Source organism: Paractinoplanes lichenicola, from assembly GCF_016785085.1.
Lineage (GTDB): Bacteria > Actinomycetota > Actinomycetes > Mycobacteriales > Micromonosporaceae > Actinoplanes > Actinoplanes lichenicola.
Genome location: NZ_JAENHO010000006.1, coordinates 570,266 through 625,933, shown reverse-complemented (window position 1 = coordinate 625,933; position 55,668 = coordinate 570,266). Strand labels below are relative to the sequence as shown.

General features: G+C 71.0%; 54 protein-coding genes (2 of these 54 only partly in view). 34 read left to right on the top strand and 20 right to left on the bottom strand.

What is annotated here, in order from left to right:
- Nucleotides 1-133: the 3' end of a response regulator gene (locus tag JKJ07_RS24025; RefSeq protein WP_184953986.1), read on the top strand. Its footprint begins 512 nt before the window's first position; only the last 133 of its 645 coding nucleotides appear in the window; its start codon lies off the left edge, out of view; it ends in the stop codon at nucleotides 131-133.
- Between the two features lie 72 nt (nucleotides 134-205).
- On the top strand, nucleotides 206-2,377 hold the full coding sequence (locus tag JKJ07_RS24020; RefSeq protein ID WP_202993937.1) for an MMPL family transporter: 2,172 nt from the start codon (nucleotides 206-208) through the stop codon (nucleotides 2,375-2,377).
- Here the strand turns inward: JKJ07_RS24020 and JKJ07_RS24015 are convergent.
- Nucleotides 2,374-3,009, bottom strand: a complete 636-nt coding sequence (locus tag JKJ07_RS24015; protein ID WP_202993936.1) for a GNAT family N-acetyltransferase — start codon at nucleotides 3,007-3,009, stop codon at nucleotides 2,374-2,376. The genes JKJ07_RS24020 and JKJ07_RS24015 overlap by 4 nt on opposite strands.
- Before the next feature lie 397 nt (nucleotides 3,010-3,406).
- On the opposite strand from JKJ07_RS24015, the gene JKJ07_RS24010 reads away from it, so the two are divergent.
- Nucleotides 3,407-4,246 (top strand): hypothetical protein, encoded by an 840-nt coding sequence (locus tag JKJ07_RS24010; protein ID WP_202994046.1) that lies wholly within the window; start codon nucleotides 3,407-3,409, stop codon nucleotides 4,244-4,246.
- On the top strand, nucleotides 4,246-6,108 hold the full coding sequence (locus JKJ07_RS24005; RefSeq protein WP_202993935.1) for a class I SAM-dependent methyltransferase: 1,863 nt from the start codon (nucleotides 4,246-4,248) through the stop codon (nucleotides 6,106-6,108). Before JKJ07_RS24010 ends, JKJ07_RS24005 begins: the two co-directional genes overlap by 1 nt.
- A 43-nt stretch (nucleotides 6,109-6,151) precedes the next feature.
- On the opposite strand, the gene pseI is transcribed toward JKJ07_RS24005, so the two are convergent.
- Both pseI and JKJ07_RS23995 read right to left on the bottom strand, forming a co-directional pair.
- A complete protein-coding gene (pseI, locus tag JKJ07_RS24000) occupies nucleotides 6,152-7,180 on the bottom strand; it encodes a pseudaminic acid synthase (RefSeq protein WP_202993934.1) in 1,029 nt (342 codons plus the stop codon).
- Nucleotides 7,180-7,632, bottom strand: a complete 453-nt coding sequence (locus JKJ07_RS23995) for a GNAT family N-acetyltransferase (RefSeq protein WP_202993933.1) — start codon at nucleotides 7,630-7,632, stop codon at nucleotides 7,180-7,182. Before JKJ07_RS23995 ends, pseI begins: the two co-directional genes overlap by 1 nt.
- Nucleotides 7,633-7,839: 207 nt before the next feature.
- On the opposite strand from JKJ07_RS23995, the gene JKJ07_RS23990 reads away from it, so the two are divergent.
- Both JKJ07_RS23990 and JKJ07_RS23985 read left to right on the top strand, forming a co-directional pair.
- Nucleotides 7,840-10,101 carry a putative bifunctional diguanylate cyclase/phosphodiesterase gene (locus JKJ07_RS23990; RefSeq protein ID WP_202993932.1) on the top strand — a complete coding sequence of 754 codons (2,262 nt, stop codon included), beginning with the start codon at nucleotides 7,840-7,842 and terminating at the stop codon, nucleotides 10,099-10,101.
- Nucleotides 10,094-10,546 carry an NUDIX hydrolase gene (locus JKJ07_RS23985; protein WP_202993931.1) on the top strand — a complete coding sequence of 151 codons (453 nt, stop codon included), beginning with the start codon at nucleotides 10,094-10,096 and terminating at the stop codon, nucleotides 10,544-10,546. Before JKJ07_RS23990 ends, JKJ07_RS23985 begins: the two co-directional genes overlap by 8 nt.
- Before the next feature lie 104 nt (nucleotides 10,547-10,650).
- Here JKJ07_RS23985 and JKJ07_RS23980 read toward each other — a convergent pair whose 3' ends face one another.
- On the bottom strand, nucleotides 10,651-11,673 hold the full coding sequence (locus JKJ07_RS23980; protein WP_236029695.1) for an aminoglycoside phosphotransferase/kinase family protein: 1,023 nt from the start codon (nucleotides 11,671-11,673) through the stop codon (nucleotides 10,651-10,653).
- 473 nt (nucleotides 11,674-12,146) lie between these two features.
- Entirely contained in the window at nucleotides 12,147-14,432 is a 2,286-nt protein-coding gene (locus tag JKJ07_RS23975) for a putative bifunctional diguanylate cyclase/phosphodiesterase (protein WP_202993930.1), read from the bottom strand.
- 267 nt (nucleotides 14,433-14,699) lie between these two features.
- Here JKJ07_RS23975 and JKJ07_RS23970 point away from each other — a divergent pair, with 267 nt between their 5' ends.
- The 7 genes from JKJ07_RS23970 to JKJ07_RS23935 all read left to right on the top strand — a co-directional run bounded on the left by JKJ07_RS23970 (nucleotide 14,700) and on the right by JKJ07_RS23935 (nucleotide 21,887).
- Nucleotides 14,700-15,461 carry a DeoR/GlpR family DNA-binding transcription regulator gene (locus tag JKJ07_RS23970; protein ID WP_202993929.1) on the top strand — a complete coding sequence of 254 codons (762 nt, stop codon included), beginning with the start codon at nucleotides 14,700-14,702 and terminating at the stop codon, nucleotides 15,459-15,461.
- Between the two features lie 55 nt (nucleotides 15,462-15,516).
- Nucleotides 15,517-16,869 carry an ABC transporter substrate-binding protein gene (locus JKJ07_RS23965; RefSeq protein ID WP_202993928.1) on the top strand — a complete coding sequence of 451 codons (1,353 nt, stop codon included), beginning with the start codon at nucleotides 15,517-15,519 and terminating at the stop codon, nucleotides 16,867-16,869.
- Nucleotides 16,866-17,795, top strand: coding sequence for a carbohydrate ABC transporter permease (locus JKJ07_RS23960; RefSeq protein WP_202993927.1), 930 nt, complete (start codon nucleotides 16,866-16,868; stop codon nucleotides 17,793-17,795). Before JKJ07_RS23965 ends, JKJ07_RS23960 begins: the two co-directional genes overlap by 4 nt.
- A complete protein-coding gene (locus JKJ07_RS23955) occupies nucleotides 17,792-18,607 on the top strand; it encodes a carbohydrate ABC transporter permease (protein ID WP_202993926.1) in 816 nt (271 codons plus the stop codon). Before JKJ07_RS23960 ends, JKJ07_RS23955 begins: the two co-directional genes overlap by 4 nt.
- Nucleotides 18,604-19,593 carry a zinc-dependent alcohol dehydrogenase family protein gene (locus JKJ07_RS23950; protein WP_202993925.1) on the top strand — a complete coding sequence of 330 codons (990 nt, stop codon included), beginning with the start codon at nucleotides 18,604-18,606 and terminating at the stop codon, nucleotides 19,591-19,593. Before JKJ07_RS23955 ends, JKJ07_RS23950 begins: the two co-directional genes overlap by 4 nt.
- A gap of 53 nt (nucleotides 19,594-19,646) precedes the next feature.
- Nucleotides 19,647-21,176, top strand: coding sequence for an APC family permease (locus JKJ07_RS23945; protein WP_202993924.1), 1,530 nt, complete (start codon nucleotides 19,647-19,649; stop codon nucleotides 21,174-21,176).
- A 390-nt stretch (nucleotides 21,177-21,566) separates the two neighbouring features.
- Nucleotides 21,567-21,887 (top strand): hypothetical protein, encoded by a 321-nt coding sequence (locus JKJ07_RS23935; protein ID WP_202993923.1) that lies wholly within the window; start codon nucleotides 21,567-21,569, stop codon nucleotides 21,885-21,887.
- Here the strand turns inward: JKJ07_RS23935 and JKJ07_RS23930 are convergent, their stop codons facing one another.
- Entirely contained in the window at nucleotides 21,888-22,421 is a 534-nt protein-coding gene (locus JKJ07_RS23930) for a hypothetical protein (protein WP_202993922.1), read from the bottom strand.
- 95 nt (nucleotides 22,422-22,516) lie between these two features.
- On the opposite strand from JKJ07_RS23930, the gene JKJ07_RS23925 reads away from it, so the two are divergent.
- The gene (locus JKJ07_RS23925; protein ID WP_202993921.1) at nucleotides 22,517-22,966 is read left to right on the top strand and encodes a MarR family winged helix-turn-helix transcriptional regulator; all 450 of its coding nucleotides are present in this window, start codon (nucleotides 22,517-22,519) and stop codon (nucleotides 22,964-22,966) included.
- Nucleotides 22,967-22,987: 21 nt separating this feature from the next.
- On the opposite strand, the gene JKJ07_RS23920 is transcribed toward JKJ07_RS23925, so the two are convergent.
- From JKJ07_RS23920 to JKJ07_RS23910, 3 genes are read right to left on the bottom strand one after another with little or no spacing between them, the layout of a single operon-like run.
- Nucleotides 22,988-23,635: a nucleotidyl transferase AbiEii/AbiGii toxin family protein gene (locus JKJ07_RS23920; protein WP_202993920.1), complete on the bottom strand. Its 648-nt coding sequence runs from the start codon at nucleotides 23,633-23,635 to the stop codon at nucleotides 22,988-22,990.
- A gap of 2 nt (nucleotides 23,636-23,637) precedes the next feature.
- A complete protein-coding gene (locus JKJ07_RS23915; protein WP_202993919.1) occupies nucleotides 23,638-23,991 on the bottom strand; it encodes a hypothetical protein in 354 nt (117 codons plus the stop codon).
- Nucleotides 23,992-24,019: 28 nt separating this feature from the next.
- Nucleotides 24,020-24,622, bottom strand: a complete 603-nt coding sequence (locus JKJ07_RS23910; protein ID WP_202993918.1) for a TetR/AcrR family transcriptional regulator — start codon at nucleotides 24,620-24,622, stop codon at nucleotides 24,020-24,022.
- Between the two features lie 79 nt (nucleotides 24,623-24,701).
- On the opposite strand from JKJ07_RS23910, the gene JKJ07_RS23905 reads away from it, so the two are divergent.
- From JKJ07_RS23905 to JKJ07_RS23885, 5 genes are all read left to right on the top strand, one after another.
- The gene (locus JKJ07_RS23905; RefSeq protein WP_202993917.1) at nucleotides 24,702-25,910 is read left to right on the top strand and encodes an MFS transporter; all 1,209 of its coding nucleotides are present in this window, start codon (nucleotides 24,702-24,704) and stop codon (nucleotides 25,908-25,910) included.
- 86 nt (nucleotides 25,911-25,996) lie between these two features.
- Entirely contained in the window at nucleotides 25,997-27,628 is a 1,632-nt protein-coding gene (locus JKJ07_RS23900; protein WP_202993916.1) for an alpha/beta hydrolase, read from the top strand.
- A 228-nt stretch (nucleotides 27,629-27,856) separates the two neighbouring features.
- Nucleotides 27,857-28,444: a TMEM165/GDT1 family protein gene (locus JKJ07_RS23895; RefSeq protein ID WP_202994044.1), complete on the top strand. Its 588-nt coding sequence runs from the start codon at nucleotides 27,857-27,859 to the stop codon at nucleotides 28,442-28,444.
- A 10-nt stretch (nucleotides 28,445-28,454) separates the two neighbouring features.
- On the top strand, nucleotides 28,455-29,396 hold the full coding sequence (locus JKJ07_RS23890; protein ID WP_202993915.1) for a cyclase family protein: 942 nt from the start codon (nucleotides 28,455-28,457) through the stop codon (nucleotides 29,394-29,396).
- 84 nt (nucleotides 29,397-29,480) lie between these two features.
- Entirely contained in the window at nucleotides 29,481-30,158 is a 678-nt protein-coding gene (locus JKJ07_RS23885) for a tetratricopeptide repeat protein (RefSeq protein ID WP_202993914.1), read from the top strand.
- On the opposite strand, the gene JKJ07_RS23880 is transcribed toward JKJ07_RS23885, so the two are convergent.
- From JKJ07_RS23880 to JKJ07_RS23870, 3 genes are read right to left on the bottom strand one after another with little or no spacing between them, the layout of a single operon-like run.
- Nucleotides 30,155-31,186 carry a lysylphosphatidylglycerol synthase transmembrane domain-containing protein gene (locus JKJ07_RS23880; protein WP_236029693.1) on the bottom strand — a complete coding sequence of 344 codons (1,032 nt, stop codon included), beginning with the start codon at nucleotides 31,184-31,186 and terminating at the stop codon, nucleotides 30,155-30,157. The genes JKJ07_RS23885 and JKJ07_RS23880 overlap by 4 nt on opposite strands.
- 31 nt (nucleotides 31,187-31,217) lie before the next feature.
- Nucleotides 31,218-32,417: a TolB-like translocation protein gene (locus tag JKJ07_RS23875; protein ID WP_202993913.1), complete on the bottom strand. Its 1,200-nt coding sequence runs from the start codon at nucleotides 32,415-32,417 to the stop codon at nucleotides 31,218-31,220.
- Nucleotides 32,414-32,941, bottom strand: a complete 528-nt coding sequence (locus JKJ07_RS23870) for a SigE family RNA polymerase sigma factor (protein ID WP_202993912.1) — start codon at nucleotides 32,939-32,941, stop codon at nucleotides 32,414-32,416. The genes JKJ07_RS23875 and JKJ07_RS23870 overlap by 4 nt, the downstream gene beginning before the upstream one ends.
- Before the next feature lie 476 nt (nucleotides 32,942-33,417).
- Between JKJ07_RS23870 and JKJ07_RS23865 the strand changes: the two genes are divergently transcribed.
- Complete coding sequence (locus JKJ07_RS23865; RefSeq protein ID WP_202993911.1) at nucleotides 33,418-34,707, top strand: NAD(P)/FAD-dependent oxidoreductase; 1,290 nt, start codon at nucleotides 33,418-33,420, stop codon at nucleotides 34,705-34,707.
- A gap of 84 nt (nucleotides 34,708-34,791) precedes the next feature.
- Nucleotides 34,792-35,523: a LamG-like jellyroll fold domain-containing protein gene (locus JKJ07_RS23860; RefSeq protein ID WP_202993910.1), complete on the top strand. Its 732-nt coding sequence runs from the start codon at nucleotides 34,792-34,794 to the stop codon at nucleotides 35,521-35,523.
- On the opposite strand, the gene JKJ07_RS23855 is transcribed toward JKJ07_RS23860, so the two are convergent.
- Nucleotides 35,520-36,725 (bottom strand): glycoside hydrolase family 18 protein, encoded by a 1,206-nt coding sequence (locus tag JKJ07_RS23855; RefSeq protein ID WP_307834376.1) that lies wholly within the window; start codon nucleotides 36,723-36,725, stop codon nucleotides 35,520-35,522. The two genes, JKJ07_RS23860 and JKJ07_RS23855, sit on opposite strands and share 4 nt — an antisense overlap.
- 104 nt (nucleotides 36,726-36,829) lie before the next feature.
- On the opposite strand from JKJ07_RS23855, the gene JKJ07_RS23850 reads away from it, so the two are divergent.
- Together JKJ07_RS23850 and JKJ07_RS23845 are read left to right on the top strand one after the other, a co-directional pair.
- The gene (locus tag JKJ07_RS23850) at nucleotides 36,830-38,941 is read left to right on the top strand and encodes an alkaline phosphatase family protein (RefSeq protein WP_202993909.1); all 2,112 of its coding nucleotides are present in this window, start codon (nucleotides 36,830-36,832) and stop codon (nucleotides 38,939-38,941) included.
- A 46-nt stretch (nucleotides 38,942-38,987) separates the two neighbouring features.
- Complete coding sequence (locus JKJ07_RS23845) at nucleotides 38,988-40,070, top strand: NHL repeat-containing protein (RefSeq protein WP_307834375.1); 1,083 nt, start codon at nucleotides 38,988-38,990, stop codon at nucleotides 40,068-40,070.
- Here JKJ07_RS23845 and JKJ07_RS23840 read toward each other — a convergent pair.
- Nucleotides 40,024-40,893 (bottom strand): SDR family NAD(P)-dependent oxidoreductase, encoded by an 870-nt coding sequence (locus JKJ07_RS23840; RefSeq protein ID WP_202993907.1) that lies wholly within the window; start codon nucleotides 40,891-40,893, stop codon nucleotides 40,024-40,026. The two genes, JKJ07_RS23845 and JKJ07_RS23840, sit on opposite strands and share 47 nt — an antisense overlap.
- Nucleotides 40,894-40,917: 24 nt before the next feature.
- Between JKJ07_RS23840 and JKJ07_RS23835 the strand changes: the two genes are divergently transcribed.
- Nucleotides 40,918-41,874 (top strand): Dyp-type peroxidase, encoded by a 957-nt coding sequence (locus JKJ07_RS23835; RefSeq protein WP_202993906.1) that lies wholly within the window; start codon nucleotides 40,918-40,920, stop codon nucleotides 41,872-41,874.
- Here the strand turns inward: JKJ07_RS23835 and JKJ07_RS23830 are convergent.
- The 4 genes from JKJ07_RS23830 to JKJ07_RS23815 all read right to left on the bottom strand — a co-directional run bounded on the left by JKJ07_RS23830 (nucleotide 41,871) and on the right by JKJ07_RS23815 (nucleotide 44,316).
- Nucleotides 41,871-42,497 carry an HAD-IA family hydrolase gene (locus JKJ07_RS23830; protein ID WP_307834374.1) on the bottom strand — a complete coding sequence of 209 codons (627 nt, stop codon included), beginning with the start codon at nucleotides 42,495-42,497 and terminating at the stop codon, nucleotides 41,871-41,873. The two genes, JKJ07_RS23835 and JKJ07_RS23830, sit on opposite strands and share 4 nt — an antisense overlap.
- Before the next feature lie 68 nt (nucleotides 42,498-42,565).
- On the bottom strand, nucleotides 42,566-43,201 hold the full coding sequence (locus tag JKJ07_RS23825) for a hypothetical protein (protein WP_202993905.1): 636 nt from the start codon (nucleotides 43,199-43,201) through the stop codon (nucleotides 42,566-42,568).
- A 49-nt stretch (nucleotides 43,202-43,250) separates the two neighbouring features.
- Entirely contained in the window at nucleotides 43,251-43,922 is a 672-nt protein-coding gene (locus JKJ07_RS23820) for a DedA family protein (RefSeq protein ID WP_202993904.1), read from the bottom strand.
- A gap of 43 nt (nucleotides 43,923-43,965) precedes the next feature.
- The gene (locus tag JKJ07_RS23815) at nucleotides 43,966-44,316 is read right to left on the bottom strand and encodes a DNA polymerase ligase N-terminal domain-containing protein (protein ID WP_202993903.1); all 351 of its coding nucleotides are present in this window, start codon (nucleotides 44,314-44,316) and stop codon (nucleotides 43,966-43,968) included.
- 69 nt (nucleotides 44,317-44,385) lie between these two features.
- On the opposite strand from JKJ07_RS23815, the gene JKJ07_RS23810 reads away from it, so the two are divergent.
- Complete coding sequence (locus tag JKJ07_RS23810) at nucleotides 44,386-45,570, top strand: MFS transporter (protein WP_202993902.1); 1,185 nt, start codon at nucleotides 44,386-44,388, stop codon at nucleotides 45,568-45,570.
- A gap of 26 nt (nucleotides 45,571-45,596) precedes the next feature.
- The gene (locus tag JKJ07_RS23805; RefSeq protein WP_202993901.1) at nucleotides 45,597-47,198 is read left to right on the top strand and encodes a glycoside hydrolase domain-containing protein; all 1,602 of its coding nucleotides are present in this window, start codon (nucleotides 45,597-45,599) and stop codon (nucleotides 47,196-47,198) included.
- Between the two features lie 55 nt (nucleotides 47,199-47,253).
- Here the strand turns inward: JKJ07_RS23805 and JKJ07_RS23800 are convergent, their stop codons facing one another.
- Nucleotides 47,254-48,069 carry an RNA polymerase sigma factor SigF gene (locus tag JKJ07_RS23800; RefSeq protein WP_202993900.1) on the bottom strand — a complete coding sequence of 272 codons (816 nt, stop codon included), beginning with the start codon at nucleotides 48,067-48,069 and terminating at the stop codon, nucleotides 47,254-47,256.
- Nucleotides 48,070-48,404: 335 nt separating this feature from the next.
- Here JKJ07_RS23800 and JKJ07_RS23795 point away from each other — a divergent pair, with 335 nt between their 5' ends.
- From JKJ07_RS23795 to JKJ07_RS23785, 3 genes are read left to right on the top strand one after another with little or no spacing between them, the layout of a single operon-like run.
- Entirely contained in the window at nucleotides 48,405-48,818 is a 414-nt protein-coding gene (locus tag JKJ07_RS23795; RefSeq protein WP_202993899.1) for an ATP-binding protein, read from the top strand.
- Between the two features lie 29 nt (nucleotides 48,819-48,847).
- A complete protein-coding gene (locus JKJ07_RS51210; RefSeq protein WP_202993898.1) occupies nucleotides 48,848-49,183 on the top strand; it encodes an STAS domain-containing protein in 336 nt (111 codons plus the stop codon).
- 9 nt (nucleotides 49,184-49,192) lie between these two features.
- The gene (locus JKJ07_RS23785; protein WP_202993897.1) at nucleotides 49,193-50,419 is read left to right on the top strand and encodes an SLC13 family permease; all 1,227 of its coding nucleotides are present in this window, start codon (nucleotides 49,193-49,195) and stop codon (nucleotides 50,417-50,419) included.
- 148 nt (nucleotides 50,420-50,567) lie between these two features.
- Here JKJ07_RS23785 and JKJ07_RS23780 read toward each other — a convergent pair whose 3' ends face one another.
- Complete coding sequence (locus JKJ07_RS23780; protein ID WP_202993896.1) at nucleotides 50,568-51,503, bottom strand: intradiol ring-cleavage dioxygenase; 936 nt, start codon at nucleotides 51,501-51,503, stop codon at nucleotides 50,568-50,570.
- A 193-nt stretch (nucleotides 51,504-51,696) separates the two neighbouring features.
- Between JKJ07_RS23780 and JKJ07_RS23775 the strand changes: the two genes are divergently transcribed.
- The 5 genes from JKJ07_RS23775 to JKJ07_RS23755 all read left to right on the top strand — a co-directional run.
- Complete coding sequence (locus JKJ07_RS23775) at nucleotides 51,697-52,863, top strand: ROK family transcriptional regulator (protein ID WP_202993895.1); 1,167 nt, start codon at nucleotides 51,697-51,699, stop codon at nucleotides 52,861-52,863.
- Entirely contained in the window at nucleotides 52,860-53,666 is an 807-nt protein-coding gene (locus JKJ07_RS23770; protein WP_202993894.1) for an ABC transporter permease, read from the top strand. Before JKJ07_RS23775 ends, JKJ07_RS23770 begins: the two co-directional genes overlap by 4 nt.
- A 14-nt stretch (nucleotides 53,667-53,680) precedes the next feature.
- Nucleotides 53,681-54,424 (top strand): ABC transporter ATP-binding protein, encoded by a 744-nt coding sequence (locus JKJ07_RS23765; RefSeq protein ID WP_307834373.1) that lies wholly within the window; start codon nucleotides 53,681-53,683, stop codon nucleotides 54,422-54,424.
- An 86-nt stretch (nucleotides 54,425-54,510) separates the two neighbouring features.
- Nucleotides 54,511-55,407, top strand: coding sequence for an aliphatic sulfonate ABC transporter substrate-binding protein (locus tag JKJ07_RS23760; RefSeq protein ID WP_202993892.1), 897 nt, complete (start codon nucleotides 54,511-54,513; stop codon nucleotides 55,405-55,407).
- A protein-coding gene (locus JKJ07_RS23755) for a sulfatase family protein (protein WP_307834372.1) crosses the window boundary here: on the top strand, nucleotides 55,404-55,668 show its beginning. Its footprint extends 1,202 nt past the window's final position; 265 of the gene's 1,467 nt are visible here — the first part of the coding sequence; its start codon is at nucleotides 55,404-55,406; its stop codon lies beyond the right edge, outside the window. The genes JKJ07_RS23760 and JKJ07_RS23755 overlap by 4 nt, the downstream gene beginning before the upstream one ends.

Here is a 55,668-nt window from a genome sequence, read left to right as displayed (position 1 = left end):
CGCCCGCAAGATGGTCGTCACCGACGGCGCGGTCGAGAAGCACGTGCGCAACATCTTCACCAAACTCGCCCTGCACCAGGACGAGGAGCAACACCGCAGGGTCATGGCGGTGCTGGCCTACCTCCAGGGGTAGTGCTAACCCCACCACCGATACGCGGGTCTGCTGTATCGATCGGGACGGCCGCTCTCCATAGCGTCTTTTCCCATGGAGAGCCCCGAAAAAGTCAAGGGAATCGCGGCCCGCGCCGCGTTGTGGAGCGCCCGTCATCGGACGCTCGCGATCCTCGGGTGGATCGCATTCGTCGCCGCCGTCACCGTCCTCAGCGGACAGTTCGGGACGGTCGAGGCCACCAGCGCCGACCAGGGTCACGGCGACACCAAGAAGGCCGACCAGATCGTCGAGGCGGCCGGTTTCCCGGAGCGGCCGGCCGGCGAGATGGTCATCGTGCAGAACCGGTCCGGCGCCGACCGTACGGCGGCAGTGACCGAAGTGACCGCCGCGCTGAAGAAGACCAAGGACGTCGTCGACGTCCAGAAGCCGATCGTCTCGCCGGACGGCCGCTCCTCGCTCATCCCGTTCGCGATCGCCGGCGAGGCGGAGGACGCCGCCGATCGCGTGCAGCCGTCGCTCGACACGGTCGCCCGCGTGCAGGCCGCGCATCCCGACCTCTACATCGCCCAGGGCGGCGACGCCAGCGGGGACAAGCTGATCGGCGACAAGCTCGACAAGGGCCTCAACACCCTCGGCATGCTCTCGATCCCGGTGACCCTCGGCATCCTGCTGGTCGCGTTCGGCGCCGTGGTCGCGGCCCTGCTGCCGGTGCTGCTGGCGATCATGGCCGTGGTGGCGGCGATGGGCCTCCTGGCCTTCGCGAGCCACTGGGCGCCCACCGTCGACACCACCACCCACGTCATGCTGCTGGTCGGCCTCGCGGTCGGCGTCGACTACTGCCTGTTCTACATCCGCCGCGAACGTGACGAGCGTCGCAACGGCGCCGACCCGCACCGCGCCCTGGTGATCGCCGCGCAGACCTCGGGCCGGTCGATCTGGATCTCCGGGCTCACCGTCATCGTGGCCATGGCCGGCATGTTCCTGACCTTCGACACCACGTTCGTCAGCTTCGGGGTCGGCACGATCCTCGTCGTCGCGACGGCCGTGCTCGGCTCGCTGACCGTCCTCCCAGCACTGCTCTCGGCGCTGGGCGACAAGGTCGACGCGATCAAGATCCCGGGCCTCTACCGGCGCCGCAGCGACGGCCGGGTCTGGAACGGCTTCCTGCGCCTGGTGCTGGCCAAGCCGCTGATCTCGGCCGTGCTCGCCGTGGGCGTGCTGGCCGCCATCGCCGCCCCGATGCTCGACCTGCGCACCAAGGGCGAGGGGATCGAGGACCTGCCGCCGACCGCGCCCATCGTGCAGGCGTACAAGGCGATCGACGAGGCCTTCCCGAGCGAGACGTCGCCCGTCGAGATCGTGGTCGAGTCGTCGGCGGTGCGCACGCCGGAGTTCCAGGCCGCCGTCGCCCGCCTCCGGGCCGAGGTGGAGGGGAGCGACGGGCGGTTCAGCGGGCCCGTCGAGACGCAGATCAACCCGGCCGGCACGGTCGCGCTGGTCACGCTGGGCATGGCCGACAAATCCGACCTGACCCGGCTGCGCGAGACGGTCGTACCGGCCGCCTTCGGATCCTTCCCGGCCCTGGTGACCGGCGGGGTGGCGGGCGAGGCGGACTTCAACGCCCGGCTCGACGCGAGCATGCCGTGGGTGTTCGGCTTCGTGCTCGGACTGGCCTTCCTGCTGCTGCTCGTCTCGTTCCGGTCGGTCGTGGTGGCGATCACCGGGGTCGTCCTCAACCTGCTCTCGGTGGCCGCCGCGTACGGGATGCTGGTCTTCGTCTTCCAGTACGGCCACTTCGAGAGCCTGCTCGACTTCACGGCCGCGGACGGGATCATCAACTGGATGCCGCTGTTCCTTTTCATCATCTTGTTCGGACTCTCGATGGACTACCACGTCTTCGTGCTGAGCCGGATCCGCGAGGGACACGACCGGGGGCTGCCGACGCGGCAGGCGGTGCGGGAGGGCATCGGCCGCACGGCCGGCGTCATCACCAGCGCGGCGGTCGTCATGGTGGCGGTGTTCGCCCTGTTCGCGACGCTGCCGCTGGCCTCGACCAAGCAGCTCGGGATCGGCCTCGCCGCGGCCGTGCTGCTCGACGCGACCATCATCCGGGCCGTCCTGCTGCCGGCCGTGATGGCGCTGCTGGGCGAGAAGAACTGGTGGCTGCCGAAGTGGCTGGGCTGGCTGCCCCAGATCGCCCACGAGCCGCCGGCCCCGGCCGCCGCCGACGCCCCTCGCGCCGAGCGGGAGCTGGCCGCTGTCTAGGGCTTGACGTGCAACAACAGCTCCGCGCCGACCGGTCGGTAACCCGCCGACTGGAAGGCGCGGATGCTTCGTGCGTTGCCGGCCGCCTGCTGCGACCAGAGCACGGCGCCGGGCGGGATCAGGTGACGGGCGGCCAGGGCCAGCGCGCGGCCGAGGCCCCGGTCGCGGACCTGCTCGTCGACCTCGATCGAGACCTCCCAGCGGCCGGCCACGCCGCGACCGATGGTCAGCAGGCCGCCGGGCGCCGACCACGTACGCACGTCGTCGCGGTGACTCAGCGCCCGGCGTACGCGGGGGTGGTCCTGATCCTGCTCGGTGACCGGGAGCGGCGGCGGGCCGGGCAGCGCGCCGGCCACGGTCAGCAGGTCGATCGTGTCGGTCGTGCGGCCGGTGCGAGCGAGCAGCGCGGCCAGGAAGGACGGGTTCATCGCGGCCGCGAGATGATCACTGTCGGTAGCCGTGATCGCCGCGCGGATCCACTCCGGGTCGTCGTCCAGAAAGATCACTGTGTGTGCCGTGAAGGCCAGCACTCCGGCGTCGCGGGGGCCGGGCTGGGGCACGATCGTGATGCCGCCGTCGGGCTCGGGGAAGTCGCCGGCGGCGGCCTCTGCCAAAATCTTGGCCAACTCCATCCTGCGATCCTCCTACTTCAGGACCAAGGACAGGCATGACCGGGGCGGACGTGGCGGCGTCCACCCCGGCCCGCCTGCGAGCGTCCACTGTAGGCGACGATCTTGAGAAGTGCCTGCCGGTCGGGAAGTTACGGGCAGATCGGGTGATGTGTGACACAGAAGTGCCGGCGCGGAGTGGCCCCCGGGGGCCCTGTTTGCTGGTCACCCACGGACATTTCGGCCGCACGGCTCGCCGGTCCGACCGGGGAACGATTCCCTAACGGTCCGCGCGGAACTTAACCTTGAGTGGTACCTTTCGGCGTCGACTTGACGGGCCGCGGCACGGCCAGGCCCGAAACTTCGCGCGCCCGAGCGAACCGAGATGGCGGCGCACCAGCAGCCGGCGATGGACGAGGGAATGCATCACGCCAACTATCACTACGGTCACGCCCACCTGTTGGCCCGCTACTGCGATCTGCCCGATCCGCTGCACCCGCCCCGCTTGCAGGGCTACCTCCAGCACGGCTGGAACATGGGTGACGGCCTGGCCCCGGGCACCCCGTTCGTAGACGGCAGCAAGATCTTTGTCTGGTCCGAGGAGACCCGGCGCCGGTCCTGGTCGCAGGGCCGCCGCGACGTCATCGTGGTCGGCGCCCCCTTCGCGTACCTGCTGGAGATGGAGCCCGAGCCGGCCGATGCGCCGGAGCCCGAGGGCACGATCTTCTACCCGTTCCACGGGTGGGAGGGCCAGCAGATCAGCGGTGACCACCAGAAGCTGATCGACGAGGTCAAGAAGGTCGAGACCGGCCCGGTCACCGCCTGCCTGTACTGGAACGAGTACAGGATGAAGAGTGTCCGCAAAATCTACGAGAACGCCGGTTTCCGGGTCATCTGTCACGGTTATCGCGGTTTCTGGTGGCGTGATCACAATCGTGAGTTCCTCGTCGGCCAGCTCAAGGAGCTGCGCCGCCACCGCCGAGTAGTGTCGAACCGGCTGTGCAGCGCCGTCTGGTACGGCGCGCTGGCCGGCCGGGAGGCCGCCGTCTACGGCGACCCGATGGTCCTCGACAACGCTGACCCCACCTTCGGCGGCGAGCCCCGGCTGCGCCGGCAGTGGCCTGAGCTTTATGGGCACCAGACCGACAACGCCGTGACCCACGCGCTGGCCCGCCAGCAGCTGGGCGCCGACGAGTTGGCCCATCCCGACGAACTGCGCGCCATCCTGGGCTGGCCCGCTTCCACAGAGAGGGTGAAGTGATGTCGGAGCGCTCCGCTGCCCTGCTTCCGAACGAGGGTACGGACTTCGCGGCCGCCCTCTCCGCGCCGCCGGTGAACAACCTGCGGCGCATCGGCGGCGAGATGTTCGCCTGGAGCGACCGCGACCCGCAGCGCAGCCAGCCGCTGCCGCGCGGCGCCGTCCTTCGCCACCTGCTGCGCCAGTACGCCGGCCCCGGCCGTACGGTGCTGGTCGCGGGCCCGCACAGCGAGGAGGTCGTGGCCGCGCTGGCCGACACCGGCGCCTCGGTGTCCTGGCTGCTCCGCTCGCTGATCGACGCCGAGGAGGCGGCCCGCGGCAACTCGCGGATCACCGTCCTGGCCGGCGCCGCGGTCAAGCTCGACGCGGCCGAGAAGTTCGACCTCGTGGTCGCGGCCGACGGCGTCGACCGGCTGAACTCGGCCGAGGGCGAGCAGATGTCCGCGGCCCAGCTCGTCGACCGGCTCGCCGAGGCCGTCCAGCCCGACGGCGTCCTGCTGCTCATGCACGACAACCGTCTCGGCGTGCACCACACCGTGCGCCTCGAGCCCGGCGCCCGGGAACGGCTCGACTCGGACTGGTACAACACCGACGACGAGACCGACACCCAGCGCCCGGCCTCGCAGGAGCAGCTGACCGCCCGGCTGGCCCAGTCCGGCCTGACGGTCGCCGCCGCGTACGCCGCCTTCCCCGAGCCCGCCGCGCCCACCGTGCTGGTCGGCGAGGGCCTGCTCGGCGAGGTCGCGTCGCCGCTGCGCCCCCGCCTCGGCACGGCGCTGTCCCAGGCGTTCGCCGGCGCCTTCCGCGGCCGCCCGGTCCTCAGCGACCCGCGCCGCCTGGTCAACCGCGCGCTGCGGGCCGGCGCCGAGGGCACGGTCGCCCCGGCCTGGCTGGTCATCGCCCGCGGTCCCGGCGCGGCCCCGGCCGTCGAGGGGCACGAGCTGCTGATCGGCGACGCCCGCGGCACGTTCGCGTACGAGGTGACCTCGGCCGGCGACCAGGTGCGGACCACCGTGCTGGAGCCGCTCGAGGGCCCGATCGAGCGGGAGGGCCTGCGCCGCATCAGCGAGCCCACGGCCCCCGGCGCCGACGTCGGCTACGTGCTCGAGGAACGCCTGGAGCACCTCGCGGCCACCAGCGACCTGCGCCGCATGCGGGTCGAGCTGGCCCAGTACGACGCCTGGCTGCGCTCGCAGGCCCAGGACGGCCTGCTCACCGGTCCGGTCGCCGTGGCCGGGCTGGCCGACGTCTTCGTCACCGAGGACGGCCCGGCCCTGCTGCCGACGAACTGGGAGCCGGTCGAGTCGGTGGCGCTCGAGACGGCCGAGATCCGGGCGGTCTGGTCGTTCGCCGTCCAGCTGATCACGTCGGGCCAGCCGCACCCGTGGCCGATCACCTCGAACGCGGTCGACCTGACGGCCACGATCCTGGGCATGGTCGGCCAGGGCATCGCCGCCGACAGCGTGCGCGCGGCGGTCGAGCTGCACGTGCGCCTCGAGACGGCCGAATATGGCCTGAGCCTCTCGGACCAGCACGACCGGCGGCTCCAGCTGCTGGCCGTCTCGCCCGGCTCGGCCTCGGTCGACGTGGCCGGCTTCCGCGAGCTCACCGAGGCGCTGTGGCGTCAGCGGTACGAGGCGAGCCACCTGCTGGCGATGATGGACTGGACCGAGCAGATCATCAAGTCCCGCGACCTGCAGGTCAGCAAGATGGATTGGGAGGTCCAGTTCTACAAGAAGACCTGGGCCGGCCGGTTCCTCTGGATCTCGCGCAGCGCCTACCGGGTGATCATGCGCGACGGCCGGAAGTTCATGCGCGGACGGCGGGCTCGCAAGGCGGAGGCGCAGTCCAACGCTGTTCGTTGAGTTTCGTCGAAGGGGGCCGCTCGGCGGCCCCCTTCTTTGTGCGCTAGATCAGGTCCCAGCTCAGCGGGGTGCCCTTGGCCGCGTCGGCCGTGAAGGTGCGCCCCATGACCAGGCCGATCGAGTCGGGCTCAAGCCCGCCGGTGGGCCGGATGGACCGGACGTTCTCGGGCGTGACCTGGTCGCCCGCCTTGACGTCGGCCACCACGTAGAGCGACCGGCGGAAGCGCAGGCCCTCCTTCTCGGCCTCGGTCGGGCCGATGTGCGTCGTGCCCAGCGCCTGCCAGGCCCGCTCCGTCTCGATCCGCATGGCCTTGAGCTCGGCCGGGTCGAGCGAGAAGGCCGAGTCGACGCCGCCGTCGGCCCGGTCCATCGTGAAGTGCTTCTCGATCAGGCAGGCGCCGAACGCGACCGAGGCGATCGGCACGCCGATGCCGTGCGTGTGGTCGCTCAGGCCGATCGGGCGCTCGAGCATCTGGGCCAGCACCGGGATGCGGCGCAGGTTGGTGAACTCCGGCGGCGCCGGATACGACGCGGTGCAGCTCAGCACCGTGATGTCGGTGGCGCCGACCCCCTCGGCGGCCTCGACCGCGGCCGCGATCTCCTTCACCGAGGCCATGCCGGTGGAGATGATGATCGGCTTGCCGGTGCTCGCGGCCAGGCGGATCAGCGGCAGGTCGGTGATCTCGGAGGACGCGATCTTGTAGAGCTCGGCGTCGAGCTTCTCGAGCAGTTCGACCGCCGTACGGTCGAAGGGGCTGGAGAACGGCGTGATGCCGCGCTCGCGGGCCCGCTCGAAGATCGGCTGGTGCCAGTCCCACGGGGTGTGGGCGCGCTCGTACAGGTCGTACAGGTATGCCTCGGACCACAGCTCGTGACCCTTGGAGATCTGGAAGCGGGGGTGCTTGACGTCCACGGTCATGGTGTCGGCCGTGTACGTCTGGATCTTGATGGCGTCCGCGCCGGCGTCGGCCGCCGCGTCGACCAGCGCGAGCGCCCGGTCCAGGGAGCCGTTGTGGTTCCCCGACATCTCCGCGACGATGTACGGCCGCTTGTCGGGCCCGAACTTAGTCATTACTTCCCTCTCTCCGTCCAGACGACGGTCTTCATCTCGCCGTCGACGAGCCGTTCGTAACGCCGCGTCTCCTTGAAGCCGAACCGGCGGTGGAGCGCGAGCACCTGCTTGTTGTCGGCGAGCGTCTCGCCGCCCAGGGTCTCCAGGCCAAGTGTGCCGAACGCGTACTCCACGGCTTCCTTCTCCAGCCGCATCCACGCCGCCAGCAGACCGTCACCCAGGCCGGCGACGTCGAGGTAGAACGACCACGTGTTCCCGTTGAAGATCACGACACCGGCCGGCGTACCCCGATCGTCTTCGTAGATCAGCACATCACGCCAGCGGTTTTCCCACCACTTCGCGTGCTCCTCGGGCTTGATCGCGTGCGTGGTCAGGCTCACGGCACGCACCGACTCATGGTTGCGCCAGGGCAGGATCAGGTCCCGTTCGGCGTAGGTCGCAGGTCGCAGCACAGTGACAAAGTATGGCCGCCCGGCGACCTCTTCCGCCGGGGACCTCGGTCACAGCACGATTCCTCACCTTTGCCGCCACCTTTGCCGCCGCCTTTGCCGCCGCCTTTTGTCAGCCGCCGGGATCCCCGTCACACCTCGACTTCTCACCTCTGCCCTCCGGCCGCCGATCACTGCGGGAGCAGTTTTTCTTTTCGAGAGGCGGACCGGATGGGCGTGCTCAGGAGTCGGCCCGGCCGGCCACTCGTCGCCGCCGGCGCGTTGCTGCTGTTCACGGTGGCCGCAGTGGTGATCAACGCGATCTCGCCGGTGATCCCCTGGGTGCTCCTCTGGCTGCCCGGCATCCTCGGCGCGGCCGTGCTCGGCGTCGACAGCCTGCGGACCGCGCGCACCGAGCATCTCCCGGCCCAGGTGCGACGGTTCTGGGGCCACATCGCGCTGGTGTGTGTGCCGGTCGGCCTGGGCAACGCGGCCCAGGCCCACCACATGCTGACCGCGCCCGACCCGGCCCACGCGGGTGCCGGGGTGGGGCAGATCGGCTTCCAGGGCGTCGCCGTCGTGCTCGTCATGTATGCCCTGCTCCGCCTGCCGTTCGGTCAGCAGTCCCGGGGCGAGTTGTTCCGCGTGGTGCTCGACGCGGGCACGGTGATGCTGGCCTGCGCCGTCTTCCTGTGGCACTTCTCGGCACGCTATGCGCTCGAGGACGGCGACCGCGGGATGCTGTTCCCCTCGCTGGCCCTCAGCCTGCTCGCGCTGCTGGCCGTCTTCGCGGTCGCGAAGTTCCTGCTGACCAGCCACAACCACATGGACGCGGGCGCCCTCCGCATGATCGGCATCGCGGTGGCCATCGGCGCGGTCGGGCCGGTGCTGCGCCCGCTGTTCGAGCCGCTCGACCCCCACCTGTTCCCCGACATGATCGACCTGCCGGCGTTGTTCTTCTGCGCCGTGCTCGCCACCCACCGCCAGCGCAACGCCCCCACGGGTCCGCTCCGCGGGGCCAAACCGGTGCGCCGGCGCCCGTTCAGCTTCCTGCCCTATGTGGCCGTCGCGGCCGTCGACGGGCTGCTGCTCGCCGTGGTCTGGAACGACAACAGCAGCGACCGCCGCATCGTCGTGGTCGCGGCCGTGCTGCTCACCGCGGTGGTCGTGGTCCGCCAGATCACCGCCTTCCAGGACAACGGCCGCCTGCTGCGCCGGCTCGACCACGGCGCCACCCACGACGCGCTCACCCAGCTGCCCAACCGGGTGCTCTTCCACGAGCGGCTGCGCCGGGCCGTCGAAGCCGCCGACGCCCGGCCGGTCGCCGTCGCGCTGATCGACCTCGACGACTTCAAGGAGGTCAACGACACCCTCGGGCACGAGGTCGGCGACCAACTGCTGATCGCGGTGGCGCAGCGCCTCAACGGCTGCGTACGGGCCGAGGACACGGTGGCCCGGCTCGGCGGCGACGAGTTCGTGGTGGTGCTCGACGGCGCCGACCCGGAAGCGGCCGACCTGGCCGCCCGGCGCATGATCGAGGCCCTCAAGGCGCCCGTCCTGGTCGACGGGCACGAGCTGCCGATCCGGGCCAGCATCGGCATCGCCGACGGCCGCGCCGGCGACGACCCCAGCGTGCTGCTGCGCCAGGCCGACATCGCCATGTACGCGGCCAAGGCCGTCGCGGGCACCGCCTCGCTGCACTACGAGCCGGAGCTGGGCGCCACGTCGGCCGGGCACGCCGACCTGGGCGCCGACCTGCCCGCGGCGATCCGTGACGACCAGCTGTTCCTGCTCTTCCAGCCGATCGTCACCCTCGACGAGGGCCGCCGCGTGCTGGGCGCCGAGGCGCTGGTGCGCTGGGCCCACCCGGTGCACGGCACGCTGGCCCCCGACGCGTTCATCCCCGTCGCCGAGCGCACCGGCCTGATCGTCCCGCTCAGCCGCTGGGTGCTGCGGGCCGCCCTCACCCGCATGGCCGACTGGCCCGCGGGCACCGTCCTCAACATCAACATTTCCGCTCGCGACCTGCGTGAACCCGACTTCGCCCCGTACGTGGCGGGCCTGCTCGGCGAGCACGGGGTCGCCGCCGGCCGGATCACGCTCGAGGTCACCGAGTCGATGCCGGTCGAACCCGGGGAGTCGCACGCCGTGCTCAGCGACCTGCGGGCCCTCGGGGTCAAGTTCGCGCTCGACGACTTCGGCACCGGCAGCTCGACGCTGAGCCTGCTCCACGACGTACCGGTCGACGAGGTCAAACTCGACCGCTCGTTCACCCAGGCGGCGCCGGGCGACCGGATCACGGTGGCGGCCGGCGTGGCCCACCTGGCCCAGGCGCTGAGCCTGCACGCCGTGGCCGAGGGCGTCGAGACCGACGATCAGGCCGCCCGGCTGCGTGCTCTGGGCTATCGCGCCGCGCAGGGCTACCTCTTCGCCCGCCCGATGCCCGCCGCCGACTTCGAGGCGCTGCTGCCTTTATCTTCGGCTCATGGATAGCCTCGACCGACCCGCCGCCCGAGTGATCTGTTTCGACGCCGACGGCCGGGTGCTCTTGATGAACTGGCGCGACCCGCACGACGGCGCCGAGATCTGGGAGCCACCCGGCGGCGGCCTCGACGAGGGCGAGACCCCACTGCAGGCCGCGCGGCGCGAACTGGTCGAGGAGACCGGCCTCGACCCCACCCGCGTCGGGGATCACTTCGTCGACGTCACCCGGCACTCCCGCTGGAAGGGCCGCCTCTACACCGGCGTCGAGCAGTTCTTCGCCGCTCGCTACGACTCTTCGGCGCCGCCGCTGTCGCGCGCGGGCTTGTTGCCGTACGAGGCCGCCGAACTGCTCGGCCACGCCTGGGTCACGCCGGCCGAGTTCGCCACGCTGCCCGGCCGCCTGGAGCCGCCCGAGCTGGGCGCCATCGTCACGCTCCTTCAGCCCGCCAAGTAGCTCGCCCCCAGCCCGCCCCAGCCTGCCCTCAGCCCGCCCCAGCCTGCCCTCAGCCCGCCCCAGCCTGCCCTCAGCCGCCCTCAGCCCGCCGAAGTCGCTCGTCTTCAGCCCGCCAAGTAGCTCGTCAGGTAGGTCAAGGAGTCGGCGTGATCGGCGCCCGGCCCGTGTGGCCCGCGTAGCTCGTCGGCGTAGATCGCCAGATCGGCCAGCACCCACCAGAGCCGGTAGAAGCCGATCAGGTCGTGAGACACCGTACGGCCGGTCTCCCGCTCGTACCGCCCGAGGAGAGCCGCGTCGTCGCCCGCCGCCCCCTCCCCGAACATGGCCCCGGTCAGCATCCAGAGATCGCGCTCGGCGGGCGCCAGCATCACGGTGTCCCAGTCGATCAGCAACAGCCGTTCCACCCCGCCTATGGCCTGCGGCTCATTCGCGGCGTCCGGCCCGGTCGGGGTCGGTGGCTCGGCCGTGGCTCGCAGGACGTTGCCCGGGTGCGGCTCGCCGTGGGTGACCACCCAGCCCGTCGGGTCGCCCGCGGCGCCGGCCAGCCGGTCGAACTCGGCGAGCCACCCCCGGACCAGCCCGGCCCGCGGGGCCAGCACCTCACGCGCCGCCTCCGAATAGGGCCCGCCGATCCACGGCCCGCCCAGATCGTCCAGCGCCGCCTCGAGCTCCGCCCGCCCGGGCAGCCGCAGATCGGTGCGGAGCGGGATCGCCGCGATTGACGGTGTGGCCCGATGCAGCGCGATCAGCAGGTCGAGCACCCGCTCACGCTCGGCCGCCGGATGCGGCCCGAAATCGCCCGCCACGCCGTCGACCAGCGGATAGACCGAGAGCGTGTGACCCGAGGCGAGCCGCCGGGTCGCTCTGCCGTCGCGGGCCGGCACCGGCGCGAGCACAAAGGGGAGCCCCAACGCGACGGCCGTGCCCAGCGCCCGCTCGAGCCGCTCGTGATCGGCCCGGACGTCGACCGTCACGAACCAGCGCGCCCCGTCGGGGTCGTGGGCCGCCCAGTGATAGCCGCCGAAGCCCACCGGCAGGTAGGAGAGCTCCCGGACCTGCAGGCCCCAGCCGTCGGCGAGGCCACGCACCAGCTCGTCGTCGCTCAGTCCCTCGGGTCGCTCCTGCATGCCGAGCATTCTGACCCAACGCCGCCCGGCCCGCCGACGCCCTGTGGATAACCCCGGATTGTGGATAACTCGGGGCCGCACCCGCAAAGACCTAAGCTCGCAGCCGCCTATTCCTTATTTCCCAGGGTGGGCGGGGGAGGCGGTGGCTGAACCCGACAAGATCCATTGTCGGCGGGTCTGAGACAGGGCGGCGGCATCGGGTTGAAGGCAGGGCAAAGAGGCGCGGCGGCATCGGGCCGGGCTACGGGGGCGAAACCGAGGCGAGGCGAGGTCGGGCCGGACTAGGCGGGTGGAAAGAGGGCGCCTGGCATAGGGAAAGGGGCGCCGGGCGGGGAAAGGGGCGCCGGGCGGGGGAAAGAGGGCGCGGGGCGGGTGGAAAGGGCGCCGGGCGTGTGGCCGGAGAGGCGGGCGCGCACTGAAAACAGAGCACCGGAGCGGGCGGCAGGGAAGAGGAGAGGCCGGCGGCCAGGCGGTTAAAAGAGGGGCAGGCGGTTGAAAGACGGGTGGGAAGAGAGGCCCGGGTCAGGACGGGGGAAGAGGAGGTCGCTGAGGGCTGTGCCGGTCAGGGGCTCGGCGAAGTAGTAGCCCTGGCCCATCTCGCAGTTGCCGCCGGCCAGGGAGGTCAGTTGGCCGGCGTGTTCGATGCCTTCGGCAACCGTCGAGAGTTGCAGGGCGCGGCCCAGTTGGATGATGCCGTGGGTGAGGGCGGCCGCGGTGGGCTCGTCGACCACGTCGTCCACGAAGGACTTGTCGATTTTGATGATGTCGACCGGGAAGCGGCGCAGGTAGGCCAGCGACGAGTAGCCGGTGCCGAAGTCGTCGATGGCCAGGCGTACGCCCAGCGCCTTGAGCCCTTCGAGCCGCTGCAGGGTGGTGGGGCGGTGGTCGACCAGCAGCGACTCGGTCAGTTCGAGCACGAGCTGGGCGGGCGGCAGGCCCGCGTCGGTCAGGGCCGAGTCGACGACCTGGATCAGCGCCGCCTGTTCGAGTTGGACGGCGGAGAGGTTGACGCTCACGGAGAGCGGCGGGCCCGGGCGGCGGGCGTTCCACTCGGCGACCCGGCTGGTGGCCTCGCGCAGCACCCATTCGCCGATCGGCACGATCATGCCGGTTTCCTCGGCGAGCGGGATGAAGTCCATCGGCGGCACGATTCCGCGTTCGGGGTGCATCCAGCGGATCAGCGCCTCGACGCCGGTGATCTCGTTGGTCTGCAGGTGCACGATGGGCTGGTAGCGCAGCTCGAACTCGTGGCGCAGGACCGCGCGGCGCAGGTCGGCCTCGAGGGCGATGTGGGCCTGGAACGCCTCCTGCATCGTCGGCTCGAACACCTCGTACCGGTCCTTGCCGAGCTTTTTCGCCTGATACATCGCGAGGTCGGCGTGGACCATGAGCACGGAGCCGGCGTGCTCGCCGGGGGCGCTGAACGCGACGCCGATGCTGGAGCTGATGAAGGTCTCGGCGCCGAGCAGGTCGAACGGCTCGCGCAGGGCGGCCAGGATGCGCTCGGCGATCGGCATCGCCTCGTCGGCGCTGTGCAGGCCGGGCAGCAGGACGGCGAACTCGTCGCCGCCGAGCCGGGCGGCCGTGTCGCCTTCGCGCAGGCAGGCCTGGATGCGGGTGGCCACGCCGGTGAGCAGCGCGTCGCCGGCCGCGTGGCCGAGCGAGTCGTTGACGACCTTGAAGCGGTCGAGGTCGACGAAGAGCACGGCGCCGCCGAGACCGGCCGGGCTGAGCGCCTCCTCCATGCGGGTCTGGAACAGGGCGCGGGTGGCCAGGCCGGTGAGCGCGTCGAGGAACGCCTGGCTCATCGCCTCCTGGGTGCGCGCGTCGGTCAGGGCGAGGCTGAGGTGGTCGGCGAAGGCCTGCAGGATCTCGCGGGCCGGCTTGTCCCAGTCCCGCTTCGACGTGAACGAGCCGACGGCGATGCTGCCCGCGGTCTGACCGTTCTCGTGCAGGGGAGCGGCCATGATCGACTTCAGCCGGGCGGCGGTCATGGGGGACAGGGCGATCGGCGACGTGGTGTAGTCCTCGATCGCGACCAGCTCGTCGCCCAGGATGGCCAGGCCGGAGACGCCGCCGGCGGCCAGCGGCACGTGCCTGAGCTTGGCCGCGACCTCGGCCGGGACGCCGGTCGCGGCGACGATGCCGACCCGGGAGGGGTCGTCCCGCTCGACCAGGTTGATCGTGACCATGTCGACGCCGAGCAGGTCGCGGACGGCGGTGACGACCATGTCGAAGACCTGCGGCACGGGCGTCCGGCGGCCGATCGCGCGCTGCACGGTGCCCAGCTCCTCGAAGACCCGGCGGCCGTGGTCGAGGTAGCCGAGCAGCCGGCCGTTCTCCTCGGCGTACCGGCGCTCCGACTCGATCACGTGCAGGGACTGGAGGCTGAGCTCGAGGACGCGGGCCATGCCGCGGAGCAGGCAGACCTCCTCGGCGGTGAACGGGCTGCTGACCCGGCCCAGCACGAGGACGCCGGGGCTGGTGCCGCTGATGGTGGCGAACGTGACCGCGTACCGGCCGTCGCCCAGTTCGAGGGTGGCGCGGCGGCCGACGGCGATCTCGGCCAGCGTGTACGCGGGCACCTCGTCGGCGGGCAGCCCGATCGCGGCCACCACCCCGCCGTCGATCATCAGCACCGCGACGTCGGCGTCGAGGGCGCGGGCGGCGCACTCCACGGCAGCGTGATGCGCGGCCGGTCCGGCGGGCCGGTCGGCCACCGCGGACAGGAACTCGGTCAGTTGATCCGTCGCAAGCACGCGTTGAAAGTCGGCGCGAGGGCGGCCGACCTGAGGAGTCTGAGCGGCGTGCCCGCCGAAGCCCGACCGGTCACGATGTGGTCATGATTTCGGCGCAAACGGTCAAGCGATATGGGCTTTTGATCTTACTTTGGGGTGATCTTGCTCGGCCGCAGCGCCCGGGCAAACGGGCAAGTAAACAACGAAACAGCGGGGCTTGTGATGGAGGCCACAGGTTTCTCCGGTGTTACAAATAGGTCGGTCAAACGAGGGCGGAGGTGACGGGAATTGAATGCGGACGAGCGGCAGCATCAGATCGTCGCGCTGGCCCGCCGGCACGGGGAGGTTGAGGTCGGGAAACTCTCGGCGGAACTCGACGTCTCGGCCGAGACAATTCGTCGTGACCTGCGACTGCTGGAAAAGCACGGTCTCATCCGCCGTACGCATGGCGGGGCGTACCCGGTGGAGACCGCGAAATTCGAGACCGACCTCGCGATGCGGACCATTCGCGGGGTCCCCGAGAAGCGCCGGATCGCGGCCGCCGCGGCCGGCCTGATCGGGGACGCCGAGACGATCTTCATCGACGAGGGCTTCACGCCGCAGCTGATCGCCGAGGCGCTGCCGAACGACCGTCCGCTCACGGTGGTGACCGCGTCGCTCAACACCGCGGCCTGGCTGGCCGCGTCCACGCCGGCCACGGTGCTGCTGCTCGGGGGCCGGGTGCGGGGCCGCACGCTGGCCACCGTCGACCACTGGGCGGGCAACATGCTCTCCGGCTTCGTGATCGACCTGGCCTTCATCGGGGCCAACGGGATCTCCCGGGAGGTCGGGCTGACCACGCCGGACCCGGCCGTCGCGGACGTGAAGGCACGGGCGGTCGCGGCCGCCCGGCGCCGGGTCTTCGTCGGCATTCACACCAAATTCGGCGTCCGCACATTCTGCCGATTCGCCGAGATATCTGATTTCGAGTCACTGGTCACGGACACCGCATTGCCGGTCTCCGAGGCGAACCGCTATTCCCGGCTCGGGCCGCAGGTCATCCGGGTGTAAAGCACAGTTTCAAAACTCCCCACTCGCCGTTTTCGAATAAAACGGAGGTTCCACCATGTCCAAAAAACTTGCCGCGGTGGCGGCCGTCGGGCTGCTGGCCTTCACGGCTGCCTGTTCGGGCGCCGGCTCGACCACCAGCGGTGGCGGTGACTCGGCCGACAACACCATCACGGCCCTGATGGTCGGCAACCCGCAGATGGAGGACATCCAGAAGCTGACCGCCGACAACTTCACCAAGCAGACCGGGATCACCGTGAAGTTCACGATCCTCCCGGAGAACGAGCTGCGCGACAAGGTCACCCAGGACGTCGCCAACCAGGGCGGCCAGTACGACGTGGCCACGGTCGGCGCGTACGAGGTGCCGATCTGGGCCAAGAACGGCTGGCTGCACGAGGTCTCGACGCAGGCCCAGGCCGACTCCTCGTACGACGTGAACGACCTGATCAAGCCGATGGTGTCGTCGCTGAGCGGCGAGGACGGCAAGATGTACGCCGCCCCGTTCTACGGCGAGTCGTCGTTCCTCATGTACAACAAGGAGCTCTTCGACGCCAAGGGCCTCAAGATGCCCGAGAAGCCGACGTGGGCCCAGGTCGCCGACTTCGCGGCCAAGCTCGACGACAAGGGCAAGGGCGTCTCGGGCATCTGCCTGCGGGGGCTGCCCGGCTGGGGCGAGCTCTTCGCACCGCTGACCACGGTCGTCAACACGTACGGGGGCACCTGGTTCGAGAAGGACTGGACCGCGAAGGTCGACTCGCCCGAGTTCAAGGAGGCGACGAACTTCTACGTCAACCTGCTCAAGCAGCACGGTCAGCCCGGCGCCCCGCAGTCCGGCTTCACCGAGTGCCTCAACACGTTCGGCCAGGGCAAGGCGGCCATGTGGTACGACGCCACGTCGGCCGCGGGCACGCTGGAGGACCCGAACGCCAGCAAGGTGGCCGGCAAGGTCGGCTACGCGTACGCCCCGGTGAACAAGACCGAGTACTCCGGCTGGCTGTGGACGTGGGCGTGGGCGATGCCCAAGACCACCAAGAAGGCCGACGCCGCGTGGAAGTTCATCTCGTGGGCGACGAGCAAGGACTACGAGAAGCTGGTCGGCGAGAAGCTCGGCTGGTCGCGCGTCCCGTCCGGCAAGCGCACCTCGACCTACTCGATCCCGGAGTACAAGGAGTCGGCCAAGGCGTTCGCGGACGTCACGCTGGGCTCGATCGAGCACGCCGACCCGACCAACCCCGGTGTGCAGCCGCGGCCCGCGCTCGGTGTGCAGTTCGTCGGCATCCCCGAGTTCGCCGACCTCGGCACCAAGGTGTCGCAGGAGGTGAGCGCGGCCATCGCCGGCAGCAACACGGTCGACAAGGCGCTCGCCGACGGTCAGAAGCAGGCCGATGACGTGGCGAAGAAGTACAAGTGACCGTTACGGTCGCCCGGCCGGACGAGCGGACCCAGCCGCCCGTCCGGCCCGCCAAGGGCGGAGCCAAGGACCGCTGGGTACGCCGGGCGCCGTTGCTGCCCGCGCTGATCTTCGCCATCGTCGTCACGCAGGTGCCGTTCCTCTACACGATCTACCTCTCGACCACGAGCTGGAACGCGCTCCGGCCCGGTGACAAGCCGTTCGTCTGGTTCGACAACTACGTCACGGTGCTGTCCGACTCGCGGCTGCGCTCGGCGCTGTTCAACACGGTGGTCCTCACGGCCGGCGCGGTGATCTTCTCGCTCATCCTCGGCCTGGTGTTCGCGCTGCTGCTGGATCGCAAGTTCCTCGGCCGCGGCATCGTCCGGACCATGCTCATCACGCCGTTCCTGGTGATGCCGATCGCCGCGGCCCTGCTCTGGAAGCACGCCCTCTTCAACCCGACGTACGGCTTGATCAACGGCGTCTTCGGCGGCTCGACCGACTGGGTCTCGTCGTATCCGAAGGCCGCCGTGATCACGACGCTGGTCTGGCAGTGGACGCCGTTCATGATGCTGATCCTGCTCGCCGGCCTGCAGTCGCAGTCGCACGAGGTGCTCGAGGCGGCCAAGGTCGACGGCGCGAACGCGTGGCAGATCTTCCGCCGGATGACGATCCCGCACCTGCGGCAGTATCTGGAGCTGGGCGCGCTGCTGGGCTCGATCTACCTGGTCAACACGTTCGACGCGATCTTCAGCATCACGCAGGGCGGCCCCGGCACGGCGACCACCAACCTGCCGTACGAGATCTACCTGACCATGTTCCGCAAGTTCGAGTACGGCGAGGCCTCCGCGGCCGGCGTCATCGTGGTGATCCTGACGATCATCGTCGCCACGTTCGCCCTGCGGGTCATCTCGAGCCTCTTCAAGATGGAGGAGAACCGATGAGGGCCCGGTTGCACAACTCGATCTGGGGCGTGGTGGCCTGGATCGCCGGGATCATCTTCGTGTTCCCGGTCATCTGGATGGTGCTGACCAGCTTCAAGCAGGAGAACGTCGCCGCGACCAACCCGCCGAGCTGGTTCTTCGCGCCGACCCTGGCCCAGTACACCCAGGTCTTCGACCGCAACATCACGCCGTTCCTGCTCAACTCGCTGATGGCCAGCATCTTCTCGACGATCCTGGTCGTGCTGCTGGCCACCCCGGCCGCGTACGCCCTGTCGTTGCGCCCGGTGGCCAAGTGGAGCGACTCGCTGTTCTTCTTCATCAGCACCAAGATGATGCCGGCCGTGGCCGCCTTCCTGCCCGTCTATCTGCTGGTCAAGCACCTGGGCATGCTCGACAACATCTGGACGATGGTCATCCTCTACACGAGCATGAACCTGCCGCTCGCGGTCTGGATGATGCGGTCGTTCCTGCTCGAGGTGCCGCGCGAGGTGCTGGAGGCGGGCGAGGTCGACGGCGCGGGCCTGCTCACCTCGATCCGCAAGATCATCCTCCCGATCGTCAGCCCCGGCCTCGCGGCGACGGCGCTGATCTGCTTCATCTTCGCCTGGAACGAGTTCTTCCTGGCGGTCAACCTGACCGCCACGAACTCCGGCACCTCGCCGATCTTCCTGGTCGGCTTCATCTCGTCCGAGGGCGCCTTCCTGGCCCGGCTCTGCGCCGCGGCCACGATCGTGTCGCTGCCGGTGCTGATCGCCGGCTGGGTGGCCCAGAACAAGCTGGTCCGCGGCCTGTCGATGGGAGCAGTCAAGTGAAAGCGGCAGTGGTGGTCACGCCGGGCAAGATCGAGATCCAAGACGTACCGGACCCGACCCCCGGCCCCACCGACGTGGTGGTCAAGCCGGCCGCCGTCGGCATCTGCGGCACCGACCTGCACATCATGGACGGCGAGTTCGCCCCGTCGTTCCCGATCGTGCCCGGTCACGAGTTCGCCGGCGAGATCGTCGCGGTCGGCTCGGCGGTCACCGGCTACGCGGTCGGTGACCAGGTCGCGGTCGACCCCTCGCTGTATTGCGGCTACTGCTACTACTGCAAGCGGGCGCGGGGCAACCAGTGCGAGAACTGGGGCGCGATCGGGGTGACGGTCAGCGGCGGCGCGGCCGAGTTCGTGTCGGCGCCGATGGCCAACCTGTTCGCCCTGCCGAGCCACCTCGCGGCCAAGGACGCGGCGCTCATCGAGCCGCTCTCCTGCGCCGTACGGGGGTTCGACGTGCTGCCCCGGGCCATGGCCACGTCATACCTGATCTACGGCTCGGGGACGATGGGCCTGATGATGCTCGAGCTGGCCAAGCGGGCCGGGGCCGAGTCGGTGTCCATGGTGGATCTCAACCCGGCCCGGCTCGAGACGGCCCGGACGCTGGGGTGCTCGGCCGCCACCACGTCGGCCGACGAGCTCGACGCGCCCCGCGGCTGGGACGTCATCATCGACTGCACGGGGGTCGAGGCGGCGATCAAGGACGGCCTGTCCCGGGTCGGCCGCGGCGGCACGTTCCTGCAGTTCGGGGTGGCGAGCTACGACGCCCGGGTGGCCATCGAGCCGTACGAGATCTATCGGCGCGAGATCACCATCACCGGCTCGATGGCGGTGCTGCACAGCTTCGACAGGGCCGGGCAGCTGCTCGCGGCAGGCGTGCTCGATCCGTCGATCTTCGTCAGCCACCGGTTCCCTTTGTCCGGCTATGCGGAGGCTCTTGATCAGTTCCGGGCCGGAGTCGGCCGGAAGATCCTCATCGAACCGTGAGTGAAACCTTACGGCCAGTTGTCAGGTAGTCACTCTTCAGATCAAATAGAGGCGTGGGTACGACCCTTGCTCCGGGCCGTCTCGGCGCGGCCGCGGTCGCGTTCTTCGCGCTCGCGGCCACCGCGCCGATCGCCGTACTGATCAACGTGGTGCCCGCCGCCTATGCCACCGGCGGCGGGCCGCTGGTCCCCCTGAGCTTCCTGGCCGTCGGCGTCATCCTGATCCTCTTCTCGGCCGGCTGGTCGGCCATGGCCAACCGGGCGCCCTTCGCCGGCGCGATGTACACATACGTCACCCGCGGTCTGGGCCGTCCCGCCGGCACCGCCGCGGCCTGGCTCGCGCTCGCCTGCTATCAGAGCATCCAGCTCGGCCTCTACGGCATGACCGGGGTGGCCGCGGCGCCCCTGCTGCGCAGCTGGTTCGACGTCGGCGCCGAGTGGTGGATGGTCGCCGCGGGCTGCTGGCTGCTGGTCGCGCTGTGCGGCACGATCCGGTCCGAAGTGGGCAGTGGCCTGATCGCCCTGCTCGTGCTGGCCGAGGTCGCGGTGGCCGTCGGGTTCACCGCGGCCAACGCGATCGACCCGGCCGGCGGCGAGCTGACCCGCGCGACCATCCTGCCCGCCGACCCCGGCCACCTCGACATGACCACCCTGGGGCTGCTGCTCGCCGTGGGCCTGCTGGCCTTCGCCGGCTTCGAGACCACGGGCCCGTACGCCGAGGAGTCGATCCGTCCCCGGCGCGATCCCGGCCTGGCCACGTACGCCGTGGTCGCCGCCGTCGCCGTCGTGCTGGCCGCCGCCTCGTGGTCGCTGAGCGCGGCCACCGGCGCCGGCCGGATCACCGAGGTGTCCCGCGCCCGCGGCTCCGAGCTGCTGTTCGACCTGGCCGCCGAGCGGCTCGCCCCGTGGGCCCTCACGCTGGGCCGGATGATGCTGCTCACCGGCCTGTTCGCGGCCGCCCTGGCGCTGCACAACGCGATCGCGCGCTACCTGTTCGCGCTGGGCCGCGAGCGGGTGCTGCCGGCCGGGCTGGGCCGCACCGCCCGCCGGACGCTGGGCCCGCGCGCGGCCTCGCTGACCCAGTCGGCCGTCGCCGCGCTGCTGCTCGCGGGGGCCGCCGCGGCCGGGGTGGCCGATCCGCCGCTGACCGGTCGTCGCCTCGTGCTCGCGGGCGGCCTCGGCCTGCTCGTGTTGTTGCTGGTCACCTCCGTGGCCGCCCTGCTGCATCTCAACCAGGTGCCGAACGGCGAGGGCGCGTACACCCGGTTCGTGGCGCCGGTGCTGTCCACAGTGGGCCTGGGCGCGGTGGGCTATCTCGCCTTCCGTGATCTGGGCGCGCTGTTGGGCGTACGGGAAAAGGTCTGGATCTTGCCGGTCGCCCTGGCCGCCGTGGCCGCGCTGGGGGTGGTGCACGCGCTCGTGCTGCGGGGCGTCCGGCCGGTGATCTATGCGGGCATCGGGCAGGGCGGGGCGCCGGTGGTGGTCACGCCGAAAGTGCCGTTGCCGCGCGAGCCGGAGAAAGTGCCGGATCCGCAAGAGCCTCGAGCGCCGGGCGCGCACCGGCCTGAGCGTGTGAAGCCCTGACATGCGCGCGCCGGATCCGCGACCCGAGAGGGCACGGATCCGTGCGTTGGGCATGGACCCCGCGACCGGCCGTTTCCGGCCCAACGAGTCCGAGACGGCCGTACGGATCGAGGTGGAGCTGGGCGTGCGCCTGACCCGGGCCGAACCCGGCTGCCGGGCCGACTGGATCGACCAGGGCGGCCTCTCGTACGACGCGGTGGGCCCGTTCGCGGCGCACCGGTTCGATCAGCAGTGGGCGCGCTTCTCGCAGCAGATCGTGCTGCACCTCAGAAAGGCGGACCTGGTGCCGGTGGACGTCTCGCTGTTCACCGCCGACCAGGTGGCAAGGGTGGAAAAGTTCGTGGCGGAGCGAGGCTTGGCACCGCGTGTCTTCATACTCGGGCGGCGAAAATGGCGTCTCTCATCATGGTCCGGCCGGGCCGGGACTGGCAGTCGACCGGTGGTCTCTTCGAGTGGACGCTGGAATATCTCATTCCGCGGCTCGGCGACGCCAAGACGGCCGACTGGCTCCGCATGGTCGTCGCGGAGAACCTCGGCAGCCTGTGGATCCCCGACCTGCCGGGCACCGGCCAGGAGGAGATCTACCAATTGCTGCGTACGGGTGTGGTCGCGGCCGCCCGGGCGGAGCTCCCGGACGGGCCGGGCAAGGGCGACGCGCTCGCACAACTTCGTGAGCTCGTCGCCCTGACCTGGGAGCAGAACGGCGCCTAGCTAGGCGAAGAACTCCTGGATCTGGGTCAGCGTCAGGTAGCCCTGCTGCTCGGGCTCGTGCGCCGGCTCGGGCAGCCGCTTGGCCGTCACCGGCACGTCAGGCGCGTCGGTGGGCGGGCTCGGCATCGGCGGGATGGGCGGCAGCGCCGAGAGCATCAGGGCCTGCCGGATCACCTCGAACATCGCCCGCACCTCGGTGGTCGCGGCGTGGGTGGCGGCCGCGGGCGGGGTGCCGACCGGCAGGGCGCAGGTGAAGTTGGCCCACAGGCAGTCGTCCAGGCGGCGGATGTCGGCGCTGGGCCGCAGGTGGTCGAGCCGCCCCTCGGCGACGATGCCCAGCTCGCAGGCGGACAGACCGGTCTGCTGCCACCAGGAGCGCCAGCGCGGGTCGGCGTCCAGGGTGCGGGCGACGTGGCGCAGCGCGACGACGTGCTCGCGCGGGGCCCGGCCGCCGCCGGTGGTGGTGCCCAGGTGCGGGCGCAGCCAGGAACAGCCATCCGCGTCCGGGCCGTGGTCGAGGGTTTGCTCGTCCATGACTGCATGGTGACATTTCGTCCGGTGTGCGTCTGCTCGACGGTCCGGCACGTACGGGGGAAACGCCTTTCATAAGCCGGTGATATGAATTAGGGGTGCAGCCTGCCCCCAGCATCACGGACGCTGACGCCGCCATCGCCGCGGGGTTCGAGCGCTTCTACGAGACGCTCCGCCGGCTCACGCCGCGCGGGCCGCTCAGCCTGACCGCGGCCTCGACACTGCGGCGGCTCGAGCGTTCCGGCCCGCATCGCCTCAGTGAGCTCTACGCCCCCGAGGGCATCAGCCAGCCCGCAATGACGCAGCTGGTGACCCGGCTCGAGAAGGAGGGGCTGGCCGAGCGCACCGACGACCCCACCGACGGCCGGGCCGTAGTCGTCAGCATCACCGACGCCGGCCGGGCCGCAGTCGCCCACCGCCGCGCCGTCCGCGCGGCCGCGCTGGCCGAGCTGCTGCAGGGCCTGACCCCCGACGAGCACGCCGCCGTCGTGGCCGCCCTCCCGGCCCTCGAAAAGCTCAGCGACCTGGCCGCCGAACGAGCGACCTAAGGGCTCGCGGTCTCCCTCTCGCTAGCTGCCGCGGAGTTCGTCACGCCATTGCGCGAAGCGCTCGCGCATCGCGGCGATCCGATCGGAGTCGGCGTGGTACGCCGCGAACCGGCGATCCGGATACCTCGTCAGCATCGCCAGCAGGTCGGCGAAAACGGCGCGATCAAAGCCGGCGTCGGCCTGCTCGGCGAGGTCGAGCAGCTGCTCCCGGGAATATCGACCGGTCACAAGGGCTGCGTCCACATCCAGAAAGTCGCGCGGCTCCGCTCTGGTGAAGAGTGCGGACATCTTTCCGGCCACGACGTCGTCGATATGCAGAACGGGACCAATATCCATCAACACCGGCGGGAGCGAGCGCCAATTCGCGGCCAGCTCTACTTTGTATGCCTCCGGTGCCAGCGCGGGATCGATCACCGCGAGCCGGGCGAAAGTCTCGAACCGCTGCGTGACCTCCACGGAATAACCATGGCTACGGTAGGCGGCCACAACGGCGTCGACCGCTGTGGCGAAGTCGCCCCGACGCTCCCAGGCGGTGAAAAGGTCGATGTCTTCGCTTGGCCGCTCGAGGATGCCGTGCGCCTGGACGGCATAACCGCCGGCTAAGGCGAAGCCGTACCGGCCAGCCACCTCGAGGCCGAGTTCGGCGAGCTTGAGCAGGCCGGGCTCCATGCTCAGCCGGTCAGAGCCTGTGACGAGTCGGCCAGCTCGGGAAAACGGGCCTGCCACATCGCCCGCAACCGGGCGGGAAGCCACAGGCTCGGCCACAGCTGACGCAAGGTCTCGCCCCGCAGCCATCGGTTCAAGTCGCCCTCGGACGCCGCCTGATTCAGCACGGTTTGATAGAAGACCTGCATGTCGCCGGGGTCGTCCAGGTCGTAGGTGCCGTCGCCCGACCAGTCCAACGATCGATCGAGGATGACGGTGCCGGAGGCTGGGCCGCGTAGCTCGCTCAGGCTCGTGGCAATCGTGTAATGCCGCTGGTCGACGTATCGCGACCCCGGCGGTGCGCTGCGTGTCGTCGCCATCCGTCGATTCTACGTTGCGCGCCGCGGTCTAGAGCGTGGCTGCGGCCAGCAGGGCGGCGGCCACGCCGCGGGCGGTGAGGGCGGCCTGGGAGTTCTTGTCCATGCGGGCGCCGGCCGAGGCGCCGTCGTAGAGGACGACCAGCTGGTCGGCCAGGGCGGCCGGGTTGCGGGCGCCGGCGTCGCGGGCCAGTTCGTAGAAGAGGCCCCTGGTCCAGGCGCGGTTGGCGTTCGAGACCTCCTCGACCGGGCCGCCGGCGGGGGATTCGGCGCTGGCGTTGTAGAAGGGGCAGCCCCGGAAGCCGGGGGTGCCGCTCAGCTCGGCCAGCACCTCGAACACGCCGAGCAGGCGGTCGCGCGGGTCGTCGTAGGCCTCGAGGCCGGCCAGCAGGCGGGTGCGGCGGAGCTTGTGCCGGCCCTCCAGATAGGCCCGGACCAGCTCGTCCTTGCTGCCGAAGGTGCTGTAGAGGGAGGCCTTGGCGACGCCGGCCCGCTCGATGATGCGGTCGATGCCGACGGTGTGCACGCCCTCGGCATAGAACAGCTCGTCCGCGGCGGCCAGGAGGCGGTCGCGGGCCGAGGCCTTGCGCGGGGCCGGGACGGAAGTGGTGGCGGCGGGTGACGCGGCAGACATGCGGTTGACGGTACCAGACAGATCTGTCTAGTGTCGGCTCGACACGCTAGTAGACAGAACTGTCTGTTAAGGGGAACTCGTGACCACCCTCGCCGAACCGGCGCTGCGCAACCGGCGGCTGTCCCGCCCGGTCGCCTTCGCCGCGATCGCCGCGATCTTCGTGACGTTCGCCGCCGCCTCCGCCGCACCGTCCCCCCTCTACGTGGTCTACCAGCATTTATGGGGTTTCTCCGCCACAACGCTCACGGTCATCTTCGCGGTGTACGTCGTAGGGCTGATCGGCTCGCTGGTCATGCTCGGGGCGCTCTCCGACCACATCGGTCGCCGCCCGGTGCTGGCCGCCGCGATCGGGCTCGAGGCGGTCTCGCTGATCCTGTTCCTGACCGCCGGCGACGTCTCGATCCTGCTGCTCGCGCGGCTGCTGCAGGGCATCGCGACCGGCGCCGCCATGACGACGCTGGGCGCGGCCCTGGTCGACCTCAACCCGCCGCACGCCCCGGGCCGGGCCGGCCTGATCAACGGCATCGCCCCGGTCGCCGGGCTCGCGATCGGCGCCCTGGGCTGCGGGGCCCTGGTGCAGTACGGCCCCTCGCCGACCCACTTCGTGTGGGCGCTGCTGCTGGCCGGCATGCTCCTGGCCGCGATCGTGGTGGCCCGCATCCCCGAGACCTCGGCCCGTCGTCCCGGCGCCGCCGCCTCGCTCGCGCCCCGGCTCGGCGTCCCGGCCCGGCTGCGCGCCGACGTGCTCGCGCTCGTGCCGATCATCGTGGCCAGCTGGGCGATCGGCGGGCTCTACCTCTCGCTCGGCCCGTCCGTGGCGGCCGGTGTCTTCGACCTGAGCAGCCACCTCATCGGCGGCCTGGTGGTCACGCTGCTCTGCGGCACGGGCGCCCTGACCTCGTACGGGCTCCGGAACGTCGCGACGAAGAAGGTGCTCACCATCGCCGGGAGCCTGCTGACCGTGGGCGCCGTGATCAGCGTGATCGGTCTCGAGCTCGGCAGCGCCGTCCTGGCCGCGGGCGGCACCGTGGTCTCCGGGGTCGGGTTCGGCGCCTCGGCGCTGGCCTCGTTCGGCACCCTGGCCGTCCTGGCCGCCCCGCACGAGCGCGGTGAGCTGTTCGCCGTCGCGCTCGTCATCGCGTACGTCGCCTTCAGCGTGCCGGCCGTGATCGCCGGGTTCGCCGCCACTTCCGCGGGCCTGCACGACACGGCTCTGGTCTACGGATTGGTCGTGGCCGCCCTGGGCGCGGTGGCCCTAGTGGCCCAACGAATCCGTACAAACGGCTGAAAAACAGTTCGCCTCGGCGTGGGCGGGTCCTCATGCCGCCGCCCACGCCGCACCATACTAGGGCGAATTGGACACGAGAGGCTGGCATGAGACGACTTCTGGCGGCGGCCACGACGATCGCCTTGGTGGTGATCGGGGTCCCGGCGAGTGGCGCGCGGGCCGCGGACGATCGAGGCGTGGAGACGGACGGTGCCGCGCGAGCGGCCCGGAGCATCAAGTGGAGCTCGTGCACCGAGCCCACGCTGCGGACGCACCAGGCCGAATGCGGCTTCGTCAGCGTCCCGCTGGACCACTCCGACCCGAACGGCAAAAAGATCCAGATTGCCGTGTCCCGGATCAAGCACACCGTCCCGGAGGCCAAGTTCCAGGGCGTCATGCTGGTCAACCCGGGCGGACCGGGCGCCAAGGGCCGCGGCCTGTCGGTGCTGGGCTCGCTGGTGCCGCGGCAGGTCGGGGCGGCGTACGACTGGATCGGCTTCGACCCCCGCGGGGTGGGGGCCAGCAAGCCCTCGCTGAGCTGCGACAACGACTACACCGGGTACAACCGTCCGGCGTACGTGCCGACCACGGCCAAGATCGAGAAGACGTGGCTCAAGCGGACCGAGGCCTACGCCAAGGCGTGCGGGCGGGCCGGCGGTGACCTGCTCGGCCACCTCAAGACCCTGGACTCCGTACGGGACATGGATGTGATCCGGTACGAGCTGGGCGCCCGGCAGCTCAACTTCTACGGCTTCTCGTACGGGACGTATCTGGGTCAGGTCTACGCGACCCGATACCCCGAGCGCGTGCGGCGCATGGTGCTCGACGGCGTGGTCAACCCCGCGCGCGTCTGGTACGACTCGAACCTCGACCAGGATCTGGCCTTCGACCGCAACATGCAGGTCTATTTCGGCTGGCTGGCCAAGCACAACCGGGTCTACCGCCTCGGCAGGACCACCCGTGAGGTGCGGCAGCGTTTCTACGCCGAGCAGAAGCAGCTGACCCGCCGGCCCGCGGGCGGGGTGATCGGCCCGTCCGAGCTGACCGACATCTTCCTGCAGGCCGGGTATTACACGTTCGGCTGGGCCGACATCGCCCGCGCCTACAGCTCCTGGGTGCGCGAGGACGACGCGAGCGGCCTCAAGCGGCTGTACGACGCCAACAACCCGAAGGGCAAGGACGCCGACAACAACTACGCGGTCTATCTGGCCACCCAGTGCACCGACGCGCCCTGGCCCAAGAGCTGGACCAAGTGGAGCTCCGACAACTGGCAGACGCACCGCAAGGCGCCGTTCGAGACCTGGGCCAACGCCTGGTACAACGCGCCCTGCCGCACCTGGCCGGCGCCCAGCGGCATCCCGGTCACCGTCTCGGGCGAGACCGTCCCGCCGGTCCTGATGGTCAGCGAGACCCTGGACGCGGCGACCCCGTTCACCGGCGCCCTCGAGGCGCGCAAGCGGTTCCCGAACGCGGTGCTGGTCGAGGGCGTCGGCGGCACGACCCACTCCGGATCGCTCTACGGCAACCGGTGCGTCGACGACACGATCGCCGACTACCTGGCCTCCGGCAAGCTGCCCGAGCGGCAGGAGGGCGAGCGCTCCGACAAGCGTTGCTCGCCGATCGAGCCGCCGGAGCCGGTCGCGGGGCTGACGGCCGACACCAAGACCGACACCAAGGCCAAGCGGGCCCCGGTGCCCGCCGAGCGGCTCGAGATGCAGAAACTCATCGCCGGACGGTGATCACGCTCACGACCCCCGCCCGCGGGCGGGGGTCGTTGGCTATGCTCGTTCTCGCGAAGGGGAGTAGCTCCCAACGTCGCGGTCGACATACTGATCCTCCGGGGTCCGGCCGCACGGCCTTCTCACCGAAGGCGAGCGAGACCTTCGGCCATGGCTGCTTATTGCGGCCGGGTCGAGGTCGCCCTGCGCTTCTTCTTCCCGGTCCGCTCGATACCGGGAGAAATATCTGTGGAAGGCTTCCTCGTCGCGACGGCGGTCAGCTTCGCCGTCATCTTCGTGGCCGAGCTGGGCGACAAGTCCCAGCTCATGGCGCTGACATTCGCGACCCGCTTCAAAACCGTCCCGGTGCTGATCGGCATCACCGTGGCCACCGCGATCGTGCACCTGGTGTCGGTCGGCATCGGCTACGGGCTCGGCGCGACCCTGCCGACCGGCTGGATCAACCTGGTCGCCGCCCTGGCCTTCCTCGCCTTCGGCGCCTGGACGCTGCGCGGCGACAAGCTGACCGACGACGAGAAGACCAAGGCCGAGCGCAGCACGGGCTCGGCGATCCTGGCCGTCGGCGGCGCGTTCTTCCTGGCCGAGCTGGGCGACAAGACCATGCTGGCCACGATCACCCTGGCCACCCAGTACGGCTGGTTCGGCACCTGGCTCGGCTCGACGGTCGGCATGGTCGCGGCCGACGCGCTGGCCATCGTCGTGGGCCGCATGCTCGGCCGGCACCTGCCCGAGAAGGCCATCAAGTACGGCGCGGCCGCGCTCTTCGCTATCTTCGGCATCTGGTTGCTGATCGAAGCGATCATCGAGCTGCGATAGGGGTCTCGCCGTGCGGTACCGGGCCGAGTTGAACGCCGACGTCACCTTGACGACCGGCGGCCGCCTGCAGACGCAGGGGCTGCTGGTGGACGTGCCGCACCTGGACGTCACCCAGGCCGACCTGGCCACGATCCTGGTCGGCGCGCTCGGCCTGCGCGACGTCGAGCGGGTCGAGCTGAGCGGGATCCGGACGTTCGCCGAGCCGGCCACGACCGGGGTGCCCGCACCGCCCCGGCTGCGCTTCGTCGAGCTGAGCCATGTGATCTCGGACGGCATGACCACCTATCCGGGCATGCCGTCCCCGGTCGTCTCGGCCCATCTGACCTGGGCCGACTCCCGCCCGCGATATGCCGAGGGCACCGAGTTCAGCCTCGACAAGATCGAAATGGTCGGGCAGACCGGCACCTATCTCGACGCCCCGCGGCACCGCTACGAGGGCGGCACCGACCTGGCCGGGCTGCCGCTGGAACGGCTGGCCGACCTGCCCGCGGTGGTCGTGCGCACGGCCGGCAGCGGGCGCCGGGCGGTCACCGAGGCCGACCTCGAGCCGTACGCGGTGGCCGGCCACGCCGTGCTGCTGCACACCGGCGGCGACCGGGGCTGGGGCACGCCCGGCTACGGCGTCGACGCGCCCTACCTGACCGGGGCGGCCGCCGCGCTGCTGGTCGAGCGGGGCGCGGCCCTGGTCGGGATCGACTCGATCAACCTGGACGACAACACCGAGGCCAGCGGGGGCGAGCGGCCGGCCCACACCGTGCTGCTCGCGGCGGGCATCCCGATCGTCGAGCACCTCACCGGCCTCGAAGACCTGCCACCGCACGGCGCCCGCTTCACCGCCGCCCCGCCCCGGATCACGGCCTTCGGCACCTTCCCCGTACGGGCCTATGCCCAGGTGCCCTATCACGAGGCGCACGACCACTCCCGCTCGGCCGGCTGGATGCCCACGCGCTGATCTGCCCGAAAGCCCTCATTCGGGCCGCGAATCCGCCGATCATTTGGATGTGACCGCCAACCGCCCGCGGACCGGGGGCCGCCGATGACGGAGCGGCCCGTCGCCAGTCCGGCCGACCCCATGGCCGGCCCCCGCGCCTTCAACGGCCCCACCGAGGTGGCCATCGCCCAGGCGGCCACGCTCTTCGAGCAGCTCGACGTCGAACGGGCCGTGGCCACGCTCGAGCCGGCGCTGCGGGCCGACCCGGGCGCGATCGAGGGCTGGATCCTGCTCGCCCGCCTGCGGCTCGCGCTCGACGAGGCGCAGAACGCGCTGGAGGCGGCCGACCACGCCATCCGGATCGACGCCGGCGACCCGCGCCCGCTCGCCCTGTCGAGCCGCGCGCTCACCGTCCTCGGGCGGCACGAGGACGCGGTCACCATGGCCTACCGCGCGGTCATCGCCGACCCGCGCAACGCGCTCTGGCACGACCGGGTGGCCTGGGCGCTGCTCGCGGCCGACCGGCAGATCGCCGACGCCGAGCAGGCCGCCCGTACGGCAATCGGCTTCGACCCCACCGAGGCGCACTACTACTACACCCACGGCGTGACGCTGGAGGCCCTCGGCCACACCGACCAGGCCCGGCAGGCGCTGCTCACGTCGCTGCGGATGGAACCGGAGAACCCGGTCGCCCAGCATCACCTGGCCGTGCTCAACGGCGAGGCCACCCGTCCGGCCGAGACCAAGAAGCGCGGCTGGCGCCTCTTCGGCCGTAAGGGCTAACGGTATTTGCGGCGGATGGCGAGCCAGACCAGCCAGCCCAGGCCGATGATGAAGCCGAAGCTGATCAGGCGGTAGAGCACCACCGCGGCGACCGCGAACGAGCTGGTCAGGCCGCCCGCGACCAGCCCCAGCACCAGGGCGCCGTCGACCACGCCGAGCCCGCCGGGCACGATCGGCACGCTGGCCGCGGCCATCCCGGCGCAGTACGCGATGATCAGGCCGACCGGGTTGATCTCGCCCGCGCCCACCGCCAGGCAGCACAGCCACAGGCAGAGCGCGTCGAACAGCCAGTTGAGCAGGGCCAGCACCACGGCCACGGCGAAGCTCGCCGGGTGCACCCGCACCTCGCGCAGCTGCTCCACGAAGCCGAGCAGCCGGTCGTGCCCGTGCTCGGGCGGGCGCCGGCGCACCCGGTTGACCCCGCCCAGCACGGCCCGCACCGGGCGGTCCAGCAGCTGCGGGTGCTCGGCCAGCTGGCGTACGCCGAAAGCGACCACTACGGCGGCGACGGCGTAGCCCACGAGCGAGTGCCAGGTGCCGGTGTTGCGGGCCAGCAGGCCGCCGGCCGCGCCGATGACGATCAGGGCGCCGGCCGACAGCACCCCGCTGAGCGCGATGCACCACGACGCCACCGCGGGGGACGCCCCGAACCGGCGCAGCTGCTGGAAGTTGAACGTCGTCGAGAAGACCGGGCCGCCGGGCAGGGTGGCGCTCAGCGAATGGGCCGCGTACGCGGTCGCGACGTGGCGCTTGATGCTGACCTTGGTGCCCGCGCCCCGCAGCAGGGCGCGCTGCATCCGGGCGTACGTGCCCATCGAGGCCAGCTCGGCGGCGAGCGCGGCGGCCACCCAGTTCCACTGCGGGGCGCGCAGCTGGGTCAGCGCCCCGACCAGGGCCGACCAGCCCAGGGCCAGTTCGGCGCCCAGAACCACGACGACGACGGCGGCCACGGTCGGCCCCCGCCGCCACCACGGCGGCACCCCGGTCGTGGGCCGGGCGGAATCCTGCTGCACGGCCATTGCCCCCATGCTCGCACCTGCGCGGGCGCGGTGTGGCCGATCAGCGGGTGTACGCGAGCAGATCGAGACCCCGTACGGAAGGGGGCTCCTTGGCCTGCACCCGCAGCGTGTTGCTCGAATCGAACAGCGACAGCAGCCGTTTGCCGTCGTGCTCGGTGCGCACCAGCAGGTTGCCGTCCGGGTCGAAGACCGCGCCGACCACCGTGCCCGCCACCGGCAGCACCTCCAGATCGCCGGTCGCCGTGTCGACCACCGCGTCCGCCGTGTCCGTGCCCGTCGTGCTCTGGCCGGTCGTCTGCAGCGGCACCGTCACCCGCCGGCCGGTGGCGTCGACGCTGGTCGGCTTGCACGCGGCCAGGCCGTCCGGGTTGTCCTGCGGCTGCTTGTCGCCCAGCACCGGCACGCTCGTGCTCGTCCCGGCGTCACCGTCGGCCACCTTGAGCCCGCAGTACGACGTCGCGTAGACCAGCGTGCTGCCGTCGCCCGACCAGCGGAAATGCTGGCCCGAGGCCAGGCCGTCGGGCAGCGGGGTGATCGCGCCGGACTCCAGGTCGAGCACGCCCGGGGCGGAGGTGGCGACCAGCAGCCGGCTGCCCTCGGGCGACCACACCGGCGCCTGATCGGCCGCGACCACGTCGGTGGCCACCTGCTTGGACTCGCCGCCCGACTCGTTGACCAGCAGCTTGCCGTCCGACACGTACGCGATGCGGTAGCCGTCGGGCGAGATGCCGACCGACGACGGCGCGTTCGCCAGCACGACCTCGGCCGAACCCTGGCCCGGCGACATGCGGACGACGTCGGGATCGCTGTCGCGCTCGCGATAGAAGACGTGACCCGGCAGGTCGGACAGCGTGCGCGACTTCGGCTTGGCGGTCTTGGGCTGTTTCGGCGGCTTGCCCTGCGGGCGCTGGGTCGGCACCGGGGCGCCGGCCAGATCGCCGGGCGAGCCGGTGGGGGAGGCGCCCGCGCCGGCCGGGGAGACCGAGGCGGACGGCGTGGCCGAGCCCGCCGCCCGCGAACCGGTGGCGACCGGGATGTTCTCGTGCTTGCTCCGCGGCATCTGCCACAACCCGCTGGCCAGCACGACCAGCACGGCCATGGCGGCGCCGGTGCCGACCGCGGCCTCGCGGCGGCCGATCCGGCGGGAACGGTTGATCGCCCGCTCGTACATGTCGGCGGGCTCGGCGACGTCGGCCAGGTCGTGCAGCGAGGCGCGGAGCCGGTCGTGCTCGGAGGTCATCGCCCCGCCTCCGGCACTTCGGTGAGCATGCTCAGATCGGGCAGCAAGGAACGCAGCCGGTCGAGCGCGCGGGCGGTCTGCGTCTTGACCGTGCTGACCGAGACGCCCATCAGCTGGGCCGCCTCGGCCTCGGTGTGATCCTCGAAGAACCGCAGCACGATCACCGCCCGCTGCTTGGGGCTCAACGTCAGCAGGGCGCGCCGCAGCACGAGCCGCTCGACCGCGGCGTCGGCGTGATCGTCGGCGCCGGGCCGGGTGTCGGGCTCGAAATCGGCCGGCAGCACCTCGGCCACCTTGGGACGGCGCCAGAACGACACCTGCGCGTGATACATGACCTTGCGGGCGTACGCCTCCGCGTTCTCCGTGCGCTCGAGGCGCTGCCAGGAGCGATGGGTGCGGGCGAGCGCCTCCTGCACGAGATCCTCGGCGAGATGCTGGTCGCCGGTCAAAAGATACGCCGAGCGCAACAATGCGTGCGTCCGCGTCCGGACGAAATGCGCATAGTCGGCCTCACGGGCGTCCATTCGAAGGTGTCCGTTCGAGGTGTCGAGGGAGACGTGAGAATACCCAGGCGGCTCAAGAACCGCACTGCCGGTCACGTCGACCCCTCTCCACCTCGGACGCACCGGGCGATGCCACCCCGTGTGGGCACCGACCAGGAACTTCACCGCGCGATGCCTCCCCGTGTGGGCACCGACCGGCGCATTACAAGACGCATCTTCGGCGGTTGCCGGACGACAACCGTTCGGCCGAATTTGCGGCTCCCCCGAACGGTCATTCGCGTGCCTGTGGATAACTCCGGGCTCCCCGCTTGACAGCGAGTAATGTCCACCCACATCGCCCCGGGAGGGTGGGGGCTAGGGATGGCACAACAGTTGACCTTGGAACGAAATCACTGAGTGTCGCGGCCCTCACACCGGGTTGCATGCGTTTTCGGTAGCGTCGGTGGGCATCGGTCTGATCGGTGGGGCGTCGCGCGCGCCCGGAACGGAGGACCCGCATGGCACGCCCTCGCATCGTCATCGTCGGAGCCGGGTTCGCCGGTTTCGCGGCAGCACGCAAAATCTCGCACCTTGCCCGTGGTGGCGCCGAGATCGTCGTCGTGAATCCCACCGACTACTTCCTCTATCTGCCGCTGCTGCCCGAGGTCGCGGCGGGCATCCTCGAGCCGCGGCGGGTCACCGTGTCGCTGCAGGCCGCCCTGCCCGGCGTGCGTCAGGTGCTGGGTACGGCCGACGGCTTCGATCTGGACAACCGCCGCATCACCTATCGCGACCCCGAGGGGTGGGCCGGCTCGATCGGCTATCACCGCCTGGTGATCGCGGCCGGCAGCGTCAACAAGCTGCTCCCGGTGCCCGGCGTGACCGAGTACGCGCACGGCTTCCGCGGCATCCCGGAGGCGCTCTACCTGCGCGATCACATCACGCGCCAGATCGAGCTCGCGGTCAACGCCCCGACCGAGCAGGAGCGGCTCGCGCGCTGCACGTTCGTCGTGGTCGGCGCGGGCTACACCGGAACCGAGGTGGCGGCGCAGGGCGTGCTGTTCACCGACGAGCTCACCGCGCAGCGTCCCGAGCTGCAAGGCAAGGTGCGCTGGCTGCTGCTCGACACGGCCGACCGCCTGCTGCCCTCGCTCGACGAGCGCCTGAGCGTGGCGTCCGACGAGGTGCTGCGCCGACGGGGTGTCGAGCTCCTTCTCCGTACGAGCGTGAAGGAGGCCACAGAGGACGGCGTGCATCTGTCCACCGGGGACTTCGTGCCGACGCGCTCGCTGATCTGGTGTGTCGGCGTGCGCCCCGATCCCGTGGTCGAGGGCCTGCACCTGCCGCTGCGCAACGGCCGGCTCGTGGTCGACGAGTTCCTCACCGTGCCCGGCCATCCCGACGTGTACGCGATCGGCGACGCGGCCGCGGTGCCCGACCTGACCCGGCCCGGCGAGATCACCGGCATGACCGCGCAGCACGCCGTCCGGCAGGGCGTGGCCGCGGCGAAGAACATCGCGGCGTCGTACGGGCAGGGTCGCCGCCGGCCGTACAAGCATTACGACCTGGGTTTCGTCGTCGACCTGGGCGGGCTCGACTCGGCTGCGAACCCGCTCGGCGTGCCGGTCAAGGGGTTCCCGGCCAAGGTGGTGACCCGGGGCTATCACCTGTTGTCGATGCCGGGCAACCGGGTGCGGGTGGCCGCCGACTGGGCGCTCGACGCCCTGCTGCCGCGGCAGGGCGTGCAGCTCGGCCTGGTGCCGGGGAGGGCCGTGCCGCTCGACAGCTCGTCGCCCGAAAAGCCGTAAGAAGTCCACCCGAAGCCCGGAAAAAGTCCGTTCGAGGGAGAGTTAAGCGAACGGTGCGAAGCGTTCACAAGTGATAATTCGGTCATGCAACTTCGTGGGCTCGGCGTGCTGGTGGCCACCGCCGCGGCGGTAGTGATGACCGGCGGCGCGGCCCCGGCGCGGGCCGACACCGGGGGCGGGACCCCGGTTCTGATGGCCCGCTACGCCTTCAACGGCCGGGCCGGCTCGATCCTCGACGAGTCGGGCCGCGGCCACACCCTGCGGGTCATCTCGGGGCACGGCGGGGCCGTCCGCCAGGTGGTGCACGGCCAGGGGTCGGCCCTGCTCTTCCCGCCGCGCTGCCAGCAGCAGGTCTGCCCGCACGTGGCGCTGCAGACGCCGTCGACCGCCGACCTCAACCCGGGCCGGCGCGACATCTCGTACGGCGCCGACGTCTATCTGAGCCCCACGCAGACCAGCAAGGGCCAGAACGTGATCCAGAAGGGCTACTCGACCCGCGGCAGCCAGTGGAAGCTGCAGATCGACGGCGTCGCCGGCCGGCCCAGCTGCGTGCTGGTGGGGGACCGGTCGCACCGGATCCGGATGGCCACCAGCGCGGTCAGCGTGGCCGACAACCGGTGGCATCAGGTTCGCTGCGCGCGGATCGGTGGCACGCTGTCGGTCTGGGTCGACAACGTGCTGCGCGGCCGCATCGGCATCCCGCCCCGGCTCTCGGTGACCAACAACCGTCCGATGAGCATCGGGGGCAAGGGCGCCTACGCCGACAACGACCAGTTCAACGGCGCCCTCGACGACGTCTGGGTGCAGGTCGGCTAGGTCAGGCCGCGCGCCACGGCGGTGAGCAGGTCGGCCGAGGTCGTGTCGCCGGAGAGCTCCCACGCGAACGCGCCCCCGAGGGCCTTGCTCCGGGCGTACGCCATCTTGGTCTTGATCGTCTCCGGGGTGTCGTAGGACCACCACTGGTTGCCGCAGAACGCGTAGGCCGTGTCGCCGATGGTGCCGGTCGGCGGGCAGCGCTTGACCAGGGCCTCGTAGTCCTCGAGCCCCTTCTCGTAGCGCCCGGCGGCCGGTCCGCTCGCCGCCCCGCCGGGTTCGGGGCCGGTCACGCCGGTCCAGCCGCGGCCGTAGAAGCCGATCCCGAGCAGGATCTTCGACGCGGGGACGCCCAGGGCGAGCAGCTTGTCCACGGTGGCCGAGGCGGTCGACGACGTACGCGGAATGCCCGGGTACGCGCTGAGCGGCGAATGCGGGGCGGTCTTCTGCGTCTTCCGCACGTCCTCGCCGCCCGCGCCGAAGTAGTCGTAGGTCATCGCGCTGAGCCACGTCGCCGGCTCGGCCGCCGTCCGGTAGTCGGTGGCCTCCAGCTTCGTCGAGTCGCCGGGCACCGCCGCCGTGATCACCGCGTCCGGGCCGAACGCCGTACGCAGTGAGCCGAGCATCCGGCCCAGCGCCTCCGGCCCGCTCTTGTCGCAGCTCATCCCGCACGCGTTGGGGTATTCCCAGTCCACGTCGATGCCGTCGAAGACGCCCGCCCAGCGGGGATCGGTGACCAGGTCGTGGCACGACTCGGCGAAGGCGCCGGGGTCGCGGGCGGCCTGGGTGAACCCGCCCGACCCGGTCCAGCCGCCGAACGACCACAGCACCTTGAGCCCCGGGTGCTTCGCCTTGAGCCGGCGCAGCTGCCCGATATTGCCGCGGGCCGGGTTGCTTGCCTCGTCGGCGACGCCGTCCACGCTCTGCCCGGCCGCGAACGGCTTCTCGAAGTCGGCCCAGCGGTCGGCGGCGGTGCACTTGCCCCCGGTGACCTTGCCGAAGGCGTACAGGAGGTGGGTCAGCTCCTCGGCCGCCCCGCTCGCGTCCAGGTCTTTCACCTGGAAGTCGCGGGCGTAGACACCCCACCCGGTGAAATAGCCGACCACCTTGGGGGCGACCGGCGCGGGGGCGGGGTCGTCGTCGGACGGGGCACAGCCGGCGAGACCGACCAGGATAAGGATGATCAAGACGAATCGGGCGCGCACCACTCCGAAGCTATCCGGACGGGACAAGCGGGACACAAGTGATCACTCGTCCGGGTGTAGCGCCCGTCATCGGCGCCGAGCCCCGGCTGTGCGATCGTTTCCCGGTGGCCATCAGCCCGCACGAGCCCTCCGCCGCGCCGCCTCTTCGCAGCTGGCGGTCCGAGTTGCGTGCCTTGCTGAGCTGGCGTCGCATTCTCACCCGGTTGCGCGCGGTGCTGCGCAGCGCGCTGGTCACCTTCGTCGTTCTCACCGTCACCCTGTGGCTGATGCCGGGGGTCGAGAGCAACGACATCGTCGACACGCTCGGCCTGGTGGCGATCGTGGCCGGCGTCGGCGCCGTGCTGCGCCCGCTGCTGCTGCTCGGCGTGACCGCGCTGGGCGGCTGGGGCGCGATGCTGCTCGGCGTGATCGCCCAGATCGTCGTCATCGTGATCGCCCTCGAGATCGACCCGGCCGAGCGGATCACCGGCCTGCCCTCGCTGGTGCTGACCGCGATCCTGGCCGTGGTGTTCGCCGCGATCGTCGACTGGATGGCCGACAGCGGCACCGACGACACGTTCGTGCGCGAGGCCCGGCGGCTGATGCGGGGCGTGCGCCGCCGGCAGGCCCGGCTGGCCGGGGGCCCGTTCCTCACGTTCCGCCGCCCCCGGCAGGGCTCCGACCCGGGCCTGATCATGGTGCAGTTCGACGGGCTGTCGGAGCCGGTGCTGCGCTGGGCGGTGCGGGCCGGCAACCTGCCCACGCTGGGCCACTGGCTGCGTTCGGGCAGCCACGCGATGCGCGGCTGGCACACCGGCCTGCCGTCGACGACACCCGCCTCGCAGGCCGGCATCCTGCACGGCGCGACCCGGCAGATCCCGGCGTTCCGGTGGTTCGAGAAGGACACCGGCAAGCTCATGGTGACCAACCGGCCGCGCGACGCCGCCCTGCTCGAGCCGCGGCTCAGCGACGGCCGGGGCCTGCTGCGCGACGGCGGGGTGAGCATCGGCAACGCGTTCAGCGGCGACGCGGCGGTCAGCCTGCTGACGGTCAGCCACGCGGCGCTGCCGGGCCGGTCCGCGCGCGGCTGGGCCGCGTTCATGGCCTCCCCGTACGGTTTCACCCGCGCCCTCGTGCTCGGCGTGGGCGAGGTCTTCACCGAGCTGCACCAGGCCCGCCTGCAGCGCCGCCGCAACCTGCAGCCCCGGGTCAGCCGGTCGGGCGCGTTCCTGGCCCTGCGCCCGGCGTCGATGCTGCTGCGCGACGTGAACGTGTCGCTGATCGCCGAGCAGATGGCCCGCGGCGCCCCGGCGATCTATTGCGACCTGGTCGACTACGACGAGGTCGCGCATCACGCCGGCCCGGCCCGGCCCGAGTCGATGCGCCAGCTCGAGAGCCTCGACCGCATGCTCGGCGTGCTCGAACGGCTGGCCCCCGAGGCGGCCCGCCGCTATCACCTGGTGGTGCTCTCCGACCACGGGCAGAGCCAGGGCGCGACGTTCCGCCAGCGCTACGGCGAGAGCCTCGACGAGGTGGTCGAGCGGTTCTCGGCGGGCGACGAGGCCGAGACCATCGAGGAGCCGACCGAGAGCGAACCACCGGTGGAGAACGCGACGCCGGTCGCCCCGCTGCTGGTGGTCTCGTCGGGCAACCTGGCGCTGGTCTACCTGACGAAATTCCGGCAGCGGCTCGACCGGGCCGCGATCGACCGGGTCTATCCGCGGCTCATCCACGGGCTGGTCGCGCACCCGGGCGTCGGCCTGGTGATCGTGCGCGGCGAGGACGGGCCGATCGCGCTCGGCACCTCCGGCCGCCACCACCTGCGCGACGGCATCGTGCACGGCGTCGACCCGCTGCTCCCGTACGGGCCCCGCGCCCGCCACGACCTGCTGCGTCACCAGGAGGCCGAGCACGTGGGCGACCTGGTGCTGATCAGCTGCGTCGACCCGGTGACCGAGGAGGTCGCGGCGTTCGAGGAGCTGGTCGGCTCGCACGGCGGGCTCGGCGGCTGGCAGACCGAGGCGGTGCTCGTGCACCCGGCGCGCTGGCCGGTGACCGACACCGAGCTCGACGGGCCCGACGCCGTGCACCACCAGCTGGTCGAATGGCTGGCCATGCTGGGGCTGCGCACCCGCAGCGCGGCCGCCGACGAGACGCTGCAGCTGGAGCGCGAGGCGCAAGAAAAGATCTTCGAGTCACCGGAGTCACCGAGACTTTCCCGGACGCACGACGGTTAAGCACTTTGTGCCGCGATTCCCGCTTGTCCTTCTAGCCCTGGCCGCCGTGCTCCTGCCGGCGGCCGCCGCCCCCGCAGTGAGCCCGACGGCACGCTCCTCCGCCCCCACTTTCAACGGCGGCGTCTACGCGATCGCGCACCGCGGCGCGACGACGTACGTCGGGGGCACCTTCACCACCGCGACGGCGAACGGGCGGACCTATCCCCGGGAACGACTGGCCGCCTTCGACTCGCGTACGGGGAAACTGCTCGACTGGTCGCCCAGCGCCGACGGGGTGGTGCGCGCGCTGGCCGCCACCGACGACAGCGTCTACGCGGCGGGCGATTTCCACGCCGTCAGCGGCGAGCGCCGCGATTCCCTGGTGCGGATCCATCCCACCAACGGCGCCGTGCGCTCGTTCCGCCACACCCTTTCCGGTACGCCGTACGCGCTCGCCGCGGGCAACGGCCGGCTCTATCTGGGCGGCAGCTTCACCCAGGTCACCGGCGAGCGGCGCGACAACCTGGCCGCGTTCTCGCTGACCACCGGCCGGCTCGACCCGCGCTGGCGCCCGGTCGCCGACGACACCGTGCACGCGATCGCGGTCACCGGCCCGCGGGTCTATCTCGGGGGCGGCTTCCACCTCGTCGGCGCGGTCAAGGGCACGCTCCGGCTGGCCTCGGTCAACGGGACCAGCGGGGTCGTCGACCCGGCGTTCAAGCCCCGGGTGCCGGCCGAGGTGCGGGCCATCGCGCTCGACCCGACCGGCGTGCACGTGGCCACGGCCGGGCGGGGCGGCCGGGCGATCGCGTACAGCTACGCCGGGGCCCTGCGCTGGCAGCGGGTGTTCGACGGGGACGCGGCGGCCATCGCGACCGCGGGCGGCATCACCTATGTGGGCGGGCACTTCGACAACGCCTGCCTGACCGAGCGCAACGGCGTCAAGGGCGGGTGCGTGGACGGGGCCCGGCCGCGGTTCAAGCTGGCCGCGGTGACGGCCAAGGGGCAGCTCGCCTCGTGGGGGCCGAAGGCGAACGGGGTGATCGGCGTACGGGTGCTCAGCGTCAATCACGTGGCCGGCACGATCGAGGCCGGCGGCGACTTCACGATGATCGACGGGGCCGATCGTCGTCGCTTTGCAGCTTTTTGACCGCGGCCAGGCGCTGGCTGATCCGCCAGTAGCGCGTCGGGGTGAGCCGGGCCAGCAGGTCGGCGCCCTTGGCCACACCGCCGATGACCAGGCGCGGCTTGCGGTCGTGGACGGCGGCCACGATCTGCTTCGCCGCCTCCTCGGCCGGCATGGTCAGCGCCCGCTCGGCGAACCGCCGCGCCTGGGCGACCTGCCTGCCGTCGGGGTCGCCGCCGCTGACCCGCGCGTTGGCCGCGATGTTGGTGCGAATCCCGCCGGGGTGCACGACGGTCACGCCGACCCCGCGGGGCTCCAGCTCGTGGCGCAACGCGTCGGTGAATCCCCGTACGGCGAACTTGGACGTCACGTAGGCCACCTGCCCGGCCGGCGCGATCAGGCCGAACAGGCTCGACACGTTGACCACGTGCGAGCCGGGCCGGGCCAGCAGCTGCGGCAGGAAGGCCTTGGTCAGCCGGATCACGGCCATCAGGTTGATCTCGAGCAGCCACTCGAAGTCGGGCAGCGCGTTCTGCTCGAACTCGCCCATCAGCGTCACGCCGGCGTTGTTGACGAGCAGGTCGACGCCGCCGTGCCGGGCCGCGACCTCGGCCGCCAGGTCGAGCCGGTCGCCGCCGTCGCTCAGGTCGATCTCGTACGTCGTCACGTCGGCCGCGCCGAGCTCCCGCGCCGCCGCGGCCGCCCGGGCCAGCCCCTCGGCGTCCCGGTCGACCAGGACCAGCACTGATCGTCGCCGCCCGAGCTCGAGGGCCAGGGCCGCGCCGATGCCGCTGGCGGCCCCCGTGATCAGACAGGTCCGGCCGGCGAAGGCGAACGGAGCGCTCATTCCTTTGACCCTAGACTGCGGGCCATGACTGCGCCTCGCTCCGTCGGCCCGCTCGTCGAGTCGCAGGCCGTGCTGGCCCCGCTCACCGACGCCGCGATCTTCCTCGTGGCCACCGTCCGCCCCGGTGGCGAGCAGACCGCCCGCGACCTGCTGGAGGATCTGGGCGGCCTGCAGCGTACGGTCGGGTTCCGGCTGCCCGCAGCCCAGCTCTCCTGCGTCACCGGCATCGGCTCGGAGCTGTGGGACCGGCTGTTCACCGGTCCCCGCCCGGCCGAGCTGCACCGCTTCCGGGCCTGGAAGGGCCCCAAGCACACCGCGCCGTCGACCCCGGGTGACCTGCTGTTCCACATCCGCGCCGGGCAGATGGACGTCTGCTTCGAGCTGGCCGCCAAGATCGCCGAGCGGCTGCGCGGGGCCGGCGACATCGTCGACGAGACGCACGGCTTCAAATACTTCGACGAGCGCGACCTGCTCGGCTTCGTCGACGGCACCGAGAACCCGACCGGGGGCAAGGCCCGGGCGGCGGCGATCGTCGGCGACGAGGACGAGCCGTTCGCCGGCGGCAGCTACGTCATGGTGCAGAAATACGTGCACGACCTGGAGGCCTGGAACGCGCTCAAGGTCGAGGAGCAGGAGGCGGCGATCGGGCGCACGAAGCTCGACAACACCGAGATCCCGGACGACGCCAAGGCCCCCGACTCGCACCTGGCCCTCAACGTCGTCGAGGACGCGGACGGCAACGAGCTCAAGATCCTGCGCGACAACATGCCGTTCGGCTCGGTCAAGGACGGCGAGTTCGGCACCTATTACATCGCCTACGCCGCCACGCCCGACATCCCCGAGCTGATGCTGCGCCGGATGTTCCTCGGCGAGCCGTACGGCACGTACGACCGCATTCTCGACTTCTCGACCGCGCTGACCGGTTCGCTGTTCTTCGTGCCGACCGCCGACTTCCTCGACGACCTGCCCGCAGCCCCTTAGCCCAGGGCCGCGGACAGGTCGGCCAGCGTGTTCAGGCGGAGGTCGCCGTCGAGCCCGCGCAGCGCCGCCGTGTGCGCCCCCGCGGCCCGGCCCGCCTGCAGGCCGACGTCGGCGTCCTCGACCACCAGGCAGTCGGCCGGGTCGACCCCGAGCAGCTCGGCGGCCCGCCGGTAACCCTCCGGGTCGGGCTTGCCGGCCGCGATGTCGTCGGTCGTCACCAGCACCGGGGCGACGATCCCGGCCGCGTTCAGGCGGGCCTTGGCCAGCCGGGTGTCGGCGCTGGTGACCACGGCCCAGGGCAGGCCCTTCCGGGTCAGCTGCAAGAGCAGTTCGCGGGCGCCGGGCGTCGGGTGCACGTCGGAGAGGTCGTCGTACTGCAGCTCGAGCTGGCGGGCCGACGCGACCACGTGCGCGGCCTCGTCGAGATGCGGCAGGAGCTTCCGTACGGTCGTCGCGCTCGGGCTGCCGTGCGCCATCTCGTACGCCTCCTGGCCGTCGACCCCGTACTCCGCGGCCCACGACAGCCACGACCGCAGGACCGCACCGTCGGAGTCGACCAGCGTGCCGTCCATGTCGAACAGGATCGCTCGCACGGTGGTCACGTCGAAGCGGGGTTCGGGCACGAAAACCTCCAATGGAAAGCACGGAACGGCCCCCAGCCTAAAAGGTGAGGGCCGTTCCGGTGCTGCGATCAGGCGGTGCGGCGGCTCGGGGCGCGGCGCCGGGTCGGCGCGGCCGCGGGCGGCGCCTCGACCGCCGTGGCCGTCTTGCGCGGGGTGCGGGCCCGCGGGGCCGCCGGGGTGGCAGCCGACGCCGCGGCCTTGCGCGCGGTCGCGCGGGCCGCGGTGGCCCGGGCCGTCGGCGGCTCGACCGGAACCTCGGCGGCGGGCGTCTCGGCCGGCTCGGCCGGCGTCTCGGCCGGTTCCTCGCGGGCCGGCGGAACCACGGCGGGCAGGGCCGGGCTGACCGGAGCGACCGCGGACGCGCGGTGCTTCTCCTTCTCGCGCCGGACCAGGTCGGCCAGCACGCTCTTGCCGTACTTCTCCTCGAGCGTGGTCGCCTTGCTCTGCGCCTTGCCGGCCCGGGCGACGGCCTTCTTGTGGGCCTTCTCGAGACGGGTCTTGTCACGGCTCTGGGTCTTGAGCGACCGCTTGAGCCGCTTGGCCTCGGCCTCGGCGTTGCGTAGCGCCTGGGTCTGCTGCTGGGTGAGGTTGGCGTTGGTCCGCAGCCGGTTCTCCAGCTCGGTGACAGTCGTCCTGCTCCGCTCGGCGGCGGTGTGTGCGGCGGCCGATTGGTCCCGGCGGCGTTCGAGCTGATTGTTACTCACAGCGTCTCCTTCCGTTCACCGTATGCCTACCCGTGTGACGGCAAGACAATCAAGGAGTTGTGTCTTCCATCGCTGCCGCGTCGGCGCTGCTCCGGGCGCGTTTGCGACGGATGTGCCGGACGTGCAGGGTGATGTAGACGGCCACGGCGAGAACGATCACCGTGATTGCCTGCCACGTGTAACGGTGGGCGTGTTCGATGATTGCGACGAGGTGGGTGCCGAACAGGTAGGCGACGGTGGTCCAGACGCCCACCCACAGAGCGGCCCCGATGGCGTTGTAGATCAGGAACGTGCGCCAGGGCATCGCCGTGATGCCGGCGATGACGCCGTTGAGCTGGCGCAGCCCGTCGATGAAACGGGCGACCATGACGACCCGCCCGCCGCGCCGAGCGAAGAAGCCCTCGGCGCGGGCCAGCCGTTCCGGGGTCAGGAACACGTATCGGCCCCAGCGCAGGGCCAGCTTGCGGCCGCCGCGCACCCCGATCCAGTAACCGATGTTGTCGCCGAGCACGGCCGCCACGAACGAGATGGCGGCGACGGCGAAGATGCTCATCCGGCCCGCGCCCGCGTAGATGGCCGCGGCCACCATGATCGTCTGGCCCGGCGCGGGCACCCCGAAGCTCTCGACCCCGATGACCCCGGCGATGGCGTAATAGCCCCACCGATCGAGGATCGGGGCGACTCCGTGCAGGAACCCGGGCAGGTCGGCTTGAGGTGGCATCGGCTCAACCGTAGCCGGGACAGGCTCGGTCAAACCTGGGGAGTCACTTCTGCGGCTGGTCCTTTGTGCGGAGCAGCAGCCAATTGACCCCGTCGGTGTGAATCAGCGCGTACCGGTGTGACCCGTCCCGCCCGTGCAGGGTGAAGACGAACCGCTTGTCGTTGCGGTCCTCTTGCTCCCACCAGCCGATGTCCGCGATCGACTTGTCCGGATCGGTGTACGTGAGGTGGTCGAGATCGTGGTCGGGCACGGCCACCGCGAGCCGGTTCTTGCCCGATTCCTCCGGCAGGCCGCGTGGCACGGCCCACGAGCGCAGCACGCCGTCCTCCTCCAGCCGCAGGTCGAAGTGGGGCCGCGGCTTGCGATGGTCATGCAGCACAAACGAGGGGCGCACCCTTCGACTGTAGGCGGCGCTTTGTTCAAGGTGTTGAAAAAGACGGTCGTCACTGTGAGAGTGATCCGTATGGCGTCGCGATCGAGTCTCGCCCTCGCGGCCCTGGCCGTCGGCACGTTCGCGCTCGGCATGACCGAATTCGTCATCACCGGCCTGCTGCCCGACATCGCCGCCGACTTCACCGTCACGATCCCCACGGCGGGCCTGCTCATTTCCGCGTACGCCCTCAGCGTCGTGATCGGCGGCCCGCTGCTGACGGCCCTGGTCGCCCGGCGGTCCCGCAAGCCGGTGCTGATCGCCCTGCTCGGCTTCTTCGTGGCGGGCAATCTGATCTCGGCCGTCGCCCCCGCGTACGGCCTGATGATGGCCGGGCGGATCGTGGCCGCGCTCTGCCACGGCTCGTTCATCGGCATCGCCACGATCGTCGCCGGTGACCTCGTGCGGCCCGAGCGCCGCAGCAGCGCCATCGCCGCCATGCTGAGCGGCATCACGCTGGCCAGCGTGGCCGGGGTGCCGCTGGGCACGCTGCTCGGTCAGCAGTTCGGCTGGCGGGCCACGTTCTGGGCGATGGCCCTGCTCGGGCTGGTCGCCGCCGTGTCCACCTGGGCCTTTGTCCCGACCGGCGGGGCCGCGGCGGGCGCCCGGGCGCAGTGGGGCGCGTTCCGCCACGTGTCGGTCTGGCTGGCCCTGGGCATGACCGCGCTCGCCTTCGGGGCCGTCTACGCGCCCTTCACATATGTGGCCCCGCTGATGACCTCGGTGGCCGGGTTCGGCTCGGGCGCGCTGCCCTGGCTGCTCGTGCTGTTCGGCCTCGGCCTGGTGCTGGGCAACGTGATCGGGGCCCGGGCGGCCGACCACCGTCTGATGGGGACGATCGTCGCGGCGTCCGTGGCCATGCTGATCGTGCTGGTGCTGTTCGCCTGGACGGCGCATTCGCGGGTGCCGGCCGCGGTCACGCTGTTCGCGCTGGGCGTGGTCGCGTACGCCACCGTGCCAGGCCTCACGACCCGGGTGATCACGGCGGCCGACGACGACGGCCAGAACCTGATCGTGTCGTCGGCGGCGGTCTCGGCCTTCAACCTCGGCAACGCGGCCGGCGCCTATCTGGGCGGGCGGGCCATCGCCGCGGGCTGGGGTTACCAGTCGACGCCGCTGGTCGGGGCGGCGATGGAACTGGGCGCGCTGACTCTGGCGGCGGCACTCGTGCTGACCGGCCGGGCACGACAGACGGTCCGTTCGGCGGAGGCGGCCTAGGAGCCCGGTTGGTTGGCTGGGCCGTCATGTCTCGACTGCCCGCGCTCTCGCGCCTCTCCCCTCGCAAGATCGCGATCGGCGCGCTCATCGCCGCCGTCGTGGCCGGGATGTCGTCGTTCGCGCTGACCCGGGCCGACGCCGCGACCTTCGCCACCGTCCAGCCGGGTAGCTTCACCGGTCAGGCCTTCGACGCCTGCACGGCCCCGCCGAGCGCCTCGATGAAGGCGTGGAAGGCGAAATCGCCGTACAAGGCAATTGGCATCTACATCGGTGGCGTCAACCGGGGCTGCGCCCAGCCGCAGCTCACCGCGGCCTGGGTCAAGGAGCAGGTGCAGGCCGGCTGGAAGCTGCTGCCGCTCTATGTGGGACCGCAGGCCACCTGCACGACGATCGGCGGCGGACGCAAGCTGATCAACAACGCGAGCGCCGACACCCAGGGCCGGGTGGCCGCCTCCGACGCCGTCGCGCAGGCCCAGGCGCTCGGGCTGGCTCGCGAGAGCGTGCTCATCTACGACATGGAGTCCTACCGGACGAACGACGCCGCCTGCCGGCAGGGCGTGCTCGCGTTCATGAACGGCTGGACGGCCCGGCTGCACGACAACGGCTACTTCTCCGGCTTCTACTCCAGCGTCGCGTCCGGCGTCGCCGACCAGGTGGCCGCCTACGCCAAGCCCGGCTACACCCGTCCCGACTATGTGGATTTCGCCCGCTGGGATCAGAAGGTCACGCTGGCCGACCCGCTCATCCCGGCCTCGGCCTGGCCCGGCAAGCGGCGGATGAAGCAGTACCGCGGCGGTCACAAGGAGACGTACGGCGGCGTCACGATCAACATCGACAACAACTACGTCGACTTCGCGCCGCTGCCCAAGACCAAGGCCGCCGACTTCACCGGCAACGGGTGGCCGGACGTGCTGGGCCGGTCGTCGACGGGCTACCTGTCGGCCTTCCCCGGCAACGGCTCGCTGGTCGACATCAACCAGCGGCGCACGCTGGGCAGCGGGTTCGCCTCGATGAACGCGATCGTGCGCATCGGCGACCTCAATCGGGACGGGCGGGAGGACGTGATCGCCCGCCAGACCAACGGCGACGTGTGGTTCTATCCGGGCACCGCCACCGGTCTCGGCCCGCGCAAGAAGGTCGGCGCGGGCTGGCAGAAGATGCGCGAGATCACCGCGATCGGCGACCTCACCGGTGACGGCTACCCCGATCTGCTGGCCGTCTCCCCGGGCAACCTGCTCTACCTGTACGCCGGTCGGCCCGGTGCAACGCTGGCCAACGCTCGTCTGACCGGCGCCGGCTGGGGCGACAAGTCCGAGCTGGCCGGCGCGGGCGACTTCAACCGCGACGGCTTCCCCGACCTGGCCGCCCGGCTGAAGACCGACGGCAAGCTCTATCTGTGGACGGGCCGCAAGGGCGGCTTCACCGGTAAGCGCCTGGCCCTGGGCGTCGCCGCCGCCGATCTGCGCGACCTGGTCGGCGTGGGCGACTTCGACCGGGACGGCTTCCCCGACCTGGCCGCGGTGCAGAGGTCCACCGGCGCCCTGGTGCTGCTGAGCGGCGCCGGTTCCACCCTGCGGGCCCCGTTCCGCCTGGCCACCGGCTATGCCGGGATCGCCCCGCTCGCCTGAGAAAACACTCGTGGCCCGATCCGAACCGGACCGGGCCACGAACGACTGGTGGGTCTTACAGGGTGTCGCTGGCCAGCTGGCCGCGCAGCTTGGTCAGGGCCTTGGTGAGCAGGCGCGAGACGTGCATCTGCGAGATGCCGATCTGGTCGGCGATCTGCGACTGGGTCAGGTTGCCGTAGAAGCGCAGCGTCAGGATCTTCTGCTCGCGCTCGTCGAGCGTCGCCAGCGCGGGGCCGAGGGCCACGCGGGTCTCGGCCAGCTCGAACTCCGAGTCCTCACCGCCGAGGGTGTCGCCCAGCTCGGTGGTGCCGTCGGCGCTGATCGGGGTGGAGAGCGACGTGGCGTTGTAGGCCCGCGCACCCTCGAGGCCCTCCAGCACGTCTTCCTCGCTGACCCCCAGGTGGGCGGCGACGTCGGCGACCGTCGGCGAGCGGCCGAGCGAGTGGGTCAGGCTGCTGTTGGCCTCGGTGATGGCCAGGCGCAGCTCCTGCAGGCGGCGCGGCACCCGCACCGACCACGTGCGGTCGCGGAAGTGGCGCTTGATCTCGCCGATGATGGTGGGGATCGCGTAGCCCGCGAAGTCGACGCCGCGCTCGGGGTCGAACTTGTCGACCGCCTTGATCAGGCCGACCGTGGCGGTCTGCACGAGGTCGTCGGTGGGCTCGCCGCGGCCCGAGTAGCGGTGGGCGAGGTGACGGGCGAGCGGCAGCCAGGCCTCGATCGCCCGGTCGCGCAGCGAGGCGCGGGACGGGTGACCGGCGGGCATCGCGGCCATCGCGTTGAGGAGCTCGGCGGCGCTGTCGACGGGCGCGGTGGCCGCGGCCGGAAGCGTCTCAGCCTGCGTGGTGCTGGTGGTCTCGGTGACGGTCATGTTTGTGGTCCTCCCTGGCACCTGATCCGGAGAGCCGGTCCTGATGTAGCTGGACCCGGTTGGTCGGGTGTCCCTATCTGCAGGCTGATGGCGATCGATGCGATCTCCGTCAGCCGCGCACACTTGGCCGTTCGGTTATGACCAACCTAGCCGACAGGGCCAAGAAAGACTAGCCGAAAGTATGAGTTACTTTGCGTGATAGCAAATATACGCAGAGGATCTTGTCGGGTGCTCAAGGCCGTCGATGTGCGATCGGGAAGGATTAGGCCGTCCGGTGCTTGTGGTGACCCGCATGGGCCAGTGCCAAACCTGGACGGGAAGGAAAGATGGAGGACATGTCAGTCCTGCGCCCTCTGGCCCCGCATGCGGAGGCGGCTGAGCTGCGCCGCTGGAAGCTCGACTCGTTCGGCGAGCTTCGCAGCCTGCGGGCCGCGCTGCGGGAGACCATCGAGCACCACACCGACGAGACCGATGACCTCTTCGACAAGATGGCCGTGGTCGCGACCGAGCTGGCCACCAACGCCCTGCGGCACGGTCTGCCGCCCACCGAGGTGGTGCTGCTGGAGCACGACGACCGGCTCATCCTCGACGTGGCCGATCACGATCTGGGCACGCTCCCAGAGGTCGCCCAGGACCGCCCGCTCGGCGCCGGCGGCCTCGGGCTGCAGCTCACGAAGACTTTCGCCATCGATGTCGGTTGGTATCGAACCGATCTCACCAAGCATGTCTGGGCGAGCTTCCCGAGCTGAATCCCCGTACGCCTGGTAGAAATGCGCCCGTGGCGGACTACTACCAGATCGGCGAGGAGCCTGCGGCCGACCGCACCGCGACCGTCCTGCGCCTCAGTGGCGAGCTCGACATCAACGCACGCGACGAGTTGCGCGCGACGCTCACCGACGCGCTGGCCGAGCACGAGGACGTGACGGTCGACCTCAGCGCCGTCACCTTCATCGACTCCGAGGCCCTGGGCGCGCTGATCGACGGCTACAACTCGGCCCTCGACCTCAGCGCGACCTTCCGGGTGGTCGGCGCGACGGGCGCGGTGGCCCGTGTGCTCACCGTCTCAGGCTCGCAGGCCGTCTTCGACGGTGCGCTGGAGACTCCCGACTCGTAACCTGCGGCAGTGTCATTGATCATCGCGGCGGCTCTGCTGGCCGCTGTGCTGGCCTTCGCCGTCGTGCGCCCGCGCGGCCTGCCGGAGGCGGTCGCCGCCGTGCCCGCGGCCGGCCTCGCGATCGTCTTCGGCCTGGTGTCGTGGGACGACGCCCGGGCCGAGTTCCTCGAGCTCGGGCCGACCGTCGGCTTCCTCGCCGCGATCCTCCTCCTGGCCCACCTGGCCGGCGAGCACGGCGTCTTCCGGTACGCCGGCCGGGTCGCGGCCCGGATCAGCCGGGGCGACCCGCCGCGGCTGCTGGTCGCGGTCTTCGTGGCGGCCGCCCTGACCACCGCGTTGCTCAGCCTGGACGCGACCGTCGTGCTGCTCACCCCGGTCGTGCTGGCCACCGCGGCCCGGGTCGGCGCCCGTGCCCGCCCGTCCGCGTACGCCTCGGCCCACCTGGCCAACTCGGCGTCGCTGCTGCTGCCCGTCTCGAATCTGACCAACCTGCTCGCGTTCGCGGCCAGCGGCCTGACCTTCCTCGGCTTCACCGGCCTGATGACGCTGCCCTGGCTGGCCGTCATCGTGACGGAATATCTGGTGTTCCGCCGCTACTTCCGCGACGACCTGCGAGCGCGGGAGGAGCCGCGGCCCGATGGCGGCGACGGCCCGCCCCCGCGTTACGCGCTGGTCGTGCTCGCGGTGACCCTGGTCGGCTTCGCCGTCGTGCACCCCCTCGGCGTGCACCCGGCCTGGGTCGCGGTGGCCGGCGCGGTCCTGCTGGCCGTGCCGCACCGGGTCTCGCCGCGCACCCTGCTGCGCGAGGTCAACCTGCCGTTCTGCGCGTTCGTGCTCGCGCTGGGGGTGGTGGTGCTCGCGGTGCAGCAGCACGGCCTCGAGCGCTTCCTCGGCGCGATCGTGCCCGACGACGCCGGCCTGCTCGGCCTGCTGGCCGTCGCCTTCCTGGCCGCCCTGCTGGCCAACCTGCTCAACAACCTGCCGGCCACGCTCGCCCTGCTGCCCGTGGTCGAGGCGAATCCGGGGCTGCTGCTGGCCATGCTGATCGGGGTCAACGTCGGGCCCAACCTGACCTATGTGGGCTCGCTGGCGACCCTGCTCTGGCGGCAGATCCTGCACACCCACGACGCCGCGCCCGATTCGCGCGACTTCCTCAAGCTGGGGGTGCTGACCGTGCCGCCCGCGCTGGTGGTGGGCGTGCTGGCGCTGTGGCTGAGCCTGCACTTCGGGATCTGACAAGCAGGAGCGCACCCTCGCCGCCGCGCCGGTATCGGTCCGGGGAACGGCCGAGGTGATCCGGTGGGGGATTCGGCGGCGGGGTGCGTCCGACGTAGTCAGTCTTGTCTATACGTTTGTTACAGGCAAGTAAAAGAGGTTACGGAACTCAGCGGCTCGGCGGAGCGCCGCCGGGGCCGCCGCCGCCCGGTGCTCCGCCGCCCGGAGCGCTGCCGCCGCTCGGGGTGGTCGTCGTGTCCACCTTGACGGTCAGCGTCACCGCGAATCCCTTGGTGACGTCGCCCGAGACCGCGCCCATCTGCAGGGCGGCCGAGTCGTCGCCGAAGACGTTGTCGGACGAGAGGCTGATCTGGCTCAGGTTGCTCACCGAGGACGAGTAGCCGGTGGTGGCGTAGACCTTGTCGCAGACGTCCTTGGGCAGCGCGACCTGCGAGGTGGCGATGGCCTTGGTCGAGTCGGTGATGTCGGCCTGGCCGGAATAGACCTCGAAGTGGATGTGCGGCCAACGGCCCGAGTAGCAGGCCGGGAAGATGCTCGTGAACTTCACCTTGCCCGAGTCGTCGGCGATCTGGACACCGCGCAGGTAGTTCTGGTCGGTGATGCCCTCGGTGTAGAGCGAGTAGCGGCCCTCGCGGTCGCAGTGCCAGACATAGACGGCGACGTCCTTGAACGGCGCGTCGCTGTTGGCCATGTCGAGGATCGTCAGCTCGAGGGTCATCGGGACGCCCTGGGCCGTGCCGCTGGCCGTGCCGAAGCTCGACCGGATGTCGCTGCGGACCACGCCGCTCTGTTCCAGCACGTCCGGCCCGTTCGAGCCGTCGCCCGGGTAGGGGCCGGCGGTCTCGTCGGGGATCTCGCCCGTGGCCGCCGACGACGTGGACGAGGCGGCCGGCGTGCTCTCCGACGACGAGTTGCTGCCGCACGCGGCCAGCCCGAGCACCGCGGCGCCCAGCCCGAACCCGCGCAGCACGTGCCGCCGGTTGGCCAGCGTGGTCAGGTCGAACCCCAGGCCCTGATCGACGACCTCCTCGTCGGGCCGGGGGAGTTGGCGTCCCTCGTACGTCGGTCTCGGATCCTGGCTCATCGGTTCGCTCCTCATCGTGTTGCCGCACGCTTGAAAGTCACGCTAGGTCCGGTTCTTGTGCATTCGCTTTGAGTTGGCTGTCCGTCGCCCCTGCGTGACATGCTCGTTACGGAGGAAGTTTTCCTACCGGTTTAGAAGAGATAATTCTGTCGCACTGTTGACGGAAAAATTCGGGCCCGCCTACGGTGGCCCCATGTCCGGGTCCGGTGGCGTACATGCGCTGGTCAGGCGTGCTCATGAGGAGCGCGTCCTGGCGATTCTGCGCGAACGCGGCGGGCTCAGCCGGGCCCAGATCGCGGCCCGCTCCGGCCTCTCGCGCACGACTCTCTCGGAGATAACTTCCGACCTTCTCGCCCGCGGCGCGATCGTGGTCGTCAATACCGACGCCCGCGACCGGGCCGGCAGCGGCCGCCCGGCCGAGCTGCTCGCGCTCGACCCGCGCTCGGGCCAGTTCCTCGGCGTCGACCTCGGCCACACCCGCGTCCGGGTCGCCGTGGCCGACGCCGCCCACGAGATCATCGCGAGCGGCGTCGAGGAGTATCCGCCCGGCAGCTCGTGGCCCCGGCGGCTGTCGGCCGGGGTCGGCCTGGTCGACCGGATCGCTCGCGAGCAGGGCCTCAGCCTGGCCGCGCTGCAGGGTCTCGGGGTCGGCGTGGCCGGTCCCGACCCGGCCGGCGGCTCCCGCGCCGACGTGCTGGCCGCCTTCGCCGAGCGCTTCCCGGCGCCGATCATCGTCGACAACAACACCCGGTTCGCCGCGCTGGCCGAGGCGGCCAGCTCGGCCGAGCCGGTGCAGGACGTCCTCTACGTGCGGCTGGCCGACGGCATCGGCGGGGGACTGGTGGTCGGCGGCCGGCTGGTCGCCGGGGCGGGCGGCGCGGCCGGCGAGTTCGGCCACGTCAAGGTCGACCCGGTCGGTGGGGTCTGCCGCTGCGGCAAGCGGGGCTGCCTCGAGACCGTGGCGGCCGTGCGTCCCGCGCTGACCGCGGCCGGCGTCGACGACCTCGGCGAGCTCGCGCTCCGGCGCGGGGAGCCGCGGGTGCGGGCCGCGATGGACCGGGTGGCCGACGCGCTCGGCCGCGTGCTGGCCGACGCCGCGCTGATCCTCAACCCCGAGCTGATCGTCATCGGCGGCCCGCTGCCGTTCGCCGTGCCCGAGATCGTCACCCGGGCCGGCGCCGCGATCGCGGCCGAGATGATCCCGGGGGAGGGGCACCCGGTGATCCGGGCGGCCCGCCTCGGTGACGACGACGGCGCCCGCGGCGCGATCATCGCCTGTTTCCTGCAGTCGCCGTTGCTGGCCGACTACCCCGAGCCGAGATCCGTCCCCGATCCCCGAACCGCCGGGAGCCAGTCATGACCGTTGTCCAGGCGGACACCGAGGTGAACGCGGCCGCGCCGGCCGCACCCGAGCGCCGTCGCCGCGGCGTACCGAAAACGCTTTTGAATCTGTTGTCGGTGGTTCTCGGCGTCGGCGTGTGGTGGGGCTTCTCGCTCGGCGGCGACATCCCGGCGCCGCCCGAGGTGCTCGAGCGCGGGTGGGAGCTGATCGCCGACGGCACCCTGGCCGACGACGTGCTGGCCAGCCTGGGCCGGGTGCTGGCCGGGTTCGTGCTCGGCGTCGCGCTGGCGATCCCGGTCGGCTTCCTGATGGGCTGGTACGGCATCGTGCGCGGCCTGATCGAGCCGTGGGTGCAGTTCTTCCGCACGATCCCGCCGCTGGCGATCATCCCGCTGGCCGTGGTGCTGATGGGCATCGGCGAGACCCCCAAGATTTTCGTCATCTTCCTGGCCTCGTTCCTGGCCTGCGTGATCGCCACCTTCCAGGGCGTGGTCAATGTGGACAAGACGCTGATCAACGCGGCCCGGGTGCTCGGGGCCAAGGACGGCACGATCTTCGCGCGGGTCGTGGTGCCCGCGTCGACGCCGTTCATCCTGGTCGGCATGCGGGTGGGCCTCGGCTCGTCCTGGGCCACGCTGGTCGCCGCCGAGCTGATCGCCGCGCAGCAGGGCCTCGGCTATCGGATGCAGAGCGCGCAGCTCTACTACGACCTTCCGACGATCTTTGTCGGGCTGATCAGCATCGGCGTCCTCGGTCTGCTGATGGACCGTCTGCTGCTCCTGGCCGAGCGCCGCCTCACCAACTGGCAGGACCGCCGATGATCACTGTGTCTCGCGTGAACAAGACTTTCCCGTTGAAGAATGACCGATTTGTCGCGCTCGGTGACGTGTCCTTGGACGTCGCGGACAACGAGTTCGTCACCATCGTCGGTCCGTCGGGCTGCGGCAAGACGACGCTCATGAACATCCTGGCCGGCCTGGAAACGCCGTCGTCCGGCCAGGCTTTGGTCAACGGTAAGGCGATCACCGGCCCGGGTCCCGATCGTGGCGTGATCTTTCAGCAGTACGCCCTCTTCCCGTGGCTCACCGTCCGCAAGAACGTCGAGTTCGGGCTGCGTACGGCCGGGGTGGGCCGGGCCGAGCGGCGGGAACGGGCCCAGCACTTCATCGACCTGGTCGGCCTGCACGACTTCGCCGACGCGCTGCCCCGCACGCTCTCCGGCGGCATGAAGCAGCGCTGCGCCATCGCCCGTGCCTACGCCGTCAACCCGTCGATCCTGCTGATGGACGAGCCGTTCGGCGCGGTCGACGCCCTCACCCGCGTACGCCTTCAGGAACAGCTGCTCCAGACCTGGAGTCAGGAGAAACGCACCGTCGTCTTCATCACCCACGACGTCGACGAGGCGGTCTTCCTGGCCAACCGGGTGGTCGTCATGGCGGCCCGGCCCGGCCGGATCGTCGAGATCGTCGACGTCGACCTGCCCTACCCCCGTACCGAAGAACTGCGGCTCAGTCCCGCCTTCACGGCGCTGCGCAATCGCGTGTGGAGCGCCGTCTATCACCAGGAGCCAGTTGCATGAAACGCCTTCTCGCCTTTCTCGCGGCGGCCTCTCTTCTGAGTGTCGCCGCGTGCGGATCCTCCGATGATTCCTCCTCCTCGTTCAGCGTGAAGATCAACTTTGGCTACATCGCCGACTTCAACGGGGCGAGCCTGCTGGCCGTGGCCGACGACCAGAAGCTGTGGGAGAAGCACGGCGTCGAGGTCAGCACCAAGGTCTTCACCAACGGCCCGCTGCAGATCACCGCGATCAACGCCGGCGACCTCGACTTCGGCTACATCGGCCCGGGCGCGGTCTGGCTGCCCGCCAGCGGCAAGGCCAAGATCGTGGCGCTGAACTCGCTGGGCAACGCCGACCGGGTGATCGCCCAGCCCGGCATCACCGACATCGCGCAGCTCAAGGGCAAGAAGGTCGGCGTCCCCGAGGGCACGTCGGGTGACATGATCCTCACCCTGGCGCTGCAGAAGGCCGGCCTGGCCGCCACCGACATCCAGCGCGTCCCGATGGACCCGGCCACGATCGTCTCGGCGTTCGCGGCGGGCCAGATCGACGCCGCGGGCATCTGGTATCCGCTGCTCAACAACATCAAGCAGAAGAAGCCGGACCTGGTCGAGCTGGCCAAGAACGAGGACTTCGCGAGCACGGTGTCGTTCCCGACCGCCTTCGTGGCCGGCAACGACGTGGTCAGCGGGAAGGCGGACGCGGTGACCAAGGTCGTACAGGTGCTGCGGGAGGCCATGGACTATCGCGCGGCCAACCAGGACAAGGCCGTCGAGCTGACCGCGGGTCTGCTCAAGCAGCCGGTCGACGCGGTCAAGGCGGACGCGGGCAACAGCAAGATGCTCGACTCCAAGACCCTCGACGGCTACACGGCCGACGGCACGGTCGGCAAGTGGCTGCAGGGCATGGGCGACTACTTCGTCGGCGCCAAGAAGCTCACCGAGAACCCGGATCCGTCGACGTACTACCTGGGTGAAACCTTCACCGGAGCAGCATCGAAGTGAACTTCCTCTTCCTCATGACCGATCAGCACCGGGTCGACACGCTCGGGGCGTACGGCAACACCCAGGTCCGTACGCCCAACCTGGACCGCCTCGCCGCCACCGGCACGCGGTTCGACCGGTGGTACACCCCGACCGCCATCTGCACGCCGGCCCGGGCCAGCCTGCTCACCGGGCAGGCCCCGTTCCGGCACAAGGTGCTGGCCAACCACGAGCGCAACGTCGGCTATCAGGAGGACCTGCCGGACGGCACGTTCACCTTCC

Bases quoted from the DNA above. Each gene is read 5' to 3' on its own strand.
- pseI (WP_202993934.1), bottom strand. From the start codon at position 7,180: ATGACTAAGTTCGGGCCCGACAAGCGGCCGTACATCGTCGCGGAGATG.
- JKJ07_RS23840 (WP_202993907.1), bottom strand. From the start codon at position 40,893: ATGAGCGCTCCGTTCGCCTTCGCCGGCCGGACCTGTCTGATCACGGGG.
- JKJ07_RS23800 (WP_202993900.1), bottom strand. From the start codon at position 48,069: ATGACCGTCACCGAGACCACCAGCACCACGCAGGCTGAGACGCTTCCG.
- JKJ07_RS23985 (WP_202993931.1), top strand. From the start codon at position 10,094: ATGGATAGCCTCGACCGACCCGCCGCCCGAGTGATCTGTTTCGACGCC.
- JKJ07_RS23770 (WP_202993894.1), top strand. From the start codon at position 52,860: ATGACCGTTGTCCAGGCGGACACCGAGGTGAACGCGGCCGCGCCGGCC.
- JKJ07_RS23910 (WP_202993918.1), bottom strand. From the start codon at position 24,622: ATGTCTGCCGCGTCACCCGCCGCCACCACTTCCGTCCCGGCCCCGCGC.
- JKJ07_RS23775 (WP_202993895.1), top strand. From the start codon at position 51,697: ATGTCCGGGTCCGGTGGCGTACATGCGCTGGTCAGGCGTGCTCATGAG.
- JKJ07_RS23965 (WP_202993928.1), top strand. From the start codon at position 15,517: ATGTCCAAAAAACTTGCCGCGGTGGCGGCCGTCGGGCTGCTGGCCTTC.
- JKJ07_RS23920 (WP_202993920.1), bottom strand. From the start codon at position 23,635: ATGGAGCCCGGCCTGCTCAAGCTCGCCGAACTCGGCCTCGAGGTGGCT.
- JKJ07_RS23780 (WP_202993896.1), bottom strand. From the start codon at position 51,503: ATGAGCCAGGATCCGAGACCGACGTACGAGGGACGCCAACTCCCCCGG.
- JKJ07_RS23870 (WP_202993912.1), bottom strand. From the start codon at position 32,941: ATGGACGCCCGTGAGGCCGACTATGCGCATTTCGTCCGGACGCGGACG.
- JKJ07_RS24015 (WP_202993936.1), bottom strand. From the start codon at position 3,009: ATGGAGTTGGCCAAGATTTTGGCAGAGGCCGCCGCCGGCGACTTCCCC.
- JKJ07_RS23875 (WP_202993913.1), bottom strand. From the start codon at position 32,417: ATGACCTCCGAGCACGACCGGCTCCGCGCCTCGCTGCACGACCTGGCC.
- JKJ07_RS23820 (WP_202993904.1), bottom strand. From the start codon at position 43,922: ATGCCACCTCAAGCCGACCTGCCCGGGTTCCTGCACGGAGTCGCCCCG.
- JKJ07_RS23860 (WP_202993910.1), top strand. From the start codon at position 34,792: ATGCAACTTCGTGGGCTCGGCGTGCTGGTGGCCACCGCCGCGGCGGTA.
- JKJ07_RS24020 (WP_202993937.1), top strand. From the start codon at position 206: ATGGAGAGCCCCGAAAAAGTCAAGGGAATCGCGGCCCGCGCCGCGTTG.
- JKJ07_RS24010 (WP_202994046.1), top strand. From the start codon at position 3,407: ATGCATCACGCCAACTATCACTACGGTCACGCCCACCTGTTGGCCCGC.
- JKJ07_RS23980 (WP_236029695.1), bottom strand. From the start codon at position 11,673: ATGCAGGAGCGACCCGAGGGACTGAGCGACGACGAGCTGGTGCGTGGC.
- JKJ07_RS23930 (WP_202993922.1), bottom strand. From the start codon at position 22,421: ATGGACGAGCAAACCCTCGACCACGGCCCGGACGCGGATGGCTGTTCC.
- JKJ07_RS23915 (WP_202993919.1), bottom strand. From the start codon at position 23,991: ATGGCGACGACACGCAGCGCACCGCCGGGGTCGCGATACGTCGACCAG.
- JKJ07_RS23935 (WP_202993923.1), top strand. From the start codon at position 21,567: ATGGCGTCTCTCATCATGGTCCGGCCGGGCCGGGACTGGCAGTCGACC.
- JKJ07_RS23900 (WP_202993916.1), top strand. From the start codon at position 25,997: ATGAGACGACTTCTGGCGGCGGCCACGACGATCGCCTTGGTGGTGATC.
- JKJ07_RS23835 (WP_202993906.1), top strand. From the start codon at position 40,918: ATGACTGCGCCTCGCTCCGTCGGCCCGCTCGTCGAGTCGCAGGCCGTG.
- JKJ07_RS23990 (WP_202993932.1), top strand. From the start codon at position 7,840: ATGGGCGTGCTCAGGAGTCGGCCCGGCCGGCCACTCGTCGCCGCCGGC.
- JKJ07_RS23885 (WP_202993914.1), top strand. From the start codon at position 29,481: ATGACGGAGCGGCCCGTCGCCAGTCCGGCCGACCCCATGGCCGGCCCC.
- JKJ07_RS23795 (WP_202993899.1), top strand. From the start codon at position 48,405: ATGTCAGTCCTGCGCCCTCTGGCCCCGCATGCGGAGGCGGCTGAGCTG.
- JKJ07_RS23805 (WP_202993901.1), top strand. From the start codon at position 45,597: ATGTCTCGACTGCCCGCGCTCTCGCGCCTCTCCCCTCGCAAGATCGCG.
- JKJ07_RS24005 (WP_202993935.1), top strand. From the start codon at position 4,246: ATGTCGGAGCGCTCCGCTGCCCTGCTTCCGAACGAGGGTACGGACTTC.
- JKJ07_RS23880 (WP_236029693.1), bottom strand. From the start codon at position 31,186: ATGGGGGCAATGGCCGTGCAGCAGGATTCCGCCCGGCCCACGACCGGG.
- JKJ07_RS23810 (WP_202993902.1), top strand. From the start codon at position 44,386: ATGGCGTCGCGATCGAGTCTCGCCCTCGCGGCCCTGGCCGTCGGCACG.
- JKJ07_RS23865 (WP_202993911.1), top strand. From the start codon at position 33,418: ATGGCACGCCCTCGCATCGTCATCGTCGGAGCCGGGTTCGCCGGTTTC.
- JKJ07_RS23955 (WP_202993926.1), top strand. From the start codon at position 17,792: ATGAGGGCCCGGTTGCACAACTCGATCTGGGGCGTGGTGGCCTGGATC.